The sequence below is a fragment of the Stenotrophomonas sp. SMYL8 genome, from assembly GCF_036320065.1.
In the GTDB taxonomy this organism is placed as follows: Bacteria; Pseudomonadota; Gammaproteobacteria; order Xanthomonadales; family Xanthomonadaceae; genus Stenotrophomonas; species Stenotrophomonas maltophilia_A.
On the sequence record NZ_JAWIRR010000015.1, the window covers coordinates 66068 to 108948 of the forward strand.

45 protein-coding genes and 1 pseudogene (1 of these 46 cut by a window edge) are annotated in these 42881 nt (G+C 66.7%); 32 read left to right on the forward strand and 14 right to left on the reverse strand.

Annotated features, from left to right (window positions below; genetic code table 11):
* The 4 genes in view from V3B25_RS13305 to V3B25_RS13320 are tightly spaced (at most 27 nt apart) and all read left to right on the forward strand, a layout consistent with a single transcriptional unit that may run on beyond the window.
* Positions 1–534: the 3' portion of a TIM barrel protein gene (locus V3B25_RS13305; protein ID WP_049422742.1), read on the forward strand. It extends 363 nt beyond the left edge of the window; only the last 534 of its 897 coding nucleotides appear in the window; its start codon lies beyond the left edge, outside the window; the stop codon is at positions 532–534.
* 27 nt (positions 535–561) lie between these two features.
* Entirely contained in the window at positions 562–2247 is a 1686-nt protein-coding gene (locus V3B25_RS13310) for a GMC family oxidoreductase (protein WP_049422743.1), read from the forward strand.
* Complete coding sequence (locus tag V3B25_RS13315; protein ID WP_049422744.1) at positions 2247–2822, forward strand: gluconate 2-dehydrogenase subunit 3 family protein; 576 nt, start codon at positions 2247–2249, stop codon at positions 2820–2822. The genes V3B25_RS13310 and V3B25_RS13315 overlap by 1 nt, the downstream gene beginning before the upstream one ends.
* Positions 2823–2836: 14 nt before the next feature.
* Positions 2837–3580, forward strand: a complete 744-nt coding sequence (locus tag V3B25_RS13320; RefSeq protein ID WP_232528269.1) for a DUF1080 domain-containing protein — start codon at positions 2837–2839, stop codon at positions 3578–3580.
* Positions 3581–3610: 30 nt separating this feature from the next.
* Here V3B25_RS13320 and V3B25_RS13325 read toward each other — a convergent pair whose 3' ends face one another.
* The 5 genes and pseudogenes from V3B25_RS13325 to V3B25_RS13345 all read right to left on the reverse strand — a co-directional run bounded on the left by V3B25_RS13325 (position 3611) and on the right by V3B25_RS13345 (position 8243).
* The gene (locus V3B25_RS13325) at positions 3611–3907 is read right to left on the reverse strand and encodes a cytochrome c (protein WP_049422746.1); all 297 of its coding nucleotides are present in this window, start codon (positions 3905–3907) and stop codon (positions 3611–3613) included.
* Between the two features lie 18 nt (positions 3908–3925).
* Positions 3926–4789 carry a sugar phosphate isomerase/epimerase gene (locus V3B25_RS13330; protein ID WP_329810828.1) on the reverse strand — a complete coding sequence of 288 codons (864 nt, stop codon included), beginning with the start codon at positions 4787–4789 and terminating at the stop codon, positions 3926–3928.
* Positions 4790–4808: 19 nt separating this feature from the next.
* Positions 4809–5933 (reverse strand): Gfo/Idh/MocA family oxidoreductase, encoded by a 1125-nt coding sequence (locus tag V3B25_RS13335; protein WP_329810829.1) that lies wholly within the window; start codon positions 5931–5933, stop codon positions 4809–4811.
* 12 nt (positions 5934–5945) lie between these two features.
* A pseudogene (locus V3B25_RS13340) lies at positions 5946–7163 on the reverse strand (nucleoside permease).
* A 27-nt stretch (positions 7164–7190) separates the two neighbouring features.
* Positions 7191–8243 (reverse strand): sugar phosphate isomerase/epimerase family protein, encoded by a 1053-nt coding sequence (locus V3B25_RS13345; protein WP_329810830.1) that lies wholly within the window; start codon positions 8241–8243, stop codon positions 7191–7193.
* Positions 8244–8338: 95 nt separating this feature from the next.
* Between V3B25_RS13345 and V3B25_RS13350 the strand changes: the two genes are divergently transcribed.
* Both V3B25_RS13350 and V3B25_RS13355 read left to right on the forward strand, forming a co-directional pair.
* Positions 8339–9346, forward strand: a complete 1008-nt coding sequence (locus V3B25_RS13350) for a LacI family DNA-binding transcriptional regulator (RefSeq protein ID WP_049422751.1) — start codon at positions 8339–8341, stop codon at positions 9344–9346.
* A gap of 104 nt (positions 9347–9450) precedes the next feature.
* Positions 9451–10503, forward strand: coding sequence for a sensor domain-containing diguanylate cyclase (locus tag V3B25_RS13355; RefSeq protein WP_049398863.1), 1053 nt, complete (start codon positions 9451–9453; stop codon positions 10501–10503).
* On the opposite strand, the gene V3B25_RS13360 is transcribed toward V3B25_RS13355, so the two are convergent.
* Positions 10491–11222, reverse strand: coding sequence for a LysR substrate-binding domain-containing protein (locus V3B25_RS13360; RefSeq protein ID WP_204373793.1), 732 nt, complete (start codon positions 11220–11222; stop codon positions 10491–10493). The two genes, V3B25_RS13355 and V3B25_RS13360, sit on opposite strands and share 13 nt — an antisense overlap.
* 271 nt (positions 11223–11493) lie before the next feature.
* Here V3B25_RS13360 and V3B25_RS13365 point away from each other — a divergent pair, with 271 nt between their 5' ends.
* The 5 genes from V3B25_RS13365 (at position 11494) to V3B25_RS13385 (ending at position 16433) form a co-directional block, all read left to right on the forward strand.
* Positions 11494–12342 (forward strand): isocitrate lyase/PEP mutase family protein, encoded by an 849-nt coding sequence (locus tag V3B25_RS13365; RefSeq protein WP_049398866.1) that lies wholly within the window; start codon positions 11494–11496, stop codon positions 12340–12342.
* 135 nt (positions 12343–12477) lie between these two features.
* The gene (locus tag V3B25_RS13370) at positions 12478–13503 is read left to right on the forward strand and encodes an AI-2E family transporter (RefSeq protein WP_012510371.1); all 1026 of its coding nucleotides are present in this window, start codon (positions 12478–12480) and stop codon (positions 13501–13503) included.
* A 162-nt stretch (positions 13504–13665) separates the two neighbouring features.
* Complete coding sequence (locus V3B25_RS13375; RefSeq protein WP_032127635.1) at positions 13666–15408, forward strand: GGDEF domain-containing protein; 1743 nt, start codon at positions 13666–13668, stop codon at positions 15406–15408.
* Between the two features lie 72 nt (positions 15409–15480).
* Positions 15481–15918 (forward strand): hypothetical protein, encoded by a 438-nt coding sequence (locus V3B25_RS13380; protein ID WP_329810831.1) that lies wholly within the window; start codon positions 15481–15483, stop codon positions 15916–15918.
* A gap of 14 nt (positions 15919–15932) precedes the next feature.
* Positions 15933–16433, forward strand: a complete 501-nt coding sequence (locus V3B25_RS13385) for a GNAT family N-acetyltransferase (protein ID WP_329810832.1) — start codon at positions 15933–15935, stop codon at positions 16431–16433.
* Between the two features lie 3 nt (positions 16434–16436).
* Here V3B25_RS13385 and V3B25_RS13390 read toward each other — a convergent pair whose 3' ends face one another.
* Positions 16437–17411 carry a LysR family transcriptional regulator gene (locus V3B25_RS13390; protein ID WP_032127633.1) on the reverse strand — a complete coding sequence of 325 codons (975 nt, stop codon included), beginning with the start codon at positions 17409–17411 and terminating at the stop codon, positions 16437–16439.
* Positions 17412–17584: 173 nt separating this feature from the next.
* Here V3B25_RS13390 and V3B25_RS13395 point away from each other — a divergent pair, with 173 nt between their 5' ends.
* Positions 17585–18508, forward strand: a complete 924-nt coding sequence (locus V3B25_RS13395) for an alpha/beta hydrolase (RefSeq protein WP_329810833.1) — start codon at positions 17585–17587, stop codon at positions 18506–18508.
* A gap of 36 nt (positions 18509–18544) precedes the next feature.
* Here the strand turns inward: V3B25_RS13395 and V3B25_RS13400 are convergent, their stop codons facing one another.
* Positions 18545–19939: a DUF2867 domain-containing protein gene (locus V3B25_RS13400; protein WP_329810834.1), complete on the reverse strand. Its 1395-nt coding sequence runs from the start codon at positions 19937–19939 to the stop codon at positions 18545–18547.
* A gap of 24 nt (positions 19940–19963) precedes the next feature.
* On the reverse strand, positions 19964–20275 hold the full coding sequence (locus tag V3B25_RS13405; RefSeq protein WP_004147836.1) for a metalloregulator ArsR/SmtB family transcription factor: 312 nt from the start codon (positions 20273–20275) through the stop codon (positions 19964–19966).
* Positions 20276–20404: 129 nt separating this feature from the next.
* Between V3B25_RS13405 and V3B25_RS13410 the strand changes: the two genes are divergently transcribed.
* The 8 genes from V3B25_RS13410 (at position 20405) to V3B25_RS13445 (ending at position 27593) form a co-directional block, all read left to right on the forward strand.
* Positions 20405–20986 (forward strand): hypothetical protein, encoded by a 582-nt coding sequence (locus tag V3B25_RS13410; protein WP_049398870.1) that lies wholly within the window; start codon positions 20405–20407, stop codon positions 20984–20986.
* 182 nt (positions 20987–21168) lie between these two features.
* Complete coding sequence (locus V3B25_RS13415) at positions 21169–21636, forward strand: DUF2975 domain-containing protein (protein WP_032127655.1); 468 nt, start codon at positions 21169–21171, stop codon at positions 21634–21636.
* A complete protein-coding gene (locus V3B25_RS13420) occupies positions 21636–21860 on the forward strand; it encodes a helix-turn-helix transcriptional regulator (protein WP_032127628.1) in 225 nt (74 codons plus the stop codon). Before V3B25_RS13415 ends, V3B25_RS13420 begins: the two co-directional genes overlap by 1 nt.
* A 43-nt stretch (positions 21861–21903) precedes the next feature.
* Entirely contained in the window at positions 21904–23442 is a 1539-nt protein-coding gene (locus V3B25_RS13425) for a TerC family protein (protein ID WP_329810835.1), read from the forward strand.
* Between the two features lie 134 nt (positions 23443–23576).
* Positions 23577–24713 (forward strand): metallophosphoesterase, encoded by a 1137-nt coding sequence (locus tag V3B25_RS13430; RefSeq protein WP_329810836.1) that lies wholly within the window; start codon positions 23577–23579, stop codon positions 24711–24713.
* A 41-nt stretch (positions 24714–24754) separates the two neighbouring features.
* The gene (locus tag V3B25_RS13435) at positions 24755–25144 is read left to right on the forward strand and encodes a hypothetical protein (RefSeq protein ID WP_329810837.1); all 390 of its coding nucleotides are present in this window, start codon (positions 24755–24757) and stop codon (positions 25142–25144) included.
* A 97-nt stretch (positions 25145–25241) separates the two neighbouring features.
* Positions 25242–26255: a hypothetical protein gene (locus V3B25_RS13440; protein WP_329810838.1), complete on the forward strand. Its 1014-nt coding sequence runs from the start codon at positions 25242–25244 to the stop codon at positions 26253–26255.
* Between the two features lie 78 nt (positions 26256–26333).
* Positions 26334–27593 carry an MFS transporter gene (locus tag V3B25_RS13445; RefSeq protein WP_049422767.1) on the forward strand — a complete coding sequence of 420 codons (1260 nt, stop codon included), beginning with the start codon at positions 26334–26336 and terminating at the stop codon, positions 27591–27593.
* 4 nt (positions 27594–27597) lie between these two features.
* Here the strand turns inward: V3B25_RS13445 and V3B25_RS13450 are convergent, their stop codons facing one another.
* Positions 27598–28545, reverse strand: a complete 948-nt coding sequence (locus V3B25_RS13450; protein ID WP_329810839.1) for a nucleoside hydrolase — start codon at positions 28543–28545, stop codon at positions 27598–27600.
* 151 nt (positions 28546–28696) lie between these two features.
* Between V3B25_RS13450 and V3B25_RS13455 the strand changes: the two genes are divergently transcribed.
* Positions 28697–29029 carry a hypothetical protein gene (locus tag V3B25_RS13455; RefSeq protein WP_049422768.1) on the forward strand — a complete coding sequence of 111 codons (333 nt, stop codon included), beginning with the start codon at positions 28697–28699 and terminating at the stop codon, positions 29027–29029.
* Between the two features lie 164 nt (positions 29030–29193).
* On the opposite strand, the gene V3B25_RS13460 is transcribed toward V3B25_RS13455, so the two are convergent.
* Positions 29194–30087: a mechanosensitive ion channel domain-containing protein gene (locus tag V3B25_RS13460; RefSeq protein WP_049422444.1), complete on the reverse strand. Its 894-nt coding sequence runs from the start codon at positions 30085–30087 to the stop codon at positions 29194–29196.
* Positions 30088–30237: 150 nt separating this feature from the next.
* Positions 30238–32616, reverse strand: coding sequence for a phosphoenolpyruvate synthase (gene ppsA, locus V3B25_RS13465; RefSeq protein ID WP_049422443.1), 2379 nt, complete (start codon positions 32614–32616; stop codon positions 30238–30240).
* A gap of 145 nt (positions 32617–32761) precedes the next feature.
* Between ppsA and V3B25_RS13470 the strand changes: the two genes are divergently transcribed.
* The 5 genes from V3B25_RS13470 to V3B25_RS13490 all read left to right on the forward strand — a co-directional run bounded on the left by V3B25_RS13470 (position 32762) and on the right by V3B25_RS13490 (position 37009).
* On the forward strand, positions 32762–33583 hold the full coding sequence (locus V3B25_RS13470) for a pyruvate, water dikinase regulatory protein (protein WP_006452040.1): 822 nt from the start codon (positions 32762–32764) through the stop codon (positions 33581–33583).
* 148 nt (positions 33584–33731) lie between these two features.
* On the forward strand, positions 33732–34241 hold the full coding sequence (locus V3B25_RS13475) for a DUF1249 domain-containing protein (RefSeq protein WP_032130357.1): 510 nt from the start codon (positions 33732–33734) through the stop codon (positions 34239–34241).
* 42 nt (positions 34242–34283) lie between these two features.
* Positions 34284–34772: an 8-oxo-dGTP diphosphatase gene (locus V3B25_RS13480; RefSeq protein ID WP_049462146.1), complete on the forward strand. Its 489-nt coding sequence runs from the start codon at positions 34284–34286 to the stop codon at positions 34770–34772.
* A gap of 124 nt (positions 34773–34896) precedes the next feature.
* Entirely contained in the window at positions 34897–35526 is a 630-nt protein-coding gene (locus V3B25_RS13485) for a DUF2239 family protein (protein WP_329810840.1), read from the forward strand.
* Positions 35527–35644: 118 nt separating this feature from the next.
* A complete protein-coding gene (locus V3B25_RS13490; RefSeq protein ID WP_329810841.1) occupies positions 35645–37009 on the forward strand; it encodes an MATE family efflux transporter in 1365 nt (454 codons plus the stop codon).
* A gap of 224 nt (positions 37010–37233) precedes the next feature.
* On the opposite strand, the gene V3B25_RS13495 is transcribed toward V3B25_RS13490, so the two are convergent.
* Positions 37234–37884, reverse strand: a complete 651-nt coding sequence (locus V3B25_RS13495; protein WP_329810842.1) for a methyltransferase domain-containing protein — start codon at positions 37882–37884, stop codon at positions 37234–37236.
* A gap of 344 nt (positions 37885–38228) precedes the next feature.
* Here V3B25_RS13495 and V3B25_RS13500 point away from each other — a divergent pair, with 344 nt between their 5' ends.
* The 6 genes from V3B25_RS13500 to V3B25_RS13525 all read left to right on the forward strand — a co-directional run bounded on the left by V3B25_RS13500 (position 38229) and on the right by V3B25_RS13525 (position 42165).
* Positions 38229–38843 carry a CDP-alcohol phosphatidyltransferase family protein gene (locus tag V3B25_RS13500; RefSeq protein WP_032130352.1) on the forward strand — a complete coding sequence of 205 codons (615 nt, stop codon included), beginning with the start codon at positions 38229–38231 and terminating at the stop codon, positions 38841–38843.
* A 22-nt stretch (positions 38844–38865) separates the two neighbouring features.
* Complete coding sequence (gene phaE / locus V3B25_RS13505) at positions 38866–39942, forward strand: class III poly(R)-hydroxyalkanoic acid synthase subunit PhaE (RefSeq protein ID WP_032130351.1); 1077 nt, start codon at positions 38866–38868, stop codon at positions 39940–39942.
* Positions 39939–41006: a class III poly(R)-hydroxyalkanoic acid synthase subunit PhaC gene (gene phaC, locus V3B25_RS13510; RefSeq protein WP_329810843.1), complete on the forward strand. Its 1068-nt coding sequence runs from the start codon at positions 39939–39941 to the stop codon at positions 41004–41006. Before phaE ends, phaC begins: the two co-directional genes overlap by 4 nt.
* 51 nt (positions 41007–41057) lie before the next feature.
* Positions 41058–41447, forward strand: coding sequence for a YfeK family protein (locus tag V3B25_RS13515; protein ID WP_329810844.1), 390 nt, complete (start codon positions 41058–41060; stop codon positions 41445–41447).
* Between the two features lie 65 nt (positions 41448–41512).
* Complete coding sequence (locus V3B25_RS13520; RefSeq protein ID WP_006374017.1) at positions 41513–41716, forward strand: PspC domain-containing protein; 204 nt, start codon at positions 41513–41515, stop codon at positions 41714–41716.
* On the forward strand, positions 41713–42165 hold the full coding sequence (locus V3B25_RS13525) for a hypothetical protein (protein WP_329810845.1): 453 nt from the start codon (positions 41713–41715) through the stop codon (positions 42163–42165). The genes V3B25_RS13520 and V3B25_RS13525 overlap by 4 nt, the downstream gene beginning before the upstream one ends.
* A 480-nt stretch (positions 42166–42645) precedes the next feature.
* Here the strand turns inward: V3B25_RS13525 and V3B25_RS13530 are convergent.
* Positions 42646–42881 (reverse strand): IS3 family transposase (locus tag V3B25_RS13530; RefSeq protein ID WP_329810846.1); only part of this gene is annotated, 236 nt, incomplete at its 5' end.

Genomic DNA, 42881 nt, shown 5'->3' on the forward strand with positions numbered 1-42881 from the left:
CGCTACACGCGGCACATCGATCTGGTCGCCGATGCCGGCTATCGCAACCTGATCTGCTTCTCCGGCAACCGCAACGGTATGGACCCCGCCGAAGGCATCGCGAATGCCGAGGCCGGCCTCAAGCGCATCCTCGGGCACGCCGAGAAGCGCGGGGTGGTGCTGGTGATGGAACTGCTGAATTCCAAGGTCGACCATCGCGACTACCTGTGCGACCACTCCGCATGGGGTGTGGAGCTGTGCCAGCGGCTCGGCTCGGACAACTTCGGCCTGCTCTACGACATCTACCACATGCAGATCATGGAGGGCGACATCATCGCCACCATCGGCAAGCATCACGCCTGCTTCAAGCATTACCACACCGCAGGCGTGCCCGGCCGGAACGAGATTGGAGACCAGCAGGAGCTCCACTATCCGGCCATCTGCCGCGCGATCCGCGACACCGGTTTCAAGGGGTATCTGGCGCAGGAGTTCACGCCTGCAGCGCCCGATCCCGTTGGCTCATTGCGCGAGGCGATCCGCCTCTGCGACGTCTGAAACGATATCCACCCAGGTGAGAAACCCATGGCAGATAATCACTACGACGCCATTGTTGTTGGCTCGGGAATCAGTGGCGGTTGGGCGGCGAAGGAGCTGACCGAGAAGGGCCTGAAGGTCCTGATGCTGGAACGCGGGCGCAACATCGAACACGTCAAGGACTACGTCAATGCGATGAAGGAGGCGTGGGACTTCCCGCACCGAAACCGGCCAACGCAGGCGATGAAGGCCGACTTCCCGGTGCTGATGCGCGACTACGGCCTGGCTGAGAACCTGGAAGGGATGTGGGCCAACGAACAGGACTCACCCTACATCGAGACCAAACGCTTCGATTGGTTCCGCGGCTATCACGTCGGCGGCCGCTCATTGTTGTGGGGCCGGCAGAGCTATCGCTTCTCCGACCTGGACTTCGAGGCGAATCTCAAGGACGGCATCGCAGCCGATTGGCCCATCCGCTATGCCGACATCGCGCCCTGGTACGACCATGTGGAGAAGTTCGCCGGCATCGCTGGCACCCGCGAAGGGCTGGACGTGTTGCCGGATGGTGAGTTCCTGCCGCCGATCCCGTTGAATATCGTCGAGAAGGACGTAGCTGCACGGATCAAGAAGGCCTTTGGCGGAACGCGCCATATGATCCACTCGCGCACCGCCAACATCACCAAGCCCATGCCCGAGCAGGGGCGCGTCAACTGCCAGTACCGCAACAAGTGCATCCTGGGCTGCCCCTTCGGTGCCTACTTCTCGACCCAGGCGGCGACGCTGCCAGCGGCGATGAAGACCGGCAACCTGACCTTGCGGCCGTTCTCGATCGTCAAGGAAGTGCTCTACGACAAGGACCGCAAGCGTGCGCGCGGGGTGGAGATCATCGACGCGGAGACTGGGCAGACCTACCAGTACACGGCCAAGATCATCTTCCTCAACGCGTCGTCGTTCAACTCGACGTGGCTGCTGATGAACTCGGCTACCGACGTCTGGGACGGCGGGCTGGGCTCATCGTCGGGCGAGCTCGGGCACAACGTGATGGACCATCATTTCGGTGCGGGTGCCTCCGGCCGCGTCGAGGGGTACGAAGACAAGTACTACTTCGGGCGTCGCCCCTGCGGCTTCTACATTCCGCGTTTCCGCAACGTCGCGGCCGACAAGCGCGGTTACCTGCGCGGGTTCGGCTACCAGGGCGGCGCCAGCCGCACGGGGTGGTCGCGCGAGATCGCCGAGCTCAACATCGGTGCCGATCTGAAGGAGGCGCTGACCGTGCCCGGTGACTGGCGCATCGGCATGACCGGGTTCGGCGAGATGCTGCCGCACCACGACAACACGATCCGCCTGGACCGCGACCGCAAGGACAAGTGGGGGCTGCCAGTGCTGGCGATGGACGTTGCCATGCGTGCCAACGAACTGGCGATGCGAAAGGACATGGCCGCCGATGCCGCCGAGATGCTGGAGGCGGCCGGCGTCAAGGACGTGAAGATGCACGACAACGATTACGCCCCGGGCAAGGGCATCCACGAAATGGGGACCGCGCGCATGGGACGTGATCGGAAGAGCTCGGTGCTGAACCAGCACAACCAGGTCTGGGATGCACCCAATGTCTATGTGACCGACGGTGCCTGCATGACCTCCAGCGCCTGCGTGAATCCTTCGTTGACCTACATGGCGCTGACCGCGCGCGCGGCCGACCACGCCGTGCGCGAACTGAAAGCGGGGAACCTGTGATGGATCGCCGCGAGCTGTTGAAGATGATCGTCGCCGCCACCGGTGCGGCCATGGTTGGATTGCCTGCCCTTGCGCAGGGTCAGGCGCCGGCGGGCGCTACCAAGATTCATTTCTCCGATACCGACGTCGCCACGCTGGACGAGATCGCCGAGACCATCCTGCCGCGGACCCGGACACCAGGGGCGAAAGACGCGGGCGCTGGTCTGTTCATGGCGACCTTCGTCAGCGACTGCTACACCGCCCGGCAGCAGGCGACCTTCCGCGCAGGGCTGGCCGATATCGACAAGCGCGCCGGTGGCCGCTTCGTGTCGCTCGCGCCGGAAGCCCGCACCGAATTGCTGCGCACGCTGGATGCGGAAGCAAAATCACACACGGCCGAGGTCACCGAGACCGGTACGCCTGAAGAGGGCGAGGCGATGCCGCACTACTTCACGATGCTCAAGCAGCTGGCCATCTTTGGCTTCTTCACCTCGAAGGTCGGCGCGACCGGGGTGCTGCAGTACGTCGCCGTGCCGGGGCGCTACGACGGCGATCTTGCCTATGTTCCCGGCACGCCCGCCTGGGGGACCAGCTGATGGAGCGCAACAGGATGATCAAGCCGCTGCTGATCGCGGCCACCGTGCTGGCCGCCGCACCCGTGTTCGCGCAGAACGGTGCCGACGCCGCGCGCGACCCGAAGAAGACCGAGGTGTGGACGCCGGTGCCTGCGACCGTGGCCACGCCGCCAGGCAGGGCCCCGTCCGACGCAATCGTGCTGTTCGATGGCAAGGATGTCTCCGCGTGGGAGTCGGAGCAGGGCGGAGGCGTGCCCTGGAAGGTTGCCGATGGCGCCATGACCGTCGTGCCCGGCAGCAAGGGCATTCGCACCAGGCAACGCTTCTGCGACGTCCAGCTGCATGTCGAGTGGCGCACGCCTACCGACACGAAGGGCTTCGACGGGCAGAACCGCGGCAACAGCGGCATCTTCCTGCAGGAGCTGTATGAGCTGCAGGTGCTCGACAGCTACAACAACCCGACCTATGCCAATGGCCAGGCGGGCTCGATCTACAAGCAGGCCATGCCGTTGGTGAACGCCTCGCGCGCACCGGGTGAGTGGCAGGCCTACGACATCCTCTGGAAGGCGCCGCGCTTCTCGCAGGGCGGTGGGCTTGTGTCGCCCGCGCGCATCACGGTGCTGCACAACGGCGTGCTGGTGCAGGACGACACTGTGCTGGCGGGCAAGACCGAGTACATCGGCGCGCCTTCCTACGCGCCGCATGCGTGTGCGCCGCTCTATCTGCAGGAACATGACTCCAGGGTCAGCTACCGCAACATCTGGGTGCGCGAGCTGTAGGGGCACGCGGCCAGCGTGGTCGCCGGCCGCTTACTTCGCCAGGTAGCTGGCGATGTCGTTGATCTCCTGCTGTGACAGCTGGGAGAAGGGCGGCATCAGCCCACCGCCCTTGCTGATCTTTTCCTTGATCTGTGCGGGTGCCATGCGCTTGCCGATGTCGGTGAGCGCCGGGAATGCGCCCGGCATGCCCGCACGATCCACACCATGGCAGGCCACGCAGTTCGCGGTGTAGAGCTTTGCACCCGCAGCCGGATCGTCCTTGCACCATGCTGCTGTCGCAACGCTCATGCCGCCCAGGGCCACGGCCATTGCCAGGATCATTTTCATGTGGGGCTCCTTGATGCGTCAGCGCTGCGCATGGGCAGGCGCATTCGTGGTCAGGTGTTCACGCAGATAGTCCGCACCGGTCTGGATGATCCTGGCCGGATCGCGTGGCTGGTCGTGCTCGATGATGTACCAATGCACGCCGGCGGCTGCCGCAGCAGGCAGGATCGCGTTCCAGTCCAGCACGCCCTGGCCCACCGCGGCGAATCCGCCTTCGTCCTGGGCCTGGCCCTTCGGTGCATTGTCCTTGGCGTGCACCGCGAATACGTGGCCGCGGAACTTTGCCAGCATCACGGCCGGGTCCAGGCCTGCACGCGCGACCCAGGCCAGGTCCAGCTCGGTCTGCAGGTCGGGGCCGGCGGCGGCGAACAGCAGCTCCAGTCCGGTCCTGCCGTCGAAGTCGGCCAGTTCGAAGTCGTGGTTGTGGTAGGCCAGGCGCATGCCCTTGCCGCGCACCTGCTTTGCGATGCGGCCCAGTTCCTGGCCCAGGGCGGTCCAGCCGGCGGCATCGCCCGGGCGATCCTTCTTGTCCAGGTACGGCACCACCAGCGTCGTGTTGCCGATCGACCGGTTGAAGGTCACCACCCCATCCAGGTTGCTGCGCAGCTCGGCCAGCGGCACATGCGATGAAATTGCCTTGATCGAATACCGGTCCAGCAGCTGCTTGAGCTCGGCGGCGCTGGTGTTCTGCGTGCCGACCGTTTCCACCGCATGGACGCCAGCGTCGTGGACGATCTTCAGCTGCTGCTCGAGCGAGCCGGCATCGCGCAGGGTGTACATCTGTACCGCGATCGGCTTCTGCGTGCTGACAGCTTCGACTGAAAAAGCGGGCAGGGCAGCGAGCAGCAGAATGAGGCTTGCAGTTCCATGGACAAGGGCTTTCATCAACAGATCCTCCCGGGTTTCAACCGATGGTGGTCCAGGCACGCGACCTGGCTGATGCAATGACACGATCGACGATCTGCGCCGAGCGCAGGCCGTCCTCGAAGGTGGGCAGGCCCTGCGGCCGCTCGCCCTCGATGGCGCGATAGGTGTCGGCGACAAACGCTTCGAAGCACTGGGCGTAGCCCTGCGCGTGGCCGGCCGGCAACACCGACAGCCGGCGCTGTTCGGCACCGCCGGCGCCCGGTCCGCGCACGAAGATCTCCTCGCGCTGGTCGGGCAGGCCGATCCACAGGCGCTCGGCGTCCTCCTGGTTGAAGGCCACACTGGCGTTGGCACCGTCGATCTCGAACCAGAGGCGGTTGTGGCGTCCGGCCGAGACCTGGCTGACCGTCAGAGATGCCAGCGTACCGGCGCCGGTCCTGAACATCGCCGCCGCTACGTCCTCGCTCGTTACCGCCTGCATTGCGCTGGCCGCGGTTGGCGTGCTGAAGCTCTGCCCGCTGACGGCGCCGCGCTCGGCGATGACCGTAGAGAACGCCGCGCTGACCTCGGCGAAGCGTTCGCCGCTGACCCATTCCACCAGGTCGCACCAGTGCGAGCCGATGTCGGCGAACACGCGCGATGCGCCACCCAGCGCCGGGTCCACGCGCCAGTTGTTGCTGGCCGGGTCCAGCAGCCAGTCCTGCAGGTAGCTGCCGTGGATCAGGTGCAGCGGCCCCAGATCGCCTTCGGCGATGCGTGCGCGCGCCTCGCGCACCACCGGGTGGTAGCGGTAGACGAAGGGGATCGTGGCAACCAAGCCGGTCGAGGCGGCCAATGCTGCAAGGGCCTGCGCATCGTCCAGCGTGGTCGCCAGCGGCTTCTCGCAGATCACGTGCTTGCCGGCTTCCAGCGCGGCCTGCGCCATCGCGCGGTGCAGATGGTTGGGCGTGCAGACGTGCACGACCTGCACCTGCGGATCGGCGATCACCTCCTCGATGTCCCGATAGGCGCGCGGGACATTCCACAGCTGCGCCATCTCACGCGCGCGCTGCGCTGACGAAGCGGCGACGCCGCGTACCTCGGCACCGGCGAGCAAGGCCGCCCGGCGGTGCACGGTGCCGATCATGCCGGCGCCGACGATGGCGATTCCAAGCTTTGGCATCGGCTGCGGTCCTCAGGGCGTGGAAGGCGCGGCCGCGGCCGCCGGCCGCTCGCGGAACAGCAACAGGAAGGCGACCAGCACGAGCAGTGCGACGCCGGCCGGGAACAGCCATATCTGCTGCCAGTCGGGGCCGGCCTCGGTGGTGAAGTGCTCCACCACCGCGCCGGACAGGAAGGTGCCGATCAGCATGCCCACGCCGTACGTGGCCAGGGTGATGAAGCCCTGCGCGCTGCTGCGCACGGCGGGGCCGGCATGGGCATCGGTGTAGATCTGGCCGGTGACGAAGAAGAAGTCGTAGCAGATGCCGTGCAGCACGATGCCGATCACCAGCAGCGAGAAGCCGCTGCCCGCATCGCCGAAGGCGAACAGGACGTAGCGCACCACCCAGGCCGCCATGCCGACCGCCAGCATCGTCTTGACGCCAAGGCGAACGAACAGGAACGGCATGGCCAGCATCAGCAGCACCTCGGAAACCTGGCCCAGCGACTGCAGGCCTGCGGCGCCGCGCACGCCCAGGTCGTTGAGATACGGATTGGTGAAGTTGTAGTAGAACGACAGCGGGATGCAGATGGCGATGGACGCCAGGAAGAACACCAGGTAGGCGCGCGACTTCAGCAGCCGCAATGAATCCAGCCCGAGGATCTGCCCCAGCCCGGCATCGCGCTGCTGTGCCAGTGGCGGCGTGTGTGGCAGGGTGAACGCATACAGGCCCAGTACCAGCGATGCCAGCGCCGCCATCCGGAACGTCAGTTCAAGCCGATGGGCCTGCTCCCAGCCCAGCCAGCCGATCAGCACGCCTGCGACAATCCAGCCGATGCTGCCGGCCACGCGTACCAGCGGGAACTATTTCTCGGGCGACTGCATGTGCCGCATCGCCACGCTGTTGGCCAGTGCCAGCGTGGGCATGAACAGCAGCATGTAGCCCATCACGCAGGCCGAGAACACACTGAAGCTGGTGGCGGTGGACGCCAGCCACATCAGTACCGCGCCGGCCAGGTGCAGCACCGCGAGGATGCGCTGCGCGGCGAAGTAGCGATCGGCGATCAGGCCGACCAGGAACGGCGCCACGATCGCGCCGATCGACTGGCTGAGGAAGGCGGTGGCCACCTGGCTGGCGCTGGCCTGCAGCGGGCCCTTTACCAGGTACGTCCCGAGGGTCACGAACCACGCTCCCCAGATGAAGAACTGCAGAAACATCATCGCGCCCAGGCGCGACATTGCGTGCGACATGGCTTGCCCTCCCGGGGCGGTAATGGCTCAGATTCCCAGCATGTGGTGCAGTGATGCGGCGTCCGTGCCACTGTCGGCAAAGTCATCGAAGGCGCGCTCGGTCACCCGGATGATGTGGTCGCGGATGAAGGCGGCACCTTCGCGTGCGCCGTCCTCCGGGTGCTTCAGGCAGCACTCCCATTCCAGTACCGCCCATCCGGGGAAGTCGTACTGGGAGAACTTGGAGAAGATCGCCTTGAAGTCGATCTGGCCATCACCGGGCGAACGGAACCGGCCCGGACGATCGATCCAGTCCTGGTAGCCGCCATACACGCCGCTGCTCGCGCTGGCGCGATACTCCGCGTCCTTGACGTGGAAGATGCCGATACGCGCGTGGTAGCGGTCGATGAAACCCAGGTAGTCCATCTGCTGCAGCAGCAGGTGGCTGGGGTCGTACAGGATCTTGGCGCGGGGGTGATGGTCCACCACGTCGAGGAAGCGCTCGAAGGTCGCGCCGTCGTGCAGGTCTTCACCCGGGTGGATCTCGAAGCACAGGTCCACGCCGCAGGCGTCGAACGCATCCAGGATCGGGCGCCAGCGGCGGCCGAGTTCGGCGAAGGCTTCTTCCACCAGTCCCGGTGGACGCTGCGGCCAGGGATAGAAATAGGGCCAGGCCAATGCGCCGGAGAACGTGGCATGCGCGGTCAGCCCCAGGCGCTGGCTGGCTTTGGCGGCCAGCAGAAGCTGCTCGACTGCCCAAGCCTGGCGGGCAGCCGGATCGCCGCGCTTGTCCGCCGGCGCGAATCCGTCGAACAGGCTGTCGTAGGCCGGATGCACCGCGACCAGCTGCCCCTGCAGATGGGTGGACAGCTCGGTGATCTGCACGCCATGACCGGCCAGCATGCCGGCGACGTCGTCGCAGTACGCCTGGCTGCGCGCGGCCTCGGCCAGATCGAACAGGTGGGGCGCGCCGGTGGGGACTTGTACGCCAGAATAGCCCAGACCCGCGGCCCATCCGGCCAGCGTGTCCAGCCGATCAAAAGGAGCTGTGTCGCCGATGAACTGCGCCAGGAACAGCGCTGGACCCTTGAGCGTCTTCAACGTGATTCGCCCTCGATGCAATCGATTGCATTATCCTAGCAGGGGCTCACGCAGGACCTGTTGTGCAGTGCACAGCAGACAGGAGAACTAACGCCATGGCCACCATCTACGACATCGCGAAGCACGTCGGCGTCTCCGCAGGCACGGTGTCGCGGGCGCTTTCCCGGCCGGACAAAGTGCTGCCGGCTACCCGCGCGCGCATCGAGCAGGCCGCCGCCGCACTGGGCTATGTGCCCAACACGGTGGCCCGCACGCTCAAGACCCAGCGCAGCGGCAAGATCCTGGTTACCGTCCCGGACATCGCCAATCCATTCTTCGCGCAGATCCTGCAGGGGGCGGAGGACGCCGCACAGGCGGTCGGCTATGCGGTTCTGCTCGGCGATACCCAGCATCAACCCGACCGCGAGGAGCGCTATGCGCAGATGCTCCGGCGCAACGAGGCTGACGGCATGATCGTGCTGGGGCACCGCCTGCCGCCCACGGCGCGCGAGATCGTCCAGCAGCGCGGTGCCGCCGCGCCGGTGATCAACGGCTGCGAGTTCGACCCCGCACTGGGCATTCCCAGCGTCCATATCGATAACGCCGCGGCCGCGCGCGTGGTGATGGAACATCTGTATGGGCTGGGACACGAGCGGATCGCCGTGGTCGGCGGACCGCCGGACAATCCGCTGCACCAGCAACGGCTGGAAGGGGTGCGGGCGGCTGGCAAGGCGCGTGGACGCCTGCGCCAGCTGAACATCGTGCCGGGTGACTTTTCGGTGGAATCCGGCCATGCGGCTGCCATGGCGCTGCTGGACGGCATGTCTGCACCAACGGCGATCTTCTGTTTCAGCGATCAGATGGCGCTGGGCACCCTGGCGGCCTGCCGCGATCTGGGCATCCGCGTGCCGGAGGACCTGTCCATCGTCGGCTTCGATGATCTGGCATCTTCCCGCTACCTCACGCCGCCGTTGACCACCATCCGGCAACCGATGCGGGAGATCGGTGAGCGCGCGGTCAACCTGCTGCTTGCCATCATCGAGCACATGGATGTGCCGCTGCAGCAGACGCTGGATTTCAGCCTGATGCTGCGGGGTTCAACGGCGCCACCCAGGCGTGGGTGAGGCAGGGTAACCGCCGTGAATCCTTGATCCCGAATTGACGCAGAGCTGTCAGACTCACCAGAGGCCGCCCGGCAAGGGCGTGCGATCGCGCAAGGGGGTCGGCAATGCCGTTCTTGACGGACTCGACGGAAGTCGCGGTCGAAGGCATCGGCGCGGCACGTCGCATCGGCTGGATGCGCTTCGTGGGCAATGGGCTGGGCGCGATTCCCATCGCCTCGATCATTCTTGAACGTCAGGACGGCCCGTGGGCCTGGGTGTTGCTGCTGCTCAACGCGCTGGCCTGGCCGGCGCTCGCGCTGGTGCTGACCCAGCGCTCACGGCAGCCTGCGGTGGTCCAGTTCCGTTGCATGGTGGTTGATTCCTTCTTTGGCGGTGGCTGGATCGCCTTCATGGGGCTCAGCGTGGTACCCAGTGCGTTGTTCGCCGCGCTGCTGGTCGCCGACAAGATCGCCGCCGGTGGGGTGAAGCTGGCGGTACGGGCCACACTGGCACTGGTGGTGGGGTTCGCGCTCACCTGGTGGGGGCTCGGGTTTCCTTACCAGCCGGTGTCATCGCAGCGCACGATCGTGCTCAGCGTGCCGTTCCTGTTCGTCTACGGCATCGGCCTCAGCATCCTCAGCTGGCAGCTGGCGCGGCGGGTGAAATCGCAGAACCGCCAGTTGAAGCGGCTGAGCCGCATGGACCCGCTGGTGGAGCTGGCCAACCGCGGCTTCCTGATCGTCCGTGCGCAGCAGGCACTGGACAAGGCGCAGGGGCAGGGTGGTTTTGCCTGCCTGCTGATGCTTGATGTGGATGACTTCAAGCGCATCAATGACTCGCACGGTCATCGCGCCGGGGACGAAGTGCTGCGCCATATCGCCTCCACCTTGCGCGCCTTCGCCCGGCCTGGCGATACCCCTGCGCGGCTGGGAGGCGACGAGTTCGTCGTGCTGCTGCAGGACTGTGCGCCCGTCGATGCGATGCATGTGGCAGAGCGGGTTCGGCTGCAACTTCTGGAGGCAGCACGGCAGGCAACCCCGGGCATCGAGTTCAGCGTCAGCATCGGAATCGCGGCGACGCCGCGCGGTGGCAGCGTCGAGGACTGGCTGGCACTGGCCGACCGCGCGCTGTACCACGCCAAGCGCCAGGGCAAGAACAACGCCAGCTATGGCGAATGAGGTGTTGCCAGGTCTCTGGCGCAGGCCAGCAGCTGGGCGGCCGTTGCCGGAGGCTTGCAGCGCACCGCCAACTGCAGCGTAGTGGTCGGCATGCCCAGTTCCAGCGCAACAAAAGCCAGGCCGCTGCGGTGCATGCTCTGCATCGAGGCCGGCACGATGGCGATGCCCATGCCGGCAGCGGCAAGGTTGATCGCCGAAGCCACCTGCGGCGCTTCCTGCTGGATGGTAGGCGCGAAGCCCTGGCTGCGGCAGGCAGCGACGACGTCTGCACTCAGGCCCTGGCCCGATTTCCGCGAGAACAGGATGAAGCGCTCGTCGCGCAGCTCGACCAGCGCGATGCTCGTCCGGCACGCCAACGGGTGATCGGCCGGCAGTACTGCCACCAGTGGTTCGGCACTGAGTTGCTGTGTCATCCGTTCACCGGTATTGGAAAACGGCGGGCGCACGATTACTGCATCGAGTTCGCCATCATCGAGGCGCCGGACCAGGGATTCACTGCCATCTTCTACCAGCCGCACCTGCACTGCCGGATGCGCCCGCTGGAAGCTGCGCATCAGCGCGGTGACCGCCTCGTTGTAGGTCGCCGATTCGGTCAGCCCCAATGTCAACGTACCGACCTCGCCGCGTGCGGCGCGCAATGCCTCCTCCTTGGCCTGGTCGACACGCGCGAGGATGTCCTCCGCGGCTCTCCAGAATACCTGGCCAGCATCGCTGAGCACGATGCCGCGTCCCTGCCGGTGGAACAGCGGTGCCGATCTCTTCCTCCAGGGCGCGGATCTGCTGCCCGAGCGGCGGCTGGGCGATATGCAGGGCCTCGGCGGCCTTGGTGAAGCTCTGCAGCTGGGCAGTCATGACGAAGTAGCGCAGGTGCCGCAGTTCCATTGGAACCTCAAACGTTCTGGTGCTGTACGAACACGGTATTGGACGGTCGCCGCTGGCGGCAACATCATCGGTATCCCACGGCAGATGTCCAACGACAAGGGAGACCACATGAAAAAGACACGTCAGTTGCGCGATCTGCTCCGCCAGGGCAGCGTGATTGCGCCAGGTGCATTCGATGGATTGTCGGCACGCCTGGTGGAGCTGGCCGGCTTCGATGCGGTGTATGCCAGCGGCGGCGCCATCGCGCGTTCGGCCGGCGTGCCGGACATCGGCCTGCTCGGCCTCAGCGAAGTGCTTGCGCAGGTTGAACGGATCGTCGATGCCTGCGATCTGCCGGTGATCGCCGACGCTGACACCGGCTTCGGCGGCACCGCGAATGTTGAACGCACGGTGCGCGCGTTCGAAAGGGCAGGCGTTGCCGCCCTGCATATCGAGGACCAGGCCTTCCCCAAGCGCTGCGGACACCTGGATGACAAGACGCTGGTCGACGCGGGCGAGATGTGCACGAAGATCCGTGTCGCCTGCCAGTCGCGGATCGACCCGGAGTTGATGATCATCGCGCGTACCGATGCCATCGCCTGCGAAGGCCTGGATGCGGCGATCGAACGGGCGCAGGCCTATGTGGACGCGGGCGCGGACATGATCTTCGTCGAGGCACCGGAAACGCTGGAGCAGATCGAGGTGATTTCGCAGCAGGTTCCCGGGCCGAAGCTGATCAACATGTTCCACAGCGGCAAGACGCCGCTGGTACCCGTGGCGCGGCTGGCCGAACTCGATTACCGGCTGGTGATCATTCCCTCGGACCTGCAGCGCGCTGCGATCCGGGCCATGCAGCGCACCCTGCAGGAGATCGCAGCGACTGGCGACAGCGGGCGTGTTGCCGGCGAGCTGGCCAGCTTCGGCGAGCGTGAGACGATCGTGCGCACGGCGCGGTATCTGGCACTGGACCGGGTGTGATCCGGGCGTGATTGCGGACGTGCCGATGGACGGAGAAGGGGCGGCGGAATCCGCGTGTGTTGCCTGTTCATCCTGCACCCGGAATCATCGCCGCCAATCCTCTACCATGGGCCACCCTGCCCGGACGTGCCGCCCATGCAAGACGCCCTCGTTGCCCAGCCCAAGCCCCCCGTCCCGAGGATCGCGGCCTGGCTGATGATGCTGCTGGGCATGTGGCTGGCGTTGAAGCTGGGCCTGGTGGTGACCCTGCTGTCGGGCCTGCTGGTGTTCCAGCTGACCCACCTGCTGGCCTCCACCGTGGAGGGCAAGCTGCCGCCAGGCCGGGCGCGGGCGATCGCGGTGATCGTGCTGTCAGCGGTGATCATCAGCGCGCTGGTGCTGGCCGGGATCGGCGTGGCGTCATTTTTCCGCAACGAGACCGGTGGACCGGACGCATTGCTGGCGCGGCTGATGGAGATCCTCAATTCGTCGCGGCACCAGGTGCCGGCGCTGCTGCAGCCGTACATCCCCGAGGACATGCCGGCGCTGCGCACGGCACTGAACGACTGGGCCGCCGAGCATCAGCGCCAGCTGGGCGTGGCCGGTACCTCGGTGGTGCAGGTGGGCGTACGCGTACTGATCGGTATGGTGCTGGGCGCGATGATCGCGCTGTATGACGAACTGCCGCTGCCGAAGATGGGCCCGCTGGCGCAGGAGCTGATCGGCCGCACCAGCCGCCTGGCCACTGCGTTCCGCCAGGTGGTGTTCGCGCAGGTGAAGATCTCGCTGCTCAACACCGTGTTCACCGCCATCTTCCTGCTGGGCGTGCTGCCGTTGTTCGGCGTGCACCTGCCACTGTCCAAGACCCTGGTACTGATCACCTTCATCGCCGGCCTGCTGCCGGTGGTGGGCAACATCATTTCCAACACCATCATCACCATCGTCGCGCTGTCGGTCTCGTTCTACGTGGCCGTGGCGGCGCTGCTGTACCTGATCGTGATCCACAAGCTGGAGTACTTCCTCAATGCGCGCATCGTTGGCGGCGAAATCCAGGCCCGCGCCTGGGAGCTGCTGTTGGCGATGCTGGTGATGGAAGCGGCGTTCGGCCTGCCCGGCCTGGTGGCGGCGCCGGTGTTCTACGCCTACGTGAAGCGCGAACTGGTCGACCAGCGCTGGATCTAGTACGGCAGGGTGTGACGCATTCGCCTCAGCCCGGCGCGGGGTGAGACCTTGCCGGCGCGTTCGCGGTGGCTGCGGTATACCCATGGTCACGGTTCGCGCGGCACTGGCTTGGCGCTGCCGGGACCGGCGGCTACAGTGATCCGCACTTCAGGGGAAATTTGCATGGCCGGCAAGGCATCGCCCATCGGACTGCGGACCTGGGTCTGGATCCTGGCGGGGTCGTTCGTGGTCTGTACGCTGCCGTTGATGGCCATCGCGCTGGTCCAGGGCACGCTGCGCTACAGCGCTGCCGAGGACAACCTGGTCAGCCTGCGCCAGCTGCGCCAGACCTTCGACCTGGCCAACCTGGTCTCGGCCGAACGCGGCCCGGCCAACAGCCTGCTCGGTGCCGACCCGGCCGATGCCAGCGAGCATGCGCGGCTTACGCTGCAGCTGGCGGTGGTACGCAGGCGTGTGGACACCGCGCTGCAGCAGCTGGATGCCGTGTTCACGGCTGATCCGGGCGTGGTGGATGAGCATGGGATGCTGGCAGACGCGCAACGTCGCCTGCAGTCGGCACGCGCGGGCGTGGACCGGGTGGCAGCGCAGCCGCGCGACGCACGACGCGTCGAAGACGTGGAGCGCGCGATCAGCGGCATGTTTGCCGTGGTCGACCGCCTGCACCTGCTGACCTCGGCACAGATCAACGTACTGGTCCGGGCCGACCGCGAAGCGGCGATTCCAGCCATGCAGGGGCAGGTGCTGATCGACCTGCGCGAGCACGGCGGGCGTCTGGCCTCCAACGTGATGGCGCCGGTGGCGGTACCCGGTGCCTGGCGCAACGAACAGGTGCGCGCGGCGCTGCAGACCGAGGGCCGCCTGCTGGAACTGTGGCGGCTGGCCGGCAGCCACGAATCGGTGTTCCGCAGTGATCCGACGCTGTCCTGGCATTGGGATATGGCGCGCCGGCAGTTCTTCGGCGAGTCACTGCCGATGATCGAACAGCTGATCGACGACGGACGGCGTGGCCTGCCGCCGCCGTGGACCGCTGCCGAGTTCACCACGCGCTACGTGCCGACCTTGCAGTCGCTTGAGGCGCTGCGTGACGGTTACCTGAGTGTGTCCATCGCCAGGTTCGAGCACACCCGCAACCGGGAGGCCACGCGGCTGGCGGTGCTTCTGGCCACCGCGCTGGGAACCCTGGTGGTACTGGGTGTGGCGCTGCGTATCGCGCATCTGCAGATCCTGCGGCCTCTGCTGCAGGCACAACGGCAGGTGATCCAGATTGCCTCCGAAGCGCCTGGGCCCGAGCAGCATGTGACCCATCCGCTGGCCGAAATGCAGCGCCTGTTCGATGCGATTGAAGTGCTGCGCGAGAAGTCGCGCGAACGCTCGGCGCTGACCAGCGAGCTGCGCCAGCTGGCCGGCACCGATGAATTGACCGGACTGCTGAACCGTCGCGCGCTGGAGGAACTGGTGCAGCAGCGCCACGACGAGGGGCGGATGAGCGCAGTGGTGATCCTGCTGGACGTTGATCGCTTCAAATCGATCAATGATGGTCATGGCCACGATGCGGGTGATGAAGTGCTGGTACAGGTGGCGCAACTGCTGCAGCGCCATCTTCGCCGCAGCGACAGCATTTCCCGCTATGGTGGCGAGGAGTTCCTGGTGCTGCTGGCCGACGGTGACCTGGCCGCTGGCCGACAGCTGGCCGAATCGCTGCGGCTTGCGCTGCAGCAGCTGGACATCGTGGTGGCCGGCGGTACCGTGCTGCGGGTGACCGCCAGCTTCGGCGTGGCCCGCGGTGCTACCGACGCCTTGGGCTGGCGGACCCTGCTGCGTGCCGCCGATGCGGCCATGTACCAGGCCAAGGCGCAGGGCCGCGACCGCGTGCGGGTCGCCGGTGGTGGGCGCATTCCACGCTGAAACATCATGTTCATCGCTGGCGCACGCATGGCTGCCTAGACTGGACCTTCGACCATTTGGCAGGAGCGCATCATGACCGTTCGCCCCGTCGTTGCTGCAGCGCTGCTGGCCGGGATGCTGGCCGGCTGTAGCTCCACGTCGTCGCAGACCGCTGCGGATGCGCCACGCCACCCCTCGGTTGCCGCCGACCTGAGCCCGGTGCCGGCTTTCACCGGCGGCGGTGCGGGTTGGAACATTGAGATCGCCTCCACCGGCCAGGGCAACCACGATGCCAGCCTCAGCGCTGACGGCCGTACCCACAAGGGCACGCTGCGCTATCCGGGGCAGCCGGCCGATGCACCGAGCTCGCTGATCGTGCTCAACGGCGAGCTTGGCGAGCAGCCCGCCATCGTCGAGATCAAGCGTGAGTCGTGCCGCACTGCCGAAGGTGTGGACACCCTGGCCAGCGTGCAGGTGACGATGGAAGGGCAGCCACAGCGCCGCGGTTGTGGCCACCTGGCGGTGTATTGAGGTCGCGCGACGGTATGCTCGAGATTCCCACGCTTTACACCGAACGCTTGCGGCTTCGCCCGCAACGGCTCGATGATTTCGAGGTCTACGCCGCATTCCTGGCGTCGCCGCGTGCGTGCGGCATGGGCGGTCCGTTTGGTGAGGTCGCCGCGTGGGGGCAGTTCTGCCACGACCTGGCCAGCTGGCAGCTGTTCGGCCACGGTGCGCTGATGATCGAGCGCGGCGACAGTGGTGCCTGCATCGGCCAGGTCGGTATCAACCACGGTCCGTTGTTCCCGGAAAAGGAACTGGGCTGGCTGCTGTATGACGGCCATGAAGGGAAGGGCTTCGCTACCGAAGCGGCCGGCGCGCTGCGCGACTGGGCCTTCGTGGTGGCGCAGCTGCCGACCCTGGTCAGCTACATGGCATCGGACAACCTGGCGTCGCAGGCCGTTGCACAGCGGCTGGGCGGCGTGCTGGACGATCACGCCGTGCGCAGTGATGCCGATGATCTGGTGTATCGCTACCCGCGCTGACGCCTAGCTGCCCGTGGCCGGGGCCTGTACCGTGCGGCCGAGCGCCTTGGCGACGCCTTCGCGCTTCTCGATCAGGAATTCCATCAGGGCGCGCACGCGCGGTGGCATCTGCTCGCGCGAAGGCACGTACAGGTAGAAGCCGGGGAACGGTGCCGACCACGCCGGCATCAGGCGGACCAGGCGCCCATCGGCCAGCATCGGCTGCAGTGACAGATCGATATGCTGCATCACGCCCAATCCCTGCAGCGCGGCGCGGATCATGCCCTCATCGTCGTTGGTGACATAGCGTCCGCGCGGTTCCACTTCAAAGTCATGACCGGGCTGGCCCGGCGTGCTGAATTCCCAGGCATAGACCCCGCCGCTGCCGGTCTGCCGGTAGCCCAGGCACTCGTGGGTGGCCAGTTCGGCGGGCGTGGTGGGCGTGCCATGGCGGGCCAGGTAGGCCGGCGAGGCGACCACCACCATTTCCAGCATCGGCGTGACCGGCACGGCGATCATGCCTTCGGCCAACCGCTCGCCAAGGCGGATGCCGGCGTCACAGCCGTCGGCAACGATGCTGGACAGGCCGTCGTCCATCACCAGCTCTATGCGCAGCTCGGGGTAGCGCGCGAAGAACTCCGGTAGATGCGGTTCGATCAGCGTCTTGGCAGTCAGGCGCGCGGTGTTGATGCGCAGCAGGCCGGACGGAGCGTCATGGCTGGCGCGCAGGTCGCGTACTGCGGTTTCGATGGTGCTCAGCGATGGCCGCAGTGCGTCGAACAGGCGCTGGCCTTCCTCGGTGAGCGACATGTCACGGGTGGTCCGGTGCAGCAGGCGTACCCCCAGCTGTTTCTCCAGGGTCTTCAGGCTCTGCGACAACGCCGGGCGCGAGACCCCCATCTCAACGGCCGCTTTGGTGAAGCTGCGGTGGTGGGCGATGTGGGCAAACCAGGCCAGCTGGGGCAGCAGGGCCGGGTTGATCGGGCTGGGGGCGCTCATGGGGCTCGGTCGGCAGGACGGCGGGAGAAGATGGCGGCACAGGTTGTCGCTATTTGGTAATTGCAGCTTACTACTTTGGTTGTGATTGGCCGCTTTTTCGGCCCCAATCCCGGGTCTATCGTGCTTGCAACGGCGACACCCGTCGCCTCCCGCCGCTATCGAGGAGCCGCAGCATGGAAACCATCAACATCCAGAATCCGGACATGGCCTGGCCGATCGCCGCCGACCTGCGTTTCCCGCCGGACTTCGACCGCAACCGGGTCTATCCCGCGATCATCAGCATGCATCCGATCGGCAGCTGCAAGGAGCAGACCGCCGGCAACATCTACGGTGAGGCCCTGGCTCGCGAGGGCTACGTGGTGATCGCCTATGACGCCAGCTTCCAGGGCGCCAGCGGTGGCGAGCCGCGTCGGGTCGAAGACCCGACCCAGCGCGTGGAGGATGTACGCCGCGTGGTCGACCATCTGGTCACCCTGCCGTACGTGGATGCCGAACGCATCGGCGTACTGGGCATCTGTGGCGGTGGTGGCTATGCGATCAACGCCACCATGACCGAGCGCCGCATCAAGGCGGTCACCAGCATCACCGGTGTCAACTTTGGCCGGCTCAGTCGTGAGGGCTTTGGCGGATTCGATCCGATCGGCACGCTGGAGGCCATCGCTGCCCAGCGCACCGCCGAGATGCGCGGCGGCGAGGCCCGTGTGGACCTGTTCCTGCCGCCTTCGGTGGAACAGGGGCGCGCCGCCGGCATCACGGATATCGATGTGCTGGAGGCCACGGACTATTACCGCACGCGCGAGCCGCAGCCCAACGGCGTGGTCAGTGCGCTGTTCTCGCATCGCGGTGCAGCGGTGGGCTGGGATGCCTTCCACCTGGCCGAAGTCCTGCTGACCCAACCGTTGCTGGTGGTGATCGGTGACAAGCCGGGTGGCTTTGGTGCCTACCGCGATGGCCTGGAGATCCATGGCCGTGCGGCGTCGAAGCACAAGCAGTTGAAGGTGGTGGAAGGCTGGTCGCATTACGACCTGTATGACAAGCCGGAGCCGGTGCGCGAGGCCCTGGCAGCGGTCGTTCCCTTCTTCAAGCAGCACCTGTGAGCTGATGTGGCAGGTGATGCCGGCCACGGGCCGGCATCATCTGTACGCGGAGTACTCCGCCCAGTCATCGAGATCGGCCAGTTCCGGCGCCAGCGCATGTTCGACCGCGCGGCGCAGCAGTGCCGGCGCGACGTAGTGCCGGTGCGCGGCATCGATCAGCGCCATGTACAGGCGGCCGAACGCATTGCGGGTCTGCACGCGCGAGCCGAGGCTGATCTCGACGTGGCCATCGGCACAGCGCTGCACCCGCACGCTGCTGCGGAAGCGCAGGTGGCGATCATCGGCACCGAGCAGCACTTCGGCGCAGGTGTCCCCGTCATCGATGTGCGCGTCCAGCACCGGGTAGCGACCGGCGAACAACCGGCTGCGGTCGGTCGACAGCAGTGACGATACCGGGCAGCCGAGCGGCGACGTACGCAGCCGCAACGGCGCCACGAGGCGGTTACGCAGTGCCATCAGGTGGCCCACGCCGGTGGGCGGATTTCGCAGGAAGCCTTCCAGTACATCGGCCAGCAGTACCGACGCGGAGTGATGCGCGACCTGCGCGCTGTCCAGGCACAGCGTGGTCTGGTCCTGGTAGTGGCTGTGCGGCAGCGCAGTGGCCAGCAGCCCGTCGCTGTGTGGTGCCTGCGACTGGACCGGGTAGGCCGGTGTGGCGCGTTCGACGAACCCGCGCAGCGGCCGCAGTGGAATCCGGCGCAGCGGACCGAGCAGGGCACGGGTACGCGCGCACAGCTGAGCACTCAGGCTGGGGGGTGCGGCCTGCAGCGACAGCTGCAGCAGTGGCGCTGCCGAGAGTGCAGTGGCCGATGGCCAGTGGGCATCGGGCAGTACCTCGGTCAGGCTGGGGATATCGGCCGCATTGCGTTGAACCTGTGCACGGGCCTGCTCATCCATCGCCCCGGCCAGCTCATTGCTGTGGCAGGACAACGCGAACAGCGCCGGATGTGTGCGATGGTTCGATGCGAACTGGTGCCACGTGCCGCCGCCGAAGCGCACGGTGAACAGGCAGTCCGGTGGAATGCGGATGCGCCGCAGCGTGCGTGCGAAGGCAGCGGGATCGCGCGCCAGCTGCGCGTCGGAGGCGGTGGCGAAGCGCAGCTCGGCGCCCGCGCTTCCGGCGATGGCGGTGAACGTGCGCGGGCCTGCATGGCGATGAAACGGGTGACCACCGGCACCGACGGTGAAGCTGTACAGCGAGGAGGCGTCGCCCTGCTGCAGATGCATGCCGCCCAGTCGCGCCGAAGGCTCGTCCAGCGCATCGATGAAGGCCGGGTGGTGGCGCTGGCGCTGGCTGGCGTCGGTCACCAGCGCATCACCGGCACCGATGCCGAGCTGCGCGATCAAGGTGACTTCGGTCGGGCTTCCGCCCTCCTGCCCCGGAAGCTGCACCCCTGGAAACGAACGGCGGTCGCGGGTCGAACCAGGCATGGTCATGCTCCTTGGCGGGGCGGTTCAGCGGGCTGGGGACTTGCGGCGCGCGCGTGCTTCGCGCTTCAGCGGGCCGCCGACCGGACACACTTCGGCTGCCCAGGAAAACAGCGTGTTGGCCAAGCGGTCGGGCACCTGCCGGAAGTAGACGAACTGGCCGCGCTTCTCGCGTTCGATCAGGCCGGCTTCCTCGAGGATGCGCAGGTGGCTGGACAGCGCCGGCTTGCTGAAGTCGAAGCGTTCGGCCAGCTCGCCCGCGCTCAGCTCACCGGCGCTGAGATAGGCCAGGATCTGGCGGCGGGCGGTGGAGGCGAGGGCTTCGAAGATACGGTCCATGGCGAGCTAATTAACTAATTCGTTAACTGATACTCCTCCCGCCAGCGGCGGCTGTCAAGCCATGACCCGTTGCGCGTGGCGCCCGGGCTTTGCCATCCTCCCTGCTGTTTTCCGTAGCGTGGAATCCCGATGCGTCCTGTGTTCTGGCTGGCTTTGGCCCTGCTGCCCACCCTGGCGGTGGCGCAACCTGCGCGTACTGCAAAGGCCAAGGCCCCTGCGCAGGATCCCTTCAGCGAGCTGTTCGATACTGCCTGCATGCAGCACATCGGTGCCCCGGCGCGGTTGCAGTCGCTGATGGAATCCAATGGGCTGTCGCCGTTGCAGCCCGCCGAAGCCGCGACGCTGTTGCAGGGGCAATCGGGCGTGGCCTGGATGGTGCCTCTGGCCAGTGGCCGCTATGCGGTGAGCTGGGCTGACGATGGCACGTGTACGGTCTACGCCGAAAAGGCCGACGCGGCGGTCGTGCAGAAGGGATTCGCCCGGTTGGTGCAGGCCGCACCGAAGCCGTTGCAGGTGCGGTCGCTGCCAGGGCGTGGGCCGCTGTCGGCCGATCAGGTGGCCATCCAGTACGGCTGGGCCACGCCGGGGCAGGGCAAGCTGCAGGTGCGATTCCGCCTGGTCACACGGCAGGCGGCCGAAGCCGGCGTGCAGGCGATGGCCTCGGCGGCCCCGGGCGAAGCGATGCTGGCGCAGGGCGCGCCTGGGCCCTGAAGGGCCCACGCTCGCGATTCAGCCTTTCACGCGGCAAGTGGTATATCGTTTATCGATAAATTCACCCGGGGCGGCGAGGCCACCCCAATGCCGGAGGCCGCTTGACCGCTCGTCCCGCCCGCGCCAGACCCGCGCGAGGCTTGTTCACCCTGGCCCAGGCCGCCGTACAGGCGGTGCGGGCGATGTGCTGGCTGGGCATCCTGGCCGCACTGCTGGCCGTGCCGCTGGTCGCCCACGACCGCAGCTGGCTGCTCGACAGCATCCACGATGCTGATGCCGCTGCCGTGCATGGCAGCGACCTGTTCCTGCATTTCTGCCTGGGCCTGGGCGCGATCGTCGCGCTGCTGGTGCTGTGCCTGATGTTCCTGCGCCACCTGCTGCGGCTGTTGAAGTCGGCGGCGCGCGAGCGGCCGTTCACCCACGCCAATGCACAGCGCCTGCAGCGCATGGCCTGGCTGATGCTGTCGATGGAGGTGCTGTCGATCCTGATCGGCGCCTACGCCGCCTGGATGGGCCCGGACTTCACCTGGATGGAGGTGGGCGGCGGCATGTCGATCACCGGCCTGGTCGCGGTACTGATGCTGTTCGTGCTGGCACGCGTGTTTGCCGTGGGTGCGGCAATGCGCGATGACCTCGACGGTGTCATCTGATGGCGATCGTCATCACCCTGGACCGCATGCTGCAGGAACGGGGCATGACCCTGTCCGAGCTGGCCGGGCGCATCGACATCACCCTGGCCAACCTGTCGATCCTGAAAACCGGCAAGGCGCGCGCCATCCGCTTTTCCACACTTGATGCGATCTGCCGTGAGCTGCAATGCACGCCCGGTGACCTGCTCGGGCATGACCCGGCGCAGGCGCAGGAGGCTGACTGAGTGTTTCCCCTTTTCCCTTACCTACTGACGAAACGGACCTGAAATGGAATGGTTGGCTGACCCCTCGATATGGATGGGCCTTGCAACCCTGGTCGTGCTGGAGATCGTTCTCGGCATCGACAACCTGGTGTTCATCGCGATCCTGGCCGACAAACTGCCGCCGCACCAGCGCGACCGCGCGCGGGTGATCGGCCTGGCGCTGGCCCTGCTGATGCGGCTGGTGCTGCTGGCCGCGCTGGCATGGATCATGAAGTTGACCGAACCGCTGCTCACGCTGTTCGACCACAGCTTCTCCGGGCGTGACCTGATCCTGCTGGGCGGTGGTCTGTTCCTGCTGTTCAAGGGCACGATGGAACTGCACGAGCGGCTGGAGGGCCGCGAGCATCACGAGGATGGCAAGAAGGTCTACGCCAGCTTCGCGATGGTGGTGGCTCAGATCGTGGTGCTCGACGCGGTGTTCTCGCTGGACTCGGTGATCACTGCGGTCGGCATGGTCGACAACCTGGGCGTGATGTACGCCGCGGTGACCATCGCGATGGCGCTGATGCTGGTGGCCAGCAAGCCGCTGACCCGCTTCGTGAACAAGCATCCCACGGTGGTGGTGCTGTGCCTGGGCTTCCTGTTGATGATCGGTTTCAGCCTGGTGGCCGAAGGCCTGGGCTACAAGATTCCGAAGGGTTATCTGTACGCGGCGATCGCCTTCTCGATCCTGGTTGAAGCCTTCAACCAGTGGGTGCGCTTCAATCGTGAGCGCAACGAGCGTCGCCAGCCGTTCCGCCAGCGTACCGCCGACGCCGTGCTGCGCATGCTGGGCGCGCGCCCGGCCAATGGCCACGACGACGAAAACGCTGACGAACACGTCGATGCCGAAGAGCGGTTGCAGCCGGCCGAGCACGAGATGATCCGCAGCGTGCTGGGCCTGGCTGATCGCCCGGTGTCGAGCGTGATGACCGTGCGTGCCGACGTGCAGTGGATCGACCTGGCACGTGGGCAGGAGGATGTGGTGGCACGCCTGGTGGCATCGCCGCACACCCGCCTGCTGGTGGGTGATGGCGACCTGGACAGCCTGCGCGGCGTGGTGCAGAGCCGCGACCTTCTGGCCGACCTGCTGCAGGGCAGGCCGCTGCAGCTGGAGGGCAACCTGCGCGAGCCGCAGTACGTGCTGTCCAGCGCCAGCGCACTGCAGGCGCTGGAACTGATCCGCCAGCACCCGGTGCCGTTGGCGGTGGCGGTGGACGAGTACGGCAGTGTGGAAGGCCTGGTGACCGCCAACGATCTGCTGGCGGCCATTGCCGGTGACCTGGTCGACACCCAGGACGAGCGCTATGGCGTGGAGGCGCAGGGCGAGAACCAGTGGGAGGCCGACGGTGCGCTGACCCTGGACGACCTGCAGCGCCTGGCCGGCGTGTCGCTGCCGCGCAGTGCCGACTACATGACCATCTCCGGACTGGTACTGGAGCAGTTGGGTCGCCTGCCGGACATCGGTGACACGGTGGAGATTGCGGATGTACGCATCACCGTACTGGCAATGGAGAAGCGTCGCATCGCCCGCCTGCGGGTGGAACGCATCGGGCTTTCGTAGAGTCGAGCCATGCTCGACTGGCCCTCTGTAGAGTCGAGCCATGCTCGACTGCTTCCTGAGCAGCCGGGTACGGGCCCGGCTCTACACAACACTGCCGGCAACCGTCACCATGGCGGGCCCGCTTTCTTTCCAGGATGGTTGCAGTGCTGAGTACGATCGGTTTGTTGATGGGCCTGTATGTGGCCTGGCGCCTGTTCTGGCCACTGCGCATGCCCATCTGGATGAAGGTCGTGCTGTCGCTGCTGCTGGTGAGCGTTGCCGTGCAGCTGCGCATCGTCGCCATGTTCTGGGGCACGATGGCCTCGCCGGAAATCCCGAAGCTGGCCATCGCCTCGTTGGCCACGGGTTCGACTGCCGTACTGCTGCTGGCGCTGTTCCTGCTGGTGCTGGACGCGGGCCTGTTGGTGTCGCGCATCCTGCGCAGGCCACGTGCTGTATCGGCGTTGCGCGCGCCGAAGCTGCGCCCGGCGGCGGGTGTGCTGGCGCTGCTGGTCAGTGGCTATGGCGTCAGCCAGGGCATGGCCGTCCCCAAGCCTCGGCAGATCGAGGTGAGCATCGCCGGCTTGCCGGCCGCGTTCGATGGCTATCGCGTGCTGCAGTTGACCGACATCCATGCCAGCCGCCTGCTGACCGGCGACTGGGTGCGCAGGGTGGTGGAGGAGAGCAATGCGCTGAAGCCGGACCTGATCGTGATCACTGGCGATCTGATCGACGGCAGTGTCGAGGCCCGTCGCGACGACGCGCGTCCGTTGGCCGACCTGCAGGCGCCGGATGGCGTCATTGCCATCACCGGCAACCACGAGTACTACGCGCAGTACCAGGACTGGATGCAGGCGTTCCGCGCGCTGCACATGCAGGTGCTGGAGAACAGTCATCTGCAGGTACGACGCGGTGACGCGGCGCTGACCATCGCCGGTGTCACCGACCCGGTGGCGGCACGCTACGGCCTGCCGTTGCCGGACCTGGAGGCCGCGCTGGCTGGCGCCGATCCGGGCGCGCCGGTGATCCTGCTCGACCATCGCCCGCGCAACGCACGCGAGGCTGCCGCGCGTGGGGTGAAGCTGCAGTTGTCGGGGCATACCCACGGCGGGCAGATCATCGGCATGGACCAGCTGGTGAAGCGCGCCAATGGCGGTTATGTGTCCGGGCGTTACGAGGTGGATGGCATGACACTGTACGTGAGCAATGGTGCTGGCCTGTGGGCCGGTTTCCCGGCACGCATCGGCGTTCCTTCGGAGATCACCCTGATCACCCTGCGCCGCGCCCCGTGACCCCTGACAAACCACAGGGAAGGAACCATCCCCGCGCACCCATGGAACGTCTGATCCGCGCCAATGCGGACGAGATCAATCGGCTGCGCCAAGCCATCCGCGAAGCCGCTGGCGCGCGCTGGCGTGGCCCGGAAGAAATGCAGCGGCACACAGCAGCCTGCGCGGAATACAACCAGCGCTATGAACAGCTTGCTTTCCCGGGTGGCTACGCCAATGCACTGAAGCAACTGGCTGAGCAGGATCCGAATACGGTGGATGTCGTGCTGACCTTCCTTGAGGTGCGCCCGTACTTCTTCCGTTCCGGATATATGTGGAAGACGCTGCTGAAGCGTGTGCAACGGGCACCGATGGGTGTGAAGCAGCAGGCCCGGATGCAGAAGATCCTCGATGCCTACACCGCTTACAGAGCGGCAAGCCAGCACACCGGGTAGCTCCACGCCATGCGTGGAGGTCGCGCAGCACCCAGCGTCCCAGCCGGCCCGGGATCGGCGATCATCTGCACTGAGTTCTGAAACCAGGAAACACGCAATGCAGGGAGCGCATCATTCAATCCGGCGTCCGCGCCACGTCGCGCTGCTGGTTGGTCTGCTCGCGCTGGCGGCATGCCAGCGCACAACGGATGCGCCGACCGGAGTACCCGCAGCGGGCACACCGCTTGCCGCCCCGGCCATGGCAGAAGACCTCTCTCCGCTGCTCGATGCGCTGCCGAGCTGTGCGCTGGACGGCTGGTACATCGACGTTCAGACCGAGCGTCCGGCACATCCCTGGCTGGCCACGAATACGCCGAAGCCCTGCAAGGAGGACGAGGAGAACGAGATCGCCACGTTCTGCGTGCAGGGGCAGTGGAAGGGACTGCCGGTGGAGGAGGTGATCCTGCCGACGATGACCTTCGTCTCGTTCCGTGGCGTGAAGATCGGCCTGCCGCTGGAGAAGGCGCGTCCCATCGTCCGCCAGCGCTTCGGGCAGGAATTTCCGGGCGGCGCGTCTTACGAGCAGGGCCGCGAACCGAAGCTGATGGCCGATCCTGAAGATGCGCAGCGTTCGTGGCTGCTGTGCAGCACCCCGGAACTGGGCCACGACGTGGACAGCGAGGGGAGCATCAGCTATTCCGGCATGAACCTGCCCTACGACCACGACGGTTGCAGCTACCGCTACAGCCCGGTCGATTTCTGCGATGCGCAGCACCGCGCCGCCATTGAAGATGCCCTCCAGCACCAGAAACCCGATTTCAACCAGCACTATCTGCTGGTGCAGGTCGATGATCGACCCGAGTACTTCCAGCGCACGCTGGTGCTGGTCGATACCCGCACGGGCAGGGCGACGCCATTGCCGTTCGATGCCTTCACCGGGCCGGCGGGGAAGGGCGGAGACGCCACCGGCTACGGGACCCTGGAAACGGGTGTGGACCAGCAACAGTTCTGCCTTGATGGTGCGTTGCTGGTCTACCGCGTGTTCGAGGAAGGACGCTTCTGCTTCGGCTTTGACGGTGAGCGATTCACCGGCCATGAAACCCAGTACATGCAGGCGACGGACAGCCGATGACCGGTATTTCACCCCGGCCGTGACATCCTGCCCCGAACCTGCGCAACCGGGATCGAGGCTGTTGAAGGCGAACACGCAATGACTGCCGAGCGGCAGCGCTCGATGTGGGTGGCCGGCCTGTCCACGGTGGTGGAGTGGTACGACTTCACCTTGTACCTGTACTTCGCCACGGTGCTGTCGCGGGTGTTCTTCGGTGGTGGCGAGCAGGCGCTGCTGGTCACCCTGGCCGGCTTTGCGGTGTCCTACCTGATGCGCCCGCTGGGCGCACTGTGCTTCGGCCACCTGGGGGACCGGCTGGGCCGGCGCTGGATGCTGCTGGCATCGATGGCCCTGATGGCAGCGGCGATGCTGGCCACCGCGCTGCTGCCGACTGCGGCCACGGCGGGCACTACGGCGGGCGTGCTGCTGCTGGTACTGCGCTGCGTGATGGCATTTTCGGTGGGCGGTGAGTACACCGGCGTGGTGGCGTACCTGCTGGAAAGCGCACCAGCACGGCGACGCGGCCTGGTGACCTCGCTGGCATCGGCGGCCAGCGAGGTGGGCGCGCTGCTGGCGGTGGCGATCTCGGCGCTTACGGTTGCGCTGCTGCCCACGGCGCAGCTGGACAGCTGGGGCTGGCGCATTCCGTTCTTCTTCGGTGCCGCGCTGGCACTGGTGATCCTGGTTGCGCGCTCGGGCATGCACGAATCGCCGGAGTTCGAACGCCAGCGTCGCGAGGGCAGTATTCCGGCTACGCCGCTTCGCCACGTATTGCGTAACCACCCGCTGGCGGTAGCGCGCACGTTTGCGATCTCGGCGCTGGGATCGATCACTTATTACGTCGGCATCACCTATGTGCCGGCATTCCTGCATGCGCAGGGTCATGACGAAGGTGATGCACTGTGGCTGTCGACGATTGCGGCAGTGGCGGTCATTGCGATCACGCCGCTGTGCGGCGCATTGTCCGACCGCGTCGGGCGACGGCCGATGCTGTTGGGCCTGACCGTGCTGGCAGCGCTGCTGCCGCTGTCCCTGTTCGCGTGGATGGCACAGGCGACGGCGCTGGGCATCGCGCTGGCGGCGGTGCTGCTGGCCTGCGTGGCCGGTGGCGTGAGCGCGGTCGCGGCCCCTGCCACGGCTGAACAGTTCCCCGGCGAAGGCCGGGTCAGCGGGCTGGCACTGGGGGTGACCATGGCCACCGCCTTCTTCGGCGGCGCAACACCCTGGCTGGCGCAATGGTGGGTGGAGCGCAGCGGCTGGGCAGCGGCGCCGGGCGCGATGATCGCGCTGGTGGCGGTGCTGGTGCTGCCGGTGCTGTGGACCCTGCCCGAGACGGTCCCGGGCAGGGCCAAGCGCTAGCGGGTCAGACCTTCAGGGTCTGCTCGATGTCGGCCAGTACCGCGGCCGCATCCACGCCGATGGCAATCGACTGCACCACGTGGCCATCCCACACGCTGGGACCGAACGCCAGGCCTTCCGGCTTGGGAATGGTCATGCCGCGGGCGACACCGTCGGTGGCCACGCGCACGCTGGCGCGCTCGAACTGGAACAGCTCCGGGCGGGTCAGCGCGATGCACGCGCAGCAGTCGTGCACGACCATGCCCTTGTGGCCGGCCTGCAGGTAGAAGTCCACGTAGTCCTGCGACAGCGCACGGACCAGCTCGGCGTCGGCACCGCCGATGGCAGCCAGCGTGTCCAGGCCGTCACGGTCCATTTCCACGCGGGTGGTCACGTCCAGACCGATCGCAGTAACCGGCCAGCTGGCAGTGAACACCACGTCGGCGGCTTCGGCATCGCCCCAGATGTTGGCCTCGGCGGCCGGGGTGATGTTGCCGTTGACGTGGAAAGCGCCACCCATGATCACCACGCCGCGCACCAGGCCGGCGATGTCCGGGGCCTGCTGCAGGGCCAGGGCCAGGTTGGTCATGCGGCCGACCGCGACCAGGGTCACCTCGCCCGGATGGGCGCGGACCAGGTCGATGATCAGCTGGTGGGCCGGGCGCGCATCGGCGGCCACGTCCAGGCTGGCCGGCACCGGGTGATTGCCCAACCCGTTGTGGCCATGGATGTGCACCGGCCAGGCTTCCGGGGTGGCTTCCGGCTGCAGCGGGCCACCGGCACCGCGCGCGACCGGAGCGGCAAAGCCCCAGGCCTGCTTCAGGTACAGCGCATTGTGCGTGGTCGACTCCACCGAGGCGTTGCCGAAGGTGGTGGTGACGCCGATCAGGTCGATCTGGGTGTGCTTGTGCAGGTACAGCAGGGCCAGGGCGTCGTCGACGCCCGGGTCGGTATCGAAAATGACTTTCAGCATGTTGTTGTTCTTCTTCTTCCGTGTGGTGCGGGGGGCGCCGGCGGCCACGGGGCAGGCCGGCGCGCCCTACATTGTCCCATCTTCATGACAGGCAGGGCCATTGCCGGGGTGGCAGGCCATAATGCCCCCAGTCCAGGCACGGAGTCGCCGAATGCTGATCGTTGCCCTTCTGCTGGTCCTGCTGGTGCTGGGCCTGAACGTGGTGGCTACCGTGGTGATCGTCAGGCGTGATGGCCTGTCGGTGGGCGGCCGGACGGTGCAGCTGCTGCTGGTCTGGCTGCTGCCGCTGGTCGGCGCGATCCTGTGCATGGCGGTGGCCACGGCCGATGGCTCACCCGCGCGGAGCGATGGCAGTGGCGGTGGGCCCGCCGATTTCTCCGGCGGCTATTCCGGGGACAGCCACAGTCATCACAGCTACAGCAGCTCCGACTGTGGAAGCGACGGCGGCAGCAGTGACGGTGGTGGTGGCAGCTGCAGCGATTGAGGTCTCTGTAGAGTCGGGGGGGGGGGGGGGGGGGCGGGGCCCCCCCCCCGGGGGGCGCGGGGGGTCGGCCGGCGGGGCGGGGGGGGGGCCCGCCCCCCGCCGCCCACTCCCAGGATGTGCGGGGCAGGGTAGTGCCGGCCGCTGGCCGGCATTTCTGTGTCGGATCAAGGCTTGTCGCGCACCAGCGCGTCGGCCTCGACCACGCCGCCATCCTTGCCATGCAGGTACAGGTGCATGTCCTGCTGCGGATACGGGATGTTGATGCCGGCCTTGTCGAAGCCCAGCTTGAGCTGTTCCAGCAGCGTGACCTTGGTGCCGAACCAGTCGGCCGACTTCACGTAGCAGCGGATGCCAAGATTGATCGCGTGCGCCCCCAGCTCGTAGACGACCACGTCCGGTGCTGGTGCCTGCAGCACGCGCGGGTCGGCCTTCATCAGCGCCAGCGCGGTGTCGCGTGCCAGCTGGATGTTGTCTTCGTAACCGATGCCGATCACCAGTTCGACGCGGCGGGTCGGCTCGGCGGTGAGGTTGATGATGGGTGCGGCGGTGATCAGCGTGTTGGGAATGGTGGTGTGCTGGTTGTCGGCACCGGTGATGACGGTCTGGAAGATGCGCACTTCGCGCACCGTGCCGGTCTGGCCGGCCACGGTCACCACGTCGCCCACGCGGAACGGGCGCAGCGTCACCAGCATCACGCCCGACGCGATGTTGGACAGCGAATCCTTCAGGGCAAGGCCAACTGCCAGGCCAGCGGTACCGAGCACGGCCAGCAGCGGGGTGATCTGCACACCCAGCGTGCCGATCGCCAGCACCACTACGATCACCAGCGACGCGGCGTACACCACGTTGCGCAGGAAACTGCCCAGCATCGGGTCCACGCCCATGCGCGCGGTGGCGCGCGGCATTGCGTTGGACAGGCGTCGCGCCAGCCACATGCCGACCAGCAGCACCACGATCGCGGCCAGCAACGGCACACCGTAAGTTTCCAGCAGGCGCTCCCAGTCGAGCGAATGGAACCAGGGCGTTGCGGTGGGGGCGGGTGCTGCGGCGGCGATCATGCGGAAATCCTTTGCTGCGGGGGAAGTCTGCGCGGGGCAGGGCGTACGTGGACGCCAGAAACAGCAAGCCCCGCAGAGGCGGGGCTTGCGTGCAGCAGCAGTATGGGCCGACGCCGATGAACACGGCGTCAGCCTGTGGCCATCACGGCATCAGCCGTTGGCCTTCAGCTTGGCCAGGCGCAGCCAGGTATCGACCACGGTGTCCGGGTTCAGCGACACCGACTCGATGCCTTCCTGCATCAGCCATTCGGCCAGATCCGGATGATCGGACGGGCCCTGGCCGCAGATGCCGACGTACTTGCCCTTGGCACGTGCCGACTTGATCGCCATCGACAGCAGCTTCTTCACTGCCGGGTTACGTTCGTCGAACAGGTGCGCGACGATCGACGAATCGCGGTCCAGGCCCAGGCTGAGCTGGGTCAGGTCGTTGGAGCCGATCGAGAAGCCGTCGAAGATCTCCAGGAACTCATCGGCGAGCAGTGCGTTGGACGGCACTTCGCACATCATGATGATCTTCAGGCCGTTCTCGCCCTGCTTCAGGCCGTTCTGTTCCAGCACCTCGATGACCTTGCGGCCTTCTTCCAGGGTGCGCACGAACGGAATCATGACCCACAGGTTGTCCAGGCCCATTTCGTTGCGCACGCGCAGCACGGCCTTGCACTCCAGCGCGAAGGCGGCCGAGAAGCTCGGATCGACGTAACGGCTGGCGCCGCGGAAGCCGATCATCGGGTTCTCTTCGTGCGGCTCGTAGTTGCTGCCGCCGATCAGGTTGGCGTACTCGTTGGACTTGAAGTCCGACAGGCGCACGATCACGGCGTTCGGTGCGACCGAGGCGGTGAGGGTGGCGATGCCTTCGGCCAGGCGATCCACGTAGAAGCTGACCGGATCACCGTAACCGGCGATCTTCTCGTCGATCTTCTTCCTGGTTGCCGCATCCTGGCGGTCGTATTCCAGCAGCGCGTTCGGGTGGATGCCGATGTGGCTGGCGATGATCATTTCCAGACGGGCCAGGCCGATGCCGGCGTTCGGCAGCTGGCCGAAGTCGAAGGCACGTTCCGGGTTGGCCACGTTCATCATGATCTTCAACGGTGCCGGCGGCATGTTGCCCAGATCGGTGGTGGTGCGCTCGAAGCCCAGCTTGCCTTCGTAGATGAAGCCGGTATCGCCCTCAGCGCAGCTGACGGTGACCAGCTGGCCATCTTCGATGACCTTGGTGGCGTTGCCCGAACCGACCACGGCCGGCACGCCCAGCTCGCGCGCGATGATCGCGGCATGGCAGGTACGGCCACCGCGATTGGTGACGATGGCCGAAGCGCGCTTCATCACCGGTTCCCAATCGGGATCGGTCATGTCGGCGATCAGCACGTCGCCCGGCTGCACGCGGTTCATGTCGTCCAGCGTCTTCACCACGCGGGCCACGCCCGAACCGATCTTGGCACCGACGGCGCGGCCCTCGGCCAGCACGTTGCCGCCCTTTTCGGTCAGCGCGAAGCGCTCGATCTGGGTGGCATGGCTGCGCGACTTCACCGTTTCCGGGCGCGCCTGCACGATGAACAGCTTGCCGCTGACACCGTCCTTGGCCCACTCGATGTCCATCGGGCGGCCGTAGTGCTTTTCGATGACCAGCGCCTGCTTGGACAGTTCCTGCACGTCCTCGTCGCTGATCGAGAAGGTGTTGCGCAGTTCGACCGGAGTGTCCTCGATCCTGACGCGCTCACCCGGAACATCCGAATACACCATGCGGATGGCCTTGCTGCCGAGCGAGCGGCGCAGGATCGCCGGCTTGCCGGCCTGCAGGGTGGGCTTGTAGACGTAGTACTCGTCCGGGTTGACCGCGCCCTGCACGACCATTTCGCCCAGGCCGAAGGACGAGGTGACGAACACCACATCGCGGAAGCCGGACTCGGTGTCCAGGGTGAACAGCACGCCGGAGGAACCGACGCCCGAACGCACCATCAGCTGCACGCCGGCGGACAGGAACACGTCCTCATGCTTGAAACCGTGGTGCACGCGATAGGCGATGGCACGGTCGTTGTACAGCGAGGCGAACACTTCCTTGACCTTGTGCACGACGTCGTCGGCACCGGTGACGTTGAGGAAGGTTTCCTGCTGGCCGGCGAAGGAGGCATCCGGCAGATCCTCGGCGGTGGCCGACGAACGCACGGCCACGGCCACGTCGCCGCCGCCATTGTCGGCGCTCAGCTGGGCGTAGGCAGTGCGGATGTCCTGGTCCAGCTGCGGCTGCAGCGGGGCATCGATCACCCAGGTGCGGATTTCCTTGCCCGCTGCGGTCAGCGCGTTGACGTCCTCGACGTCCAGCGTGGCCAGCTTGTCGAAGATGCGCTTGGACAGATCGTTGTGCGCGATGAAGTCCTTGAAGGCTTCAGCGGTGGTGGCATAACCGCCCGGCACCGAAACGCCCAGACCGGCCAGGTTGCCGATCATCTCGCCCAGCGACGAATTCTTGCCGCCTACGCGGGCCAGATCGGCCAGACGCAGTTCGTGCAACCACAGGATGTTCTCGTTCAAGCGCGATGCTCCGTTTGGCCATCGCCCGAGGCGGGCTGGAATGGCCGCGTCCGTAGGAAGAAGCCGATATGATGCCGGGCAGAGTACCGTCGGCACAAGCTTGTGCTGGCGGCCTTTTTAGGCTTCGTAGGGGGTAAAAGCGCGCATGTCGACCATCCGTCCGGTGTTCTACGTTTCCGATGGAACCGGTATCACCGCTGAAACCATTGGGCATAGCCTGCTTACCCAGTTCTCCGGGTTCAGCTTCATTACCGACCGCATGTCGTTTGTCGACGACCCCGAAAAAGCGCGTGAAGCCTGCGCCCGGATCCAGGCGGCAGGGGAGCGGTACCAGGTCCGGCCGATCGTGGTGAACTCCTGCGTGGACCAGAGCCTGAGCCTGATCCTGGCCGACAGCGGCGCGCTGATGCTGGATGTGTTCGCGCCGTTCATCGAGCCGCTGGAGCGTGAACTGGCCAGTCCGCGCCTGGCCCGGGTCGGCCAGGCCCACGGCATGGTCGATTTCGACACCTACCACCGCCGCATCAACGCGATGAACTTCGCCCTGACCCATGACGATGGCATCGCGGTGAACTACGACGATGCCGACGTGATCCTGGTGGCGGTGTCGCGCGCCGGCAAGACGCCCACCTGCATCTACCTGGCCCTGCATTACGGGGTGCGCGCGGCCAATTACCCGCTGACCGACGAAGACCTGGAAAGCGACCGCCTGCCGCCACGCCTGCGCAACTACCGGCGCAAGCTGTTCGGCCTGACCATCGACCCGGACCGGCTGCAGCAGATCCGCCAGGAGCGCCGCCCGAACTCGCGCTACGCAAACCTGGACACCTGCAAGCGCGAGGTGGCTGCGGCCGAGGTGATGTTCCAGATGGAGCGGATTCCGACCCTGAGCACCACCCATACATCGATCGAGGAGATTTCCAGCAAGGTGCTGGCCACGCTGGGGCTGCAGCGCGAGCTGTATTGATCCTCGTCTGGTAGAGCCGGCCGCTGGCCGGCTGGTGGATGAACCCTCGGCCGCGATGCAGGGCTGCCGGCCAGCGGCCGGCACTACCCAGGGGTTGGCTTGCACGTGCGCGCCCCCACGTTGAAGCACCAACGTGTAGGATCGACCCATGGCCCGAGCCTTGCCCCGCACCGAACGCATTCCCCGCCTGAGCCGGCTGAGCTGGCTCATGGGCCTGTACGCGGAAAACTACCGCCATCTGGTGCGTCTGTTCGAACCGGCCGGACTGGTGGCGGGCAGCTACATTTCCTCGATCGGCGACGGCCTGGATGTCCGCCTGGACGTGATCGAGTGCCACCGCTACACGGTGGAACTGCGCCTGACCTACGACCTGGCCGACCCGGTCACCGGTGAGCCGGATCCGTCGGCCTATGTGCGTCTGTACCGTGACGCGCGCCAGGCCGAGACCACCCATTGCTACGTCGGCCGTCGCTGGCAGGACACCATGGGCCTGTACCCGCCGCCGGCAGAGCTGATCAGCCACCGCATGCGGATGAACACCTTCCTCGGCAAGTGGCTGGAATACCTGGCCGAGCGTGGCCACGGTGTCGCCACCCTGCGCCGCGATCCCGACGGCGCCAGTGCGCCTGCCGAGCGTCGCCTGTCGCTGGTGCGCTGATCGGCCATAATCCACGGCTGACCTGCCGCTGGATGCTGCCCCATGCCGTACACCCCGATCGTCGCCACCCTGGGCTATGTGCTGTCGCCTGATCGTCGCCAGGTGCTGATGATCCACCGCAATACCCGTCCCGGTGACCACCACCTGGGCAAGTACAACGGCCTGGGCGGCAAGATCGAAGCGGACGAGGATGTGGCGGCCAGCATGCGCCGCGAGATCGCCGAGGAAGCCGGCATCGACTGCACCGGCATGCGCCTGCGCGGCACCATCAGCTGGCCGGGCTTCGGCAAGCACGGCGAGGATTGGCTGGGTTTCGTGTTCGTCATCGATGGATTCGAGGGCACCCCGCACGGCGGCAACCACGAAGGCACGCTGGAGTGGGTGGACCTGGACAAGCTGGACACCCTGCCGATGTGGGAGGGCGACCGCAACTTCCTGCCGCTGGTGTTCGACGCCGACCCGCGCCCGTTCCACGGCGTGATGCCGTACAAGGACGGGCGCATGGTGAGCTGGTCCTTCAGCCGCCTGTGAACCGGGAAATCGGGTAGCTGCCAACCTTGGTTGGCACGCTCTTCTGGCAAATTAATACCCGGGCAATATTGACGGGATCAAATTACCCGGGCAATATTTGCGCATCGCCTCTGATGCCATTGCCATGCCTGCGTCCCGACTCCCTCCCTTCAGTTGTTTCGACGGCCATCGCCTGGTCGCTTCCGGTACGCCGGAAGTGGTCGCGCTGGCGTTGAAGCAGCTGCGTGTCGACAACGCTGCCGGTCCGCTGCTGGTGTTCGACAACGCCACCGGCCGCACCCGTGATTTCGATACGCGTGGCAGCGACGCAGAACTGCTTTCGCGGGTGGCTGCCGCGTTCCCATCGGCCGTGCAAGCGGACGCCGGAATCGCTCCTGAAGACGCGCCTGTTGCCCCGCGAGGCCGTGGCCGCCCCAAGCTGGGTGTGGTCGCCCGAGAAGTGACCTTGCTGCCGCGCCATTGGGCGTGGCTGGCCGAGCAGCCTGGCGGTGCCTCGGTGGTGCTGCGCAGGCTGGTGGAGGCGGCCAGCCGTGCCGGTGCTGACAAGGACCGCCAGCGTCGTGACAGCGAGCGTGCCTATCACTTCCTGCAGACCATCGCCGGTGACCTGCCGGGTTTCGAGGAGGCGATCCGTGTCCTGTTCGCGCATGACCGCGCGGGCCTGGAAGCGGCGTTGCGGAGTTGGCCCGCGGATGTGCGCGCCCACGCTCTGCGCCTGGCCTTCGACGATCCTGCGGACCACGCCGACGGCTGAGCCATCGCGCCGTTGCTGAGCGACGGCCCCACCTGACCGCGGGTCCAGGCCCGCTTCCCCTGTGCGTGCTTTGCTGGCGGAAACGCCGGGCAGGGCGGCGCCTTGCCCAGAGAACCCCATGAGCCCCCCTGTACATCCGATACCTCCGGCAGCACCCCCGCTGTGGCGCACCTATCTGACCCTGCTGCTGCCGATGCTGCTGACCAATGCGCTGCAGCTGGCCGCAGGCACGCTGGACAACATTTACCTCGGCCATCTGCTCGGCACACAGGCAGTGGCTGCAGCGGCTGCGTTCTTTCCGGTCTTCTTCCTGCTGTTGGCCCTGGTAATGGGCCTGGCGACCGGTGCGATGGTGCTGATCGGCCAGGCCTGGGGCGCGGGCCGCCCGCAGCAGGCACGCGTCGTGGCTGGCAGCGCGGTGGCGCTGATCCTGCTGCTGTCGGTGCTGGTGATGGCTGTGGGCGGCGGCTTCGCGCCACAACTGCTGGTGGCGTTGGGCACGCCGGCAGCGGTCCTCAGTGAGTCCATTGTCTACGCACGCGTGCTGTTGCTGACGGCACCGGTGTTCTTCCTGCTGTGGCTGGCCACTGCGGTGAGCCGCGCGGTGGGCGATGCGAAGACACCGCTGCATGCGCTGCTGCTGGCAACGGTGGTCGGCCTGCTGTGCACGCCGCTGCTGATCGTCGGCTGGGCCGGCCTGCCGCAGCTGGGTTCGGCCAGTGCGGCAGTCTCGGCGGCGTTTGCCTCGCTGCTGGCCCTGGCCTGGCTTATGTGGCGGTGGCAGAGGATGGGGCACCCGTTGGCGCCGGGACGTGAGCTGCTGCGTGCCATCCGTTTCGATGGCGTGCTCATCCGCGCGATGCTGCGCATCGGCGTACCGTCATCGCTGCAGATGCTCAGCCTGGCCATTGCCGAAATCGTGTTGCTGGGCTGGATCAACCGCTACGGCTACACGGCCACGGCCGCCTACGGTGCGGTCAACCAGTTGATGAGCTGGGTGCAACTGCCTGCGATGTCGCTGGGGATCACCGCCACCATCCTCGCGGCGCATGCGATGGGCGCGGGGCGTACGGCACGGCTGCCCGCCATCGCTCGCACCGGTGTGCTGCTTGGGCTGGCGATGCTGAGCGTGGTGGTGCTGCTGGTGATGGCGCTGGCGCCCTGGCTGACCGGGCTGATTCTGGCGGCCGCAGAGGTGCGCGAATTGGCCGCATCGCAGCTGCGCACGGTGGTATGGGGCGTGCTGGCGATGGGAGGCAGCGCGGTGCTGGTCGGGGTAATGCGCGGCAGCGGCACGGTTTTGCTGCCAGCGTTGCTGGGCATGGCAGCGGTACTGCTGCTGGAGCTGCCGTTGGCGATGTGGTTGCAGGCGCGGCATGGGCTGGCCGGCCTGTGGTGGGCGTGGCCACTGGGGCTGCTGGCGATGCTGGTGATGCAGGTGTTCTGCTTCGCGCATTGGCGGCGGCGGGTGCAGGCTGGGTAGTGCCGGCCGCTGGCCGGCAACGCGGAACGGTCGGGGCAGCCGGCCAGTGGCCGGCTCTACCACGCGGTCGGATCACCGTCGTTGCGGCGGCTGCGGTGGGCCGACCATTGGTGATGCAGGTGTTCTGTGTTGCTCGCTGGCGGCAGGTGCAGGCTGGGTAGTGCCGGCCGCTGGCCGGCAATCCGGAATGCCGCGGCAGCCGGCCAGCGGCCGGCTCTACCACTTCAGCGCCGCTGTGCCAGCAGCAGATGGAAGTGCTTTTCGCGGATCTGGCCGTCATTGCCGGCTGCGGATTCCCGGTGGCTGCGCCAGGCCGAGACGCGGAAGCCCGACACACGCAGCGCCAGCTCCACCGCGTCCAGCTCATGCAGTTGGAAGTCGGCAGCAAATGGCAGGCTGCGCATGAAGCTGGCGTCGCCAAAGGCCAGGCACAGGCGGCCGCCCCGGCGCAGCACCCGCGCCAGCTCGTCCAGCACCGGCGCCAGGTTCGGCCAGAAGTACAGGGTGTTGACCGCCAGCGCGGCATCCATCGCGGCATCGGCGACCGGCAGCGCATGAGCGTCGCCGTGTCGCATCGCGGCACGCTCGGCCAACCCGGCGCTGGCCAGGCGCTGGTTGCCGGCCTCGACCATGGCGATGGACAGCTCAATACCCAGATAGTGGCTGTCGGTGGCCTGCAGCATCAGCGGCGCGAAGGCCGCATTGCCGGGGCCGATCTCCAGGACCCGTTCGCCAGTACCGACGGCCAGCAGCCCGATCGCGGCCAGGTTGAGTGCGCCGTTGCTGCGGTTCATCGAGTCAGCCACCGCCAGCGCGGCCTCGCCATGGGGCTGCCGCAGCTGTGCGGCCAGAGTGGGAGCATCCAGCATCATCATCGTCCGTTGCAGAGTTTCGGACGTGGCGGCGGCGGGTCCGCCGGTGACCATAGCGCCGACCTTGTGGCTTGGGAAGTAGGGAAACCCCGCTTCGGGGTGATGAGGAAATGTCCAGCGTCGCAGTCGGTGAGATCTGGTTGTCCACAGGGGGTGTGGATTACGCGTGGGCAACTTTGTGGATAAGCCGCGACAGGCGCCACCCCCCTAGGCTGTCAAGATGGGTGGCGAAAAATTCACCGCCGGTGAGGACAGGTGAGGGAGCGGTGAAGGCTGGGGCCTGCCAGCGCTGTCGCCAGTGGCGGCGCTCGCGGTAACCTGTGGGCCTTGATGCTCCGTGAGACCCCATGAAACGTCACTTCTCGATGCTGCGCGAATTCCAGCTGGCCGACTGGTTCACCCTGGCCAATGCTTTCTGCGGCACCGGTGCGGTCTTTGCCGCAATGCGCTTCCTGCAGGACGGCGAGCGCGGCTACCTGCTGTTCGGCATGGCGTTGATCCCGCTGGCTTTCATTTTCGACGCCCTCGACGGGCGCATCGCGCGCTGGCGCAAGTCCAGCTCCACCCTGGGCCGCGAGCTGGACTCGCTGTCCGACGTGATCTCCTTCGGTGTGGCCCCGGCGGCGCTGGCCTACGCCTGCGGCATGCAGGGCGGCTGGGACTGGCTGGTGCTGAGCTATTTCGTCTGCTGCGGCGTCAGCCGCCTGGCGCGCTACAACGTCACCGCAGAGGCGCTGGCCGGCGACGAGGGCAAGGTTGCGTATTTCGAGGGCACCCCGATCCCGACCAGCCTGGTGCTGGTGATCGTGCTGGCGATCGCCGCCGGTACCGATGCCATCGGCCAGAACATCTGGTTCGGCCAGTGGCAGATCGGCCCGTGGCAGCTGCACCCGATGGTGTTGTTGTTCGCCTTGTCCGGGTCGCTGATGATCAGCAAGACCCTGCGCATTCCCAAGCCATGAGCCAGCCCTGCGGAGGCCTGCGATGACCAGCTCGGCCCACGACGCCGGCAGCAGCGATTTCGAGACCCTGGCCCGGCAGTACTTCGGCGCCTGGGGCGATGCCCTGCGCCACGCCAGCACGCCCGGTGCGCCGGCAGGTGACGACCCCGGCAGCTGGCAACGGCTGTTCGACTGGTGGGGCCAGCTGTTGCCCGAGCAGGGGCAGGGCGCGCCGGAAGATGCCGTGCGCCGCTTCCGCGAACAGGCGGGCAGCTGGTACGGAACCATGCAGGAAGTGGCTGCGCGTTTCGCCGGCCGCGACGCCAGCAGTGCCGATGTGGCACAAGCCTGGCGCGAGGCGGTGCAGGGGCAGGGCGACGGCATGCTGCAGTGGATGCTGCAGGGCGCCCGTGGCAGCACCCACGCTGGCGCCGCTGTACCGGAGTTTGCCGCCTGGCTGCAGCAGTTCCAGCTGCAGGCCGGTCCGTGGCTGCAGAGCCCGGCGTTCGGGCCCGGCCGCGAGCACCAGGCGCGCTGGCAGGCGCTGCTGCGGGCGCAGGAGGAATACCAGCAGCATTCACGCGCCTACGTCGATCAGATCAAGCAGGCACTGGACGAGGCCTTCGCGCTGTTCGAGCAGCGCCTGGCCGAGCACGAGCAGCCGGGCAGCCAGCTGACCAGCGCCCGCGCGATGTTCGACCTGTGGATTGAAGTGGCCGAGGAGGCCTACGCCAAGGTCGCCATGTCCGAACCGTTCCAGCAGGTGTATGCCGCACTCGGCAACGCTCAGATGCGCCTGCGCGCCGGCCTGCAGCGCGAGGTGGAACAGATGAGTGAACGGATCGGCCTGCCGACCCGCAGTGAGATGGACGCCGCGCACCGCCGCATCGCCGAGCTGGAGCGCAGCCTGCGCCGACTGCAGGCACAGGTGGCGGCCATGGCCGGTACGGGCGAGGTCGATCCGGTGGCACAGCCGGCGCCGGCGAAGGTGAAGCCGGTCGCGCGCAAGGCCGCGAAGAAGGCCGCGCCGGCAAAGAAGGCGGCTGCGAAAAAGGCGCCTGCGAAGAAGGCTGCACCAAAGGCAGCGCCTCGTACTTCCACGCGGACGCGTGACCGATGAAAGGACCGCTGGGCTTCAACGCTGATGACCTGATGCAGGAAACCCTGGCCATGCAGCGCAAGCTGATGGAAGGGCTGAAGCTGCTGCCGCAGGTGGAAGACGTGGACTACGGCGTGACCGCGCGCGAGGAAGTCTGGCGCGACGACAAGGTGGTGCTGTACCGCTTCGTCGGCGAACAGTCACCGACCCGGCGCACGCCGCTGCTGATCGTCTACGCGCTGGTCAACCGGCCGTACATGGTCGACCTGCAGGCCGACCGTTCGCTGGTGCAGAAGCTGCTGGCGCTGGGGCAGGACGTCTACGTGCTGGACTGGGGCTACCCGGATCGCTCGGAGCGCTTCCAGACCCTGGAGGACTACCTGCTGCGCTACATCGATGGCGCGGTCGATGCGCTGCGCGCGCGCGGTGGTGGACCGGTCGACCTGCTCGGCATCTGCCAGGGCGGCGTGTTCGCGCTGTGCTACGCCGCGCTGCGCCGGCAGAAGCTGGGCAAGCTGATCACCATGGTCACCCCGGTCGATTTCCACACCGCCGACAACATGCTCTCGCACTGGGCGCGGCAGGTGGATGTGGACCTGCTGGTCGACACGCTGGGCAACATCCCGGCCGACCTGATGAATGCCAGTTACCTGATGCTCAAGCCGTTCCGCCTGAACGTGCAGAAGTACGTCGGCCTGCTCGACATCCTCGATGACAAGGCTGCGCTGGAGGATTTCCTGCGGATGGAGAAGTGGATCTTCGATTCACCGGACCTGGCCGGCGAGGCGTTCCGCGACTTCATCAAGCAGTTCTACCAGGGCAACGGGCTGATGAACGGCACGGTGCGGATCGGCGAAGAGGCGGTGGATCTGTCGAAGGTGACCCTGCCGGTACTGAACATCTACGCCGAGCAGGACCATCTGGTGCCGCCGGATGCCTCGCGCGCGATGCGTGGACGCCTGGGCACCGAGGATTACACTGAGTCCAGTTTCCGTGGCGGCCATATCGGCATCTACGTGTCCGGTCGCGCGCAGCGCGAAGTGCCGGCCACGATCGATGGCTGGTTGAAGGTGCGCGACGTGTAAGGCTTGCTTCGCTTTTGTAGAGTCGAGCTTGCTCGACTGCCTTGGAGAATAATGATGTCGCAACGGTTCACGCTGCTGCTTGCCACGCTGCTGCTTGCCACGCTGCTGCTGGCAGCACCTGTTGCCCACGCCGCACCCAGTACGGATGCACGCCGGGAGATCGCCCAGCTGATCTCCAGCCTGGACGGCTCCCAGTGCCGGTTCCAGCGCAATGGCAGCTGGTACGACGGCAGCGATGCGCGCGCGCACCTGCAGCGCAAGTACGACTACCTGCTGAAGAAGGACATGGTGGACAGCGCCGAGCAGTTCATCGAGCGCGCCGCCAGCCAGAGCAGCATGAGCGGCAAGCCCTATCGCATCCAGTGCCCGGGGCAGCCTGAACAGACTGCAGCCGCCTGGTTCGGCGCACGCCTGCAGGCCCTGCGCCACCGCGCTCCGTAGACATAGGGGCGGTGTAGAGTCGAGCCTTGCTCGACTGCTTTTTCCCGTAGCCCAGGAGAACCGCCATGAACACCACGCCGCGCACGCTGTCGCGTTCATTGAACGACCGCATGATTGCCGGCGTGATGGGCGGCATCGCCCACCGCTTCGGCTGGAACCCCACGCTGGTGCGGATCGTGTTCGTGCTGGTCTCGATCGGCTCGGCAGCCTTCCCCGGCATCCTGGTCTACCTGATCCTGTGGCTGCTGATTCCCAACGAGGCCGATTGAAGACTCCCGTGACGCCCTGGCCGGTCTGGCTGCGCGCGCTGCAGGTGCTGGGCGCGGTGTGGACGTCCCCCAATTCACTGCTCGGCCTGATCGGTGGACTGGCCGGCATGCTCGGCGGCGCGACGCTGCGCTGGAGCGCCCGCGACTGTGCGCTCATCTTTGATCACTGGCCGTGGGGGCCGGGCGGGGCGATCACGCTGGGCAATGTGATCCTGCATACCGGGCACGACCTGGGCATGTCCTGCCGCACCTATGCGCATCAGGCCGGGTGGGGCGTGGAGCCGCTGATCCGGCTGGACGACCACGAGCGCGCGCACGTCTACCAGTACCTGGTGCTGGGGCCGTTGTACCTGCCGGTGTACCTGCTGTGCGGCGGGGTGAGTGCGCGCAATCCGTTCGAGCGCGCGGCGGATCATTACGCCCGGTTCGGGCATGGCTGGTGGCCGTAGGTTTCCAGCCAACGGCGCAGCCCCTCGTGGGTGGTCGCGGAATGCGTTTCATGCGATTGGGCCGGGCGGGGTGGGTTCGCGGGACACGCCGTAAACCCGTCCCTGGGGGCTCGATGGCGCCATCCATGGCGCCAACGGTCCCGCGAACCCACCCCACCCGGCCTCTGACAGTTTCCGTGCGCGTCCAGCCACGGAGAAGAAAAAGAACAGCAGAAGCGGGTCGCGCGCTGCGCTTGCTCGCGAGCCGAGCCTGCGGTCGGCTTCGCGGACTGGTCTGAAAGCAGCCGAGCGTGGGCTCGGCTCTACAAAAAGCGGCCAGCCAGGCTGCTTTTGCTTTTGATCTTCTTTTTTCTTCTCCGTGGGTGGTAGACGCAGCAGAAATCTGTCAACGGCCGGGTGGGTGGGGCTGGCGGGGTATCCGCGGCATGGATGCCGCGGCTAAGCCCCCAGGGTGAAGTGACCCCCGAGACTTGGACGGGGTCAGGCGGCCGATTGGGCCTGCTCCCGGTACTTTACCGGGCTCAGACCTTTCAGTTTCAGTTTGATGCGCTCTTCGTTGTAGTACTGGATGTATTCCACCAGCCCAGCTTCCAGACTCTCGAGGCTGTCAAAGCTGTTCAGGTAGAAGAATTCCGACTTCAGCGTTCCAAAGAAGCTCTCCATCGCCGCATTGTCCAGGCAGTTGCCGCGCCGGGACATGCTTTGCTTCAACGAGT

Coding starts and splice junctions, on each gene's coding strand:
- V3B25_RS13310 (WP_049422743.1), top strand. CDS start 562: ATGGCAGATAATCACTACGACGCCATTGTTGTTGGCTCGGGAATCAGT.
- V3B25_RS13315 (WP_049422744.1), top strand. CDS start 2,247: ATGGATCGCCGCGAGCTGTTGAAGATGATCGTCGCCGCCACCGGTGCG.
- V3B25_RS13320 (WP_232528269.1), top strand. CDS start 2,837: ATGATCAAGCCGCTGCTGATCGCGGCCACCGTGCTGGCCGCCGCACCC.
- V3B25_RS13325 (WP_049422746.1), bottom strand. CDS start 3,907: ATGAAAATGATCCTGGCAATGGCCGTGGCCCTGGGCGGCATGAGCGTT.
- V3B25_RS13330 (WP_329810828.1), bottom strand. CDS start 4,789: ATGAAAGCCCTTGTCCATGGAACTGCAAGCCTCATTCTGCTGCTCGCT.
- V3B25_RS13335 (WP_329810829.1), bottom strand. CDS start 5,933: ATGCCAAAGCTTGGAATCGCCATCGTCGGCGCCGGCATGATCGGCACC.
- V3B25_RS13350 (WP_049422751.1), top strand. CDS start 8,339: ATGGCCACCATCTACGACATCGCGAAGCACGTCGGCGTCTCCGCAGGC.
- V3B25_RS13355 (WP_049398863.1), top strand. CDS start 9,451: ATGCCGTTCTTGACGGACTCGACGGAAGTCGCGGTCGAAGGCATCGGC.
- V3B25_RS13365 (WP_049398866.1), top strand. CDS start 11,494: ATGAAAAAGACACGTCAGTTGCGCGATCTGCTCCGCCAGGGCAGCGTG.
- V3B25_RS13370 (WP_012510371.1), top strand. CDS start 12,478: ATGCAAGACGCCCTCGTTGCCCAGCCCAAGCCCCCCGTCCCGAGGATC.
- V3B25_RS13375 (WP_032127635.1), top strand. CDS start 13,666: ATGGCCGGCAAGGCATCGCCCATCGGACTGCGGACCTGGGTCTGGATC.
- V3B25_RS13380 (WP_329810831.1), top strand. CDS start 15,481: ATGACCGTTCGCCCCGTCGTTGCTGCAGCGCTGCTGGCCGGGATGCTG.
- V3B25_RS13385 (WP_329810832.1), top strand. CDS start 15,933: ATGCTCGAGATTCCCACGCTTTACACCGAACGCTTGCGGCTTCGCCCG.
- V3B25_RS13390 (WP_032127633.1), bottom strand. CDS start 17,411: ATGAGCGCCCCCAGCCCGATCAACCCGGCCCTGCTGCCCCAGCTGGCC.
- V3B25_RS13395 (WP_329810833.1), top strand. CDS start 17,585: ATGGAAACCATCAACATCCAGAATCCGGACATGGCCTGGCCGATCGCC.
- V3B25_RS13400 (WP_329810834.1), bottom strand. CDS start 19,939: ATGCCTGGTTCGACCCGCGACCGCCGTTCGTTTCCAGGGGTGCAGCTT.
- V3B25_RS13405 (WP_004147836.1), bottom strand. CDS start 20,275: ATGGACCGTATCTTCGAAGCCCTCGCCTCCACCGCCCGCCGCCAGATC.
- V3B25_RS13410 (WP_049398870.1), top strand. CDS start 20,405: ATGCGTCCTGTGTTCTGGCTGGCTTTGGCCCTGCTGCCCACCCTGGCG.
- V3B25_RS13415 (WP_032127655.1), top strand. CDS start 21,169: ATGTGCTGGCTGGGCATCCTGGCCGCACTGCTGGCCGTGCCGCTGGTC.
- V3B25_RS13420 (WP_032127628.1), top strand. CDS start 21,636: ATGGCGATCGTCATCACCCTGGACCGCATGCTGCAGGAACGGGGCATG.
- V3B25_RS13425 (WP_329810835.1), top strand. CDS start 21,904: ATGGAATGGTTGGCTGACCCCTCGATATGGATGGGCCTTGCAACCCTG.
- V3B25_RS13430 (WP_329810836.1), top strand. CDS start 23,577: ATGGTTGCAGTGCTGAGTACGATCGGTTTGTTGATGGGCCTGTATGTG.
- V3B25_RS13435 (WP_329810837.1), top strand. CDS start 24,755: ATGGAACGTCTGATCCGCGCCAATGCGGACGAGATCAATCGGCTGCGC.
- V3B25_RS13440 (WP_329810838.1), top strand. CDS start 25,242: ATGCAGGGAGCGCATCATTCAATCCGGCGTCCGCGCCACGTCGCGCTG.
- V3B25_RS13445 (WP_049422767.1), top strand. CDS start 26,334: ATGACTGCCGAGCGGCAGCGCTCGATGTGGGTGGCCGGCCTGTCCACG.
- V3B25_RS13450 (WP_329810839.1), bottom strand. CDS start 28,545: ATGCTGAAAGTCATTTTCGATACCGACCCGGGCGTCGACGACGCCCTG.
- V3B25_RS13455 (WP_049422768.1), top strand. CDS start 28,697: ATGCTGATCGTTGCCCTTCTGCTGGTCCTGCTGGTGCTGGGCCTGAAC.
- V3B25_RS13460 (WP_049422444.1), bottom strand. CDS start 30,087: ATGATCGCCGCCGCAGCACCCGCCCCCACCGCAACGCCCTGGTTCCAT.
- V3B25_RS13470 (WP_006452040.1), top strand. CDS start 32,762: ATGTCGACCATCCGTCCGGTGTTCTACGTTTCCGATGGAACCGGTATC.
- V3B25_RS13475 (WP_032130357.1), top strand. CDS start 33,732: ATGGCCCGAGCCTTGCCCCGCACCGAACGCATTCCCCGCCTGAGCCGG.
- V3B25_RS13480 (WP_049462146.1), top strand. CDS start 34,284: ATGCCGTACACCCCGATCGTCGCCACCCTGGGCTATGTGCTGTCGCCT.
- V3B25_RS13485 (WP_329810840.1), top strand. CDS start 34,897: ATGCCTGCGTCCCGACTCCCTCCCTTCAGTTGTTTCGACGGCCATCGC.
- V3B25_RS13490 (WP_329810841.1), top strand. CDS start 35,645: ATGAGCCCCCCTGTACATCCGATACCTCCGGCAGCACCCCCGCTGTGG.
- V3B25_RS13495 (WP_329810842.1), bottom strand. CDS start 37,884: ATGATGATGCTGGATGCTCCCACTCTGGCCGCACAGCTGCGGCAGCCC.
- V3B25_RS13500 (WP_032130352.1), top strand. CDS start 38,229: ATGAAACGTCACTTCTCGATGCTGCGCGAATTCCAGCTGGCCGACTGG.
- phaE (WP_032130351.1), top strand. CDS start 38,866: ATGACCAGCTCGGCCCACGACGCCGGCAGCAGCGATTTCGAGACCCTG.
- phaC (WP_329810843.1), top strand. CDS start 39,939: ATGAAAGGACCGCTGGGCTTCAACGCTGATGACCTGATGCAGGAAACC.
- V3B25_RS13515 (WP_329810844.1), top strand. CDS start 41,058: ATGATGTCGCAACGGTTCACGCTGCTGCTTGCCACGCTGCTGCTTGCC.
- V3B25_RS13520 (WP_006374017.1), top strand. CDS start 41,513: ATGAACACCACGCCGCGCACGCTGTCGCGTTCATTGAACGACCGCATG.